This window comes from Nonomuraea roseoviolacea subsp. carminata (assembly GCF_024172185.1).
In the GTDB taxonomy this organism is placed as follows: domain Bacteria; phylum Actinomycetota; class Actinomycetes; order Streptosporangiales; family Streptosporangiaceae; genus Nonomuraea; species Nonomuraea roseoviolacea.
Genome location: NZ_JAMZEC010000001.1, coordinates 4,590,687 through 4,646,288 on the forward strand (window position 1 = coordinate 4,590,687; position 55,602 = coordinate 4,646,288).

At 71.9% G+C, this 55,602-nt stretch carries 54 protein-coding genes, 1 tRNA gene and 2 pseudogenes (2 of these 57 running past the window's edge); 33 read left to right on the forward strand and 24 right to left on the reverse strand.

The window, feature by feature from the left end:
* The 5 genes from HD595_RS21420 to HD595_RS21440 all read left to right on the forward strand — a co-directional run.
* Positions 1–46: the end of a GNAT family N-acetyltransferase gene (locus HD595_RS21420; RefSeq protein WP_253771675.1), read on the forward strand. The gene continues 599 nt to the left of window position 1, outside the view; only the last 46 of its 645 coding nucleotides appear in the window; its start codon lies off the left edge, out of view; its stop codon occupies positions 44–46.
* Positions 47–170: 124 nt separating this feature from the next.
* Positions 171–833 (forward strand): divisome protein SepX/GlpR, encoded by a 663-nt coding sequence (gene sepX / locus HD595_RS21425; protein WP_253771677.1) that lies wholly within the window; start codon positions 171–173, stop codon positions 831–833.
* Positions 834–900: 67 nt separating this feature from the next.
* Positions 901–974 (forward strand) — tRNA-Ala (locus HD595_RS21430).
* Between the two features lie 450 nt (positions 975–1,424).
* Positions 1,425–2,222, forward strand: coding sequence for an ATP-grasp domain-containing protein (locus HD595_RS21435; RefSeq protein WP_253771679.1), 798 nt, complete (start codon positions 1,425–1,427; stop codon positions 2,220–2,222).
* A 955-nt stretch (positions 2,223–3,177) separates the two neighbouring features.
* Positions 3,178–3,447, forward strand: a complete 270-nt coding sequence (locus HD595_RS21440) for a hypothetical protein (protein ID WP_253771681.1) — start codon at positions 3,178–3,180, stop codon at positions 3,445–3,447.
* 131 nt (positions 3,448–3,578) lie between these two features.
* Here the strand turns inward: HD595_RS21440 and HD595_RS21445 are convergent, their stop codons facing one another.
* Positions 3,579–4,157 (reverse strand): TetR/AcrR family transcriptional regulator, encoded by a 579-nt coding sequence (locus HD595_RS21445; protein WP_253771683.1) that lies wholly within the window; start codon positions 4,155–4,157, stop codon positions 3,579–3,581.
* Between the two features lie 112 nt (positions 4,158–4,269).
* On the opposite strand from HD595_RS21445, the gene HD595_RS21450 reads away from it, so the two are divergent.
* Positions 4,270–5,349 carry an amidohydrolase family protein gene (locus HD595_RS21450; RefSeq protein WP_253771685.1) on the forward strand — a complete coding sequence of 360 codons (1,080 nt, stop codon included), beginning with the start codon at positions 4,270–4,272 and terminating at the stop codon, positions 5,347–5,349.
* A 504-nt stretch (positions 5,350–5,853) separates the two neighbouring features.
* Here HD595_RS21450 and HD595_RS21455 read toward each other — a convergent pair.
* Complete coding sequence (locus tag HD595_RS21455) at positions 5,854–6,744, reverse strand: alpha/beta hydrolase (RefSeq protein ID WP_253771687.1); 891 nt, start codon at positions 6,742–6,744, stop codon at positions 5,854–5,856.
* A gap of 60 nt (positions 6,745–6,804) precedes the next feature.
* On the reverse strand, positions 6,805–7,665 hold the full coding sequence (locus HD595_RS21460; RefSeq protein WP_250564392.1) for an alpha/beta fold hydrolase: 861 nt from the start codon (positions 7,663–7,665) through the stop codon (positions 6,805–6,807).
* A 62-nt stretch (positions 7,666–7,727) separates the two neighbouring features.
* On the opposite strand from HD595_RS21460, the gene HD595_RS21465 reads away from it, so the two are divergent.
* On the forward strand, positions 7,728–8,165 hold the full coding sequence (locus tag HD595_RS21465) for a winged helix-turn-helix transcriptional regulator (protein ID WP_301309554.1): 438 nt from the start codon (positions 7,728–7,730) through the stop codon (positions 8,163–8,165).
* Between the two features lie 85 nt (positions 8,166–8,250).
* Here the strand turns inward: HD595_RS21465 and HD595_RS21470 are convergent.
* A pseudogene (locus tag HD595_RS21470) lies at positions 8,251–8,469 on the reverse strand (helix-turn-helix domain-containing protein); the annotation flags it as partial.
* Positions 8,470–8,764: 295 nt separating this feature from the next.
* Between HD595_RS21470 and HD595_RS21475 the strand changes: the two are divergent.
* From HD595_RS21475 to HD595_RS21500, 6 genes are all read left to right on the forward strand, one after another.
* Positions 8,765–9,736 (forward strand): LacI family DNA-binding transcriptional regulator, encoded by a 972-nt coding sequence (locus HD595_RS21475; protein ID WP_308211367.1) that lies wholly within the window; start codon positions 8,765–8,767, stop codon positions 9,734–9,736.
* 111 nt (positions 9,737–9,847) lie between these two features.
* Positions 9,848–11,971: a glycoside hydrolase family 36 protein gene (locus tag HD595_RS21480; protein WP_253771693.1), complete on the forward strand. Its 2,124-nt coding sequence runs from the start codon at positions 9,848–9,850 to the stop codon at positions 11,969–11,971.
* Between the two features lie 43 nt (positions 11,972–12,014).
* Positions 12,015–13,331 (forward strand): ABC transporter substrate-binding protein, encoded by a 1,317-nt coding sequence (locus HD595_RS21485; RefSeq protein ID WP_253771695.1) that lies wholly within the window; start codon positions 12,015–12,017, stop codon positions 13,329–13,331.
* A gap of 7 nt (positions 13,332–13,338) precedes the next feature.
* Positions 13,339–14,238: a carbohydrate ABC transporter permease gene (locus HD595_RS21490; protein WP_253771697.1), complete on the forward strand. Its 900-nt coding sequence runs from the start codon at positions 13,339–13,341 to the stop codon at positions 14,236–14,238.
* Positions 14,235–15,056, forward strand: a complete 822-nt coding sequence (locus HD595_RS21495) for a carbohydrate ABC transporter permease (RefSeq protein WP_253771699.1) — start codon at positions 14,235–14,237, stop codon at positions 15,054–15,056. Before HD595_RS21490 ends, HD595_RS21495 begins: the two co-directional genes overlap by 4 nt.
* A gap of 305 nt (positions 15,057–15,361) precedes the next feature.
* The gene (locus tag HD595_RS21500) at positions 15,362–18,661 is read left to right on the forward strand and encodes a WD40 repeat domain-containing serine/threonine protein kinase (RefSeq protein WP_253771701.1); all 3,300 of its coding nucleotides are present in this window, start codon (positions 15,362–15,364) and stop codon (positions 18,659–18,661) included.
* A gap of 446 nt (positions 18,662–19,107) precedes the next feature.
* Here the strand turns inward: HD595_RS21500 and HD595_RS21505 are convergent, their stop codons facing one another.
* Positions 19,108–21,411 (reverse strand): ATP-binding protein, encoded by a 2,304-nt coding sequence (locus HD595_RS21505; RefSeq protein ID WP_253771703.1) that lies wholly within the window; start codon positions 21,409–21,411, stop codon positions 19,108–19,110.
* 22 nt (positions 21,412–21,433) lie between these two features.
* On the opposite strand from HD595_RS21505, the gene HD595_RS21510 reads away from it, so the two are divergent.
* On the forward strand, positions 21,434–22,123 hold the full coding sequence (locus HD595_RS21510) for an NUDIX hydrolase (protein ID WP_253771705.1): 690 nt from the start codon (positions 21,434–21,436) through the stop codon (positions 22,121–22,123).
* A gap of 241 nt (positions 22,124–22,364) precedes the next feature.
* On the opposite strand, the pseudogene HD595_RS45960 reads toward HD595_RS21510, so the two are convergent.
* Positions 22,365–22,535: pseudogene (locus tag HD595_RS45960) on the reverse strand (hypothetical protein); the annotation flags it as partial.
* Complete coding sequence (locus tag HD595_RS21515; protein ID WP_253771707.1) at positions 22,507–22,914, reverse strand: MerR family transcriptional regulator; 408 nt, start codon at positions 22,912–22,914, stop codon at positions 22,507–22,509. The gene HD595_RS21515 and the pseudogene HD595_RS45960, both read right to left, overlap by 29 nt.
* A 49-nt stretch (positions 22,915–22,963) precedes the next feature.
* Between HD595_RS21515 and HD595_RS21520 the strand changes: the two genes are divergently transcribed.
* A complete protein-coding gene (locus tag HD595_RS21520) occupies positions 22,964–23,848 on the forward strand; it encodes an NAD(P)-dependent oxidoreductase (protein WP_253771709.1) in 885 nt (294 codons plus the stop codon).
* Positions 23,849–23,991: 143 nt separating this feature from the next.
* Here the strand turns inward: HD595_RS21520 and HD595_RS21525 are convergent, their stop codons facing one another.
* Positions 23,992–25,014, reverse strand: coding sequence for a hypothetical protein (locus HD595_RS21525; protein WP_253771711.1), 1,023 nt, complete (start codon positions 25,012–25,014; stop codon positions 23,992–23,994).
* A 28-nt stretch (positions 25,015–25,042) separates the two neighbouring features.
* Positions 25,043–25,669 carry a hypothetical protein gene (locus HD595_RS21530; RefSeq protein WP_253771713.1) on the reverse strand — a complete coding sequence of 209 codons (627 nt, stop codon included), beginning with the start codon at positions 25,667–25,669 and terminating at the stop codon, positions 25,043–25,045.
* Between the two features lie 50 nt (positions 25,670–25,719).
* Here HD595_RS21530 and HD595_RS21535 point away from each other — a divergent pair, with 50 nt between their 5' ends.
* On the forward strand, positions 25,720–26,223 hold the full coding sequence (locus tag HD595_RS21535; protein ID WP_253771715.1) for a hypothetical protein: 504 nt from the start codon (positions 25,720–25,722) through the stop codon (positions 26,221–26,223).
* Positions 26,224–26,289: 66 nt separating this feature from the next.
* Positions 26,290–28,401, forward strand: coding sequence for a TerD family protein (locus tag HD595_RS21540; protein WP_253771717.1), 2,112 nt, complete (start codon positions 26,290–26,292; stop codon positions 28,399–28,401).
* A gap of 197 nt (positions 28,402–28,598) precedes the next feature.
* Here HD595_RS21540 and HD595_RS21545 read toward each other — a convergent pair whose 3' ends face one another.
* From HD595_RS21545 to HD595_RS21560, 4 genes are all read right to left on the reverse strand, one after another.
* Positions 28,599–29,345 (reverse strand): hypothetical protein, encoded by a 747-nt coding sequence (locus HD595_RS21545; protein ID WP_253771719.1) that lies wholly within the window; start codon positions 29,343–29,345, stop codon positions 28,599–28,601.
* Between the two features lie 72 nt (positions 29,346–29,417).
* Complete coding sequence (gene folE, locus HD595_RS21550; RefSeq protein WP_253771720.1) at positions 29,418–29,996, reverse strand: GTP cyclohydrolase I FolE; 579 nt, start codon at positions 29,994–29,996, stop codon at positions 29,418–29,420.
* Between the two features lies 1 nt (position 29,997).
* Positions 29,998–30,291: a hypothetical protein gene (locus HD595_RS21555; protein ID WP_253771722.1), complete on the reverse strand. Its 294-nt coding sequence runs from the start codon at positions 30,289–30,291 to the stop codon at positions 29,998–30,000.
* Positions 30,292–30,342: 51 nt separating this feature from the next.
* Entirely contained in the window at positions 30,343–30,762 is a 420-nt protein-coding gene (locus HD595_RS21560) for a DUF2231 domain-containing protein (protein WP_253771724.1), read from the reverse strand.
* 98 nt (positions 30,763–30,860) lie between these two features.
* Between HD595_RS21560 and HD595_RS21565 the strand changes: the two genes are divergently transcribed.
* Entirely contained in the window at positions 30,861–31,553 is a 693-nt protein-coding gene (locus tag HD595_RS21565) for a helix-turn-helix transcriptional regulator (RefSeq protein ID WP_253771726.1), read from the forward strand.
* 28 nt (positions 31,554–31,581) lie between these two features.
* Here the strand turns inward: HD595_RS21565 and HD595_RS21570 are convergent, their stop codons facing one another.
* Positions 31,582–32,451, reverse strand: a complete 870-nt coding sequence (locus HD595_RS21570) for a CE1 family esterase (protein ID WP_253771728.1) — start codon at positions 32,449–32,451, stop codon at positions 31,582–31,584.
* 114 nt (positions 32,452–32,565) lie between these two features.
* On the opposite strand from HD595_RS21570, the gene HD595_RS21575 reads away from it, so the two are divergent.
* Together HD595_RS21575 and HD595_RS21580 are read left to right on the forward strand one after the other, a co-directional pair.
* Positions 32,566–33,261: a response regulator transcription factor gene (locus HD595_RS21575; protein WP_253771729.1), complete on the forward strand. Its 696-nt coding sequence runs from the start codon at positions 32,566–32,568 to the stop codon at positions 33,259–33,261.
* Complete coding sequence (locus tag HD595_RS21580) at positions 33,258–34,802, forward strand: sensor histidine kinase (RefSeq protein ID WP_253771731.1); 1,545 nt, start codon at positions 33,258–33,260, stop codon at positions 34,800–34,802. Before HD595_RS21575 ends, HD595_RS21580 begins: the two co-directional genes overlap by 4 nt.
* On the opposite strand, the gene HD595_RS21585 is transcribed toward HD595_RS21580, so the two are convergent.
* Positions 34,773–35,543, reverse strand: coding sequence for a crotonase/enoyl-CoA hydratase family protein (locus tag HD595_RS21585; protein WP_253771733.1), 771 nt, complete (start codon positions 35,541–35,543; stop codon positions 34,773–34,775). The two genes, HD595_RS21580 and HD595_RS21585, sit on opposite strands and share 30 nt — an antisense overlap.
* Positions 35,540–36,400, reverse strand: coding sequence for an SCO6745 family protein (locus HD595_RS21590; protein WP_253771735.1), 861 nt, complete (start codon positions 36,398–36,400; stop codon positions 35,540–35,542). Before HD595_RS21590 ends, HD595_RS21585 begins: the two co-directional genes overlap by 4 nt.
* Positions 36,401–36,478: 78 nt before the next feature.
* Between HD595_RS21590 and HD595_RS21595 the strand changes: the two genes are divergently transcribed.
* Both HD595_RS21595 and HD595_RS21600 read left to right on the forward strand, forming a co-directional pair.
* Positions 36,479–37,906 (forward strand): aminotransferase-like domain-containing protein, encoded by a 1,428-nt coding sequence (locus tag HD595_RS21595; RefSeq protein WP_253771737.1) that lies wholly within the window; start codon positions 36,479–36,481, stop codon positions 37,904–37,906.
* A 31-nt stretch (positions 37,907–37,937) separates the two neighbouring features.
* A complete protein-coding gene (locus HD595_RS21600; RefSeq protein ID WP_253771739.1) occupies positions 37,938–38,573 on the forward strand; it encodes a TMEM175 family protein in 636 nt (211 codons plus the stop codon).
* Here HD595_RS21600 and HD595_RS21605 read toward each other — a convergent pair.
* Both HD595_RS21605 and HD595_RS21610 read right to left on the reverse strand, forming a co-directional pair.
* Positions 38,563–38,760 (reverse strand): hypothetical protein, encoded by a 198-nt coding sequence (locus HD595_RS21605; protein WP_253771741.1) that lies wholly within the window; start codon positions 38,758–38,760, stop codon positions 38,563–38,565. The two genes, HD595_RS21600 and HD595_RS21605, sit on opposite strands and share 11 nt — an antisense overlap.
* Before the next feature lie 79 nt (positions 38,761–38,839).
* Complete coding sequence (locus HD595_RS21610; RefSeq protein WP_253771743.1) at positions 38,840–39,709, reverse strand: NAD-dependent epimerase/dehydratase family protein; 870 nt, start codon at positions 39,707–39,709, stop codon at positions 38,840–38,842.
* A gap of 124 nt (positions 39,710–39,833) precedes the next feature.
* Here HD595_RS21610 and HD595_RS21615 point away from each other — a divergent pair, with 124 nt between their 5' ends.
* Positions 39,834–40,361 (forward strand): MarR family winged helix-turn-helix transcriptional regulator, encoded by a 528-nt coding sequence (locus HD595_RS21615; RefSeq protein WP_253771745.1) that lies wholly within the window; start codon positions 39,834–39,836, stop codon positions 40,359–40,361.
* Between the two features lie 45 nt (positions 40,362–40,406).
* On the opposite strand, the gene HD595_RS21620 is transcribed toward HD595_RS21615, so the two are convergent.
* Positions 40,407–40,733 (reverse strand): ArsR/SmtB family transcription factor, encoded by a 327-nt coding sequence (locus HD595_RS21620; protein WP_253771747.1) that lies wholly within the window; start codon positions 40,731–40,733, stop codon positions 40,407–40,409.
* 84 nt (positions 40,734–40,817) lie between these two features.
* Between HD595_RS21620 and HD595_RS21625 the strand changes: the two genes are divergently transcribed.
* The gene (locus HD595_RS21625; protein WP_253771749.1) at positions 40,818–42,278 is read left to right on the forward strand and encodes an MFS transporter; all 1,461 of its coding nucleotides are present in this window, start codon (positions 40,818–40,820) and stop codon (positions 42,276–42,278) included.
* On the opposite strand, the gene HD595_RS21630 is transcribed toward HD595_RS21625, so the two are convergent.
* A complete protein-coding gene (locus HD595_RS21630; protein ID WP_253771751.1) occupies positions 42,210–43,163 on the reverse strand; it encodes a GlxA family transcriptional regulator in 954 nt (317 codons plus the stop codon). The two genes, HD595_RS21625 and HD595_RS21630, sit on opposite strands and share 69 nt — an antisense overlap.
* Positions 43,164–43,261: 98 nt before the next feature.
* On the opposite strand from HD595_RS21630, the gene HD595_RS21635 reads away from it, so the two are divergent.
* Together HD595_RS21635 and HD595_RS21640 are read left to right on the forward strand one after the other, a co-directional pair.
* Positions 43,262–44,206 carry an NAD-dependent epimerase/dehydratase family protein gene (locus HD595_RS21635; RefSeq protein WP_253771753.1) on the forward strand — a complete coding sequence of 315 codons (945 nt, stop codon included), beginning with the start codon at positions 43,262–43,264 and terminating at the stop codon, positions 44,204–44,206.
* A gap of 29 nt (positions 44,207–44,235) precedes the next feature.
* Positions 44,236–44,721 carry a hypothetical protein gene (locus HD595_RS21640; protein WP_253771755.1) on the forward strand — a complete coding sequence of 162 codons (486 nt, stop codon included), beginning with the start codon at positions 44,236–44,238 and terminating at the stop codon, positions 44,719–44,721.
* 25 nt (positions 44,722–44,746) lie between these two features.
* Here HD595_RS21640 and HD595_RS21645 read toward each other — a convergent pair whose 3' ends face one another.
* A complete protein-coding gene (locus tag HD595_RS21645; protein ID WP_253771757.1) occupies positions 44,747–45,844 on the reverse strand; it encodes a CU044_5270 family protein in 1,098 nt (365 codons plus the stop codon).
* Entirely contained in the window at positions 45,841–46,338 is a 498-nt protein-coding gene (locus HD595_RS21650; protein ID WP_253771759.1) for a SigE family RNA polymerase sigma factor, read from the reverse strand. The genes HD595_RS21645 and HD595_RS21650 overlap by 4 nt, the downstream gene beginning before the upstream one ends.
* 139 nt (positions 46,339–46,477) lie before the next feature.
* On the opposite strand from HD595_RS21650, the gene HD595_RS21655 reads away from it, so the two are divergent.
* Positions 46,478–48,349 (forward strand): alpha/beta fold hydrolase, encoded by a 1,872-nt coding sequence (locus HD595_RS21655; RefSeq protein WP_253771761.1) that lies wholly within the window; start codon positions 46,478–46,480, stop codon positions 48,347–48,349.
* A 24-nt stretch (positions 48,350–48,373) separates the two neighbouring features.
* Here HD595_RS21655 and HD595_RS21660 read toward each other — a convergent pair whose 3' ends face one another.
* Complete coding sequence (locus HD595_RS21660) at positions 48,374–48,892, reverse strand: ArsR/SmtB family transcription factor (RefSeq protein ID WP_253771763.1); 519 nt, start codon at positions 48,890–48,892, stop codon at positions 48,374–48,376.
* A 127-nt stretch (positions 48,893–49,019) separates the two neighbouring features.
* On the opposite strand from HD595_RS21660, the gene HD595_RS21670 reads away from it, so the two are divergent.
* The 4 genes from HD595_RS21670 (at position 49,020) to HD595_RS21685 (ending at position 52,609) form a co-directional block, all read left to right on the forward strand.
* On the forward strand, positions 49,020–49,967 hold the full coding sequence (locus HD595_RS21670; RefSeq protein WP_308211202.1) for a DUF2218 domain-containing protein: 948 nt from the start codon (positions 49,020–49,022) through the stop codon (positions 49,965–49,967).
* A gap of 43 nt (positions 49,968–50,010) precedes the next feature.
* On the forward strand, positions 50,011–50,454 hold the full coding sequence (locus HD595_RS21675; protein ID WP_253771765.1) for a GNAT family N-acetyltransferase: 444 nt from the start codon (positions 50,011–50,013) through the stop codon (positions 50,452–50,454).
* Positions 50,455–50,564: 110 nt separating this feature from the next.
* Complete coding sequence (locus HD595_RS21680; RefSeq protein ID WP_253771767.1) at positions 50,565–51,290, forward strand: ABC transporter ATP-binding protein; 726 nt, start codon at positions 50,565–50,567, stop codon at positions 51,288–51,290.
* The gene (locus tag HD595_RS21685) at positions 51,287–52,609 is read left to right on the forward strand and encodes an FtsX-like permease family protein (RefSeq protein ID WP_253771769.1); all 1,323 of its coding nucleotides are present in this window, start codon (positions 51,287–51,289) and stop codon (positions 52,607–52,609) included. Before HD595_RS21680 ends, HD595_RS21685 begins: the two co-directional genes overlap by 4 nt.
* 50 nt (positions 52,610–52,659) lie before the next feature.
* Here HD595_RS21685 and HD595_RS21690 read toward each other — a convergent pair whose 3' ends face one another.
* Entirely contained in the window at positions 52,660–53,076 is a 417-nt protein-coding gene (locus tag HD595_RS21690) for a hypothetical protein (RefSeq protein WP_253771771.1), read from the reverse strand.
* Positions 53,077–53,207: 131 nt separating this feature from the next.
* Between HD595_RS21690 and HD595_RS21695 the strand changes: the two genes are divergently transcribed.
* Positions 53,208–55,166, forward strand: coding sequence for a sensor histidine kinase (locus tag HD595_RS21695; protein WP_253771773.1), 1,959 nt, complete (start codon positions 53,208–53,210; stop codon positions 55,164–55,166).
* On the forward strand, positions 55,166–55,602 hold the 5' portion of the coding sequence (locus tag HD595_RS21700; protein ID WP_253771775.1) for a response regulator transcription factor. It continues 211 nt past the right edge of the window; only the first 437 of its 648 coding nucleotides appear in the window; the start codon lies at positions 55,166–55,168; its stop codon lies beyond the right edge, outside the window. Before HD595_RS21695 ends, HD595_RS21700 begins: the two co-directional genes overlap by 1 nt.

A 55,602-nucleotide genomic window follows, 5' to 3' on the forward strand; every position in this document is an offset into this window, starting at 1 on the left:
TCGCGAGTCGGCCTCTCACGGCGGGTCTCCGGTAGAAGAGGTTTGACGATCTCGCGACACACCGCACCGAATGCTCGTCAATCAGTGACACGCGGTCTTACGGTGCGTGACGTGAGCACATCGAAGACGCCGACGACACACGGGTGTCTTCGTCGTGCCCGGAGGTGGCCGTGAGCAGCGTCCTCCTCTACCTCGCCATCGTCGTCATGTGGCTGTGCGTGCTCGTGCCCATGTGGCTGCGCCGCGACAAGACCAATCTGGCCGAACTGGCGGAGCTCGAAGAGTACTACACCGGCGAGCACCAGTTGCCCGATCTGGAGCGTTTGGAGGCGCAGGAGGGTGGCGCCTCGGGTGCCGGCCTGGGCGCCGGTTCGGGGGCCGGTTTGGTGGCCGGCTTGGGGGCCGGTTTCGCCCCGCCGCCCGGTGCGGTGGAGGGCGAGCGGGTGGACCCGCGCCAGTTCCGCGCCAAGCGCCGTGCCATCATCGTCGCCCGTCGCCGCCGGCTGCTCTTCTTCACCGGGCTGCTGGTGATCGCCTCGGTGGTGACGGCCGCGGTCAAGATGATGCCGTGGTGGGGCGTCGCGCCGTCGGTGGTCATCTCGCTGTCGTACATGGGGTTCCTGCGCATCGCCGTACAGGTGGACCGGGAACGGCGCGAGCGCGCCGACCGGGCCCGCGCGGAACGCGCCCGCCGCCTCCGCGAGCAGCGCGAACGCGCTGCCCGTATGGCGGCCGAACAGGACCGGGCGGAGATCATCGACCTGTCGGCGCGGCAGGAGGATGTCCTGTTCGACCAGTACGCGGAGCCGCCGCGGCGCGCGGTGGGGGACTGAGTCGGGGTGTGGGGACGGAGGATGGCGCGAGGACCTCTGAAGGTTTGCTAATCTGGTCGAGGTTCCTGGGGATGTAGCGCAGTCCGGTAGCGCACTTCGTTCGCATCGAAGGGGTCAGGGGTTCGAATCCCCTCATCTCCACCGCGGGCCGTTCTTGAAACGGCTGGACTGAAGTTGACGGGATCCCGTCTGATCATCGCGATCAGACGGGATCTTGTCGTTTCAGGGGTTTCCGAATCGGGTTCGTCCTGATTTGGGAGCTGCGGAGCGGGTGTCCAGGAAGGCCCGGGTGGTGTCCGGCCGCTGGTCGAGGTCAATGTTTGCGTCGCTGGGCATGCCGACGCCGACTCCGGGCTGGGTGCTGCGACAAGGTGATCTGAACTGCGGGTTATGGGGCCGGTGGCGGCCGGCTCCGGCCCGGGAGCGGTGTGTGGCCGATGTGCTCTGCGGGGAGCTCGAGGACGTCGGCGGGTGTGTTGGGCTCATTTCTCGCTGCGCTCGCCCCGTCGACGCGCGGCGGGTGGTCATGACGGGACCACCGAACACCCGGCGAGTTGTTCTCGGTGCTCTTCGCGCTGGGAGAATCCCGGGGTGACCACACGTCGAGCGTTCATGCTGCCGCCGCGCGCGACCACGACGGGACAGCTTCTGGCAGAGGCGGCTGTGTGGCGGGGCCTGGACGTGCGCACCCTGCCCGGACCTCCGATCCCTGCCGACCTGAAGGGGCGCGCCCACCTCTATGGCGGCGAACGCTTCGCCGAGGCGGTGGCGTCCGCGCTGGACATGGCGTTGTTGGATCCGCCTCTCGATCTGCTTGCGGCCCTGCCTGAGTACTTCACCGGCAGGCATATCGAGCTGATCACTCTGGGGCAGGCTCGGCAGCACCGCGTCCCTCGCTTCGTCAAGCCGGCCGCCGGGAAGCTTTTTCCGGCTGGAGTGCGTCCGGACGGCGCCGCTCTGCCATCGGACCTTCCCGCCGAACTTCCCGTGTTGTCCGCCGAACCGGTCGCATTCGCTGAGGAGTACCGGCTCCACATCCTGGATGGCGAGGTGCGCGCCGCGAGCCGCTACGCCGTTTTCGGGGTTCTCGACAGCGCACCGCTGCCGCTCCGGCATCCCGCGCTCGGCTTCGGCGCTGAGCTGGTCAACCACCTGGCGACCGGGCTGCCGAGCGCTGTCGTGGTCGATGTCGGAATCCTCTCTGACAGCGGCCGGTTCGCGGTCGTTGAGGCCAATGAGGCATGGTTCAGCAACGCCTACGCTGCGGACGCCGAGCGTGTCCTGGACGTCGTCCTGCGGGCGGCGGGACCTGCGCACGAAATGCGGAACACCGATCGGCTGTTCGTGCGAAGCACGTCGGCCCGGTCGGCCGGCATGCCCGAATTGTGACAACCCTGGACCAGGGTGCCGACGCGACGCGTTCCTGTATCGAAGCCGAGACACTGGGTAGGAGTTCCGTATACGACGTCGGTTACGGCCGGCAGGGCGGCCCCGCGAGGGGCCGCATTTTTATGACCGAGCCGCGGGTGCCGCCGCGACGCGACGAGGGGACGTTGCTGCGATTGCGCTAACGTTCTGAGTAGGCAGTACTGCACGGGGACCGTGCCGTCCAGCAGATAACTGCCATTCTTTCCGGTTCCCGAGACGGCCTCTGACCAGGTCAGCGCAGCGAGACCACTGGGGAACCAATCCGGCGCCACACCGGACACCGCTATCCACAGCCGAAACCCCTGCCCCGCCTCCAGCGCCTGACCAGCCCTATCGGCCCCTTCCGGCGTACTTGATCTGCGCCCCTGGGAGGGCGAGCGTCCCGCAAACGATCGAGAAGCCGGGGAGATGCATGCCATCCTGTACGACCAATACCTCGAAGCAGAGGTGAAGGTTCCGCCGACGCCTCTGATCGTGGAATTCGTGGAGCGGCTCCTGCGGCGCTGGCCATAGGAGGGCGAGGTGGATGAGGATGGTGTCCCGTGTGCGGCATCTCCGCTGATTACGGGGGCCGCAGGCCCCTACGTCTACGTCGCGATGGCGTGGAGCCGCGCGGAGGAGACCTCAGCGTACGCAGTCCAAGTTGCAGCCCAACTCGGCCTGTACTATTTCGACCCTCAAGAAGATCGACTTCGAACCCCGTAGCCGCCGTCGAGCCTCTGCGCCAAGGCGAGCGCCCCGTCCAACCTGGGAAGCGATCATGCCGATCTCGCGAAGCGATCTTCCAACCCCCTACTGCATCCCAGGTCAGCCCTACTCGTGAACATCCCACCCAGGTCAAAGGCCGCTTCCAGGGCATTGGAAGCGGCCTTTTGCGTTGTTGGCGGGAGACCGTTCCGGTGACGCTGGTGTTGCGGTGCCCGACCAGGCGAGAGACGCCTCGATGGGCCGCTGGGAGGCGGCGGCCGTGGTCACCCTCGGCACGATCCTCGGTCTGGTGATCGCGATGGGCACGCTGGTGCTGCTGCATCTGACGAGCGGCGGCTCGTACCTGCGCCCTGCCCCACAGTGGTGGCTCTTCTCGCTGGTCGCGGCGGGTGCGGCCGTGGCGAGGCTGGCGACCTCGGCGCCGCCCATGCGCCGGGCCGCGCCCGTACCCGGCCTGGAGGCAGCCAGGGCGGAGTGAGCCCCCACGTCCAGTGAGCGGCCGTCGCCTCGTTGAGGCGAGATGCCGACGGCTTCCAACGGTACGGGCGGCGACTCACAACGTGCACCTTTCGTCTCGCACTGCTGCCCTGCGGGATGCCGGCTAGGGGGTCATGGCCTGGTCAGCGGAATGAGCACCTCATCGACGATGGAGGTGATCTCGCAGGAGTCCACGAGACCGCCCTCCCATGCCTGGAGGAGGATCAGGCGTGGTCCGACTGAGACGATGCGCGGGGTGAGGCTGCCGGGTGCGGCTTCGCCGCGGTCGACCGCCTGGCGCAGGACGGACAGCAGTACTTCCTGGTGCGGGCGGATCACCAGCCGGTGGACCTGCTCGAACAGCTCGGGATGGCGGTGGCGGTGGGCGATGAGCGGGAGCAGTGCGCGGCCGCGCGGCTCGTCGAGCGCCCGTACGAATTGCTCGAGCAGGGCGATCAGGTCATCGCGCAGTGTGCCCGTGCCGGGCGGCGCCGGCGGTTCGCCGAAGCCGGTCGCGGGGTCGCTCAGCGCGGCGAGGACGAGTTCGGCCGGGGTGGACCAGCGCCGGTACAAGGCCGCTTTCCCGGTCCCGGCCGCGGAGGCGATCTTGTCGAACGTCAGCTCCTCGAAGCTGCTCTCGGCCAGTTCGCTCAGGACGGCCTGGAAGATCGCGGTGGTGAGGGCGTCTCCGCGGCGCCGGGTGGGACTCATGAGGACGGATTATCACGCACTTCGCCGTGCTAGCCTCCATTAGTGAACAAAGTTGTTCCCTATTTGAGGCGGGTGGCCCATGTCCACTGACGGCAGGACAGCCTTGCGCAATGTGCGGGTCTTCGATGGCAAACGGCTCGGCGAGCCCCGTACCGTCGTCATCGACGGTGCGCTGATCGGCGACGATCCCGCAGGGGCGGAGGAGATCGACGCGGCTGGGGCGGCGCTGCTGCCCGGACTGATCGACGCGCATGTCCACCTGCACGGCCCTGGGAACCTGGCCGCCCTGGCCGCCTGGGGAGTGACGACCGGGCTCGACATGGCCTGCTGGCCGGCGGAGCGGGTGGCCTCGTTGCGCGAGGCCGGGGGAGTGGCCGACTTCCGTACTGCTGGACTGCCCGCGATCGGGCCGGGCGGCCACCACGCTCGCATGCCGGGAATGCCGCCGGAAGCCGTCGTCCTGACGGCAGCCGATGCCCGGCGGCACGTCGAGGCGCGGGCGGCGGAGGGCGTCGACTACATCAAGGGCGTCGCCGAGGCTCCCGGCGAGGGCGGGCCGCCCGCGGACGCGCTGCGCGCGCTGGTGGAGGCGGCCCGCGAGTACGGGCTCAAGACGATCGTGCACGCCGCCACCCAGGGCGCCTACACGATGGCCGTGGAGTCGGGAGCGGAGTTCGTCACGCACACGCCGATCGCCGGCGGGGTCCGGGCGCAGGACGTGGCCGCGATGAGGAGCGCCGGCCAGAGGTCCATCCCGACGATCACCATGATGGAGGCGTTGCTCACCGCCTTCATGACGTCCGGCCCGCCGCCTGGGCGGGCCGACCACCTGGGGGAGGTGCTGGGCGACGTCGGCCGTCTGCACCGGGCCGGTATTGAGATCCTCGCCGGGACGGACGCGAACGCCGAGCCGTCCGCGCCGCTGCCCGTGCCCCACGGCGAGAGCCTGCATCACGAATTCGAGCTGATGGCGCGGGCCGGAATGACGCCGGTGGAGATCCTGCGCTCGGCGACCGTGCTGCCCGCCCGCGCCTTCGGCCTGGCCGACCGGGGCGCCGTCCGGCCGGGTATGCGGGCCGACCTGTTGCTGGTCAACGGCGACCCGACCCGGGACATCACGGCCACCCGCGACATCCGCGCCGTATGGTGCGCCGGTCACCCCGTCACTCCGGCCGCCGCTCGCGAACCCTGAACCTGAGCGGCTGCACGAGCGGAGGTTCCCGCAACCGCGGCGGCGTCGAGCAGGTCGAGGCAGTACCGCCACAGGCCGGCGACGGCCCCGCAGTCAACAACGGCGCTCGACGTACCGGTCGACCGCCGGCTCAAGGGCCGCGTCCACTACCGCCGCCACCGCTGGGCACTGGCCGACTTGCTGCCCACCCGCCTCGACGGGACAGATCGACCGGCTTCCTGGAGGCCACGTCACCGCTACTCATCTGAGCGATGCTCATGGTGGACATGCCCGCGGCTGGGAATGTCTGAATCAACGCCACCCGCTGGACGTGATCGTCGTTGTAGCACCGCCGGCCATTATCACCGAAACCGCCACGCCCCATTGTTCGCGGAGGCGTGACGGTACGTGAAGAAGTACACCGTCTCTCACCCGGTTCCCGCCGAAACCCGGTCGGAATGAGCACCGTCAACCACTGACCGCTCACCCGGCGCGGATGCCGACGCCGGGCGGGTGGCTTGCTGCTCACGGCTTCACCATCGTGCGGACGAATGTGGCCGCGCGGGTCATCGCCGCGTCGGCCTCGTCCCACGAGGCGGCGAATGACTGGAAGACGTGTGTCGCCTGCGCGGTGACGTCTAGCGTCACCGACACGTCGGCCGCCACGAGCCTTGCCGCGAGCCGGGTGGAGTCGTCCAGCAGCACCTCGTCAGAGCCGACCTGGATCAATGTGGGCGGCAGACCCTGCAGGTCCGCGAACAGCGGGCTGTGCTGTTCTGCCGCGGATGCGTCGCCGAGGTAGTCACGCACGCGGCGTTCGAGGGCGGTGCGGTTCACGATGAAGTCCGCCTCGGCCCTGGCCGTCATCGAATCGCCACTGAGTGTGAGGTCAACCCACGGCGAGAACAGCAACGCCGCGGCGGGCATCGGCTCGTCGGCGGCGGAAAGGGCCGCCAGCAGGCCGAGCGCCACCCCGCCGCCGGCCGACTCGCCGGCGACCGCCACCCGTTGCGGATCGACGCCGGAGGCGATCAGGGCGCGATAGGCGCGTACCGCGTCGTCGGTGGCGGCAGGGGCGGGATGCTCGGGTGCCAAGCGGTAGTCGATGGTGATCACCCGTGTCTGTGACCTGCGGGCCAGGTCTGCGACGATCCCCAGCGAGCTGCGCGCCGACCCGAAGACATACGCCCCGCCATGGAAGTACAGGACGGTGCCGACGCGGGGCTCTTCCGCGGGTTCGACCAAGAGGCCAGGGATCGTGTCGTAGTGGGCTTCGGTGACGATGACGTCCTCAGGGACAGGATGGTGGGACAACAGCTGCTCGAACAGGGCACGCTGTTCGTGGACCGCACCGCCGAGGTCGAGGGGGGACGACGCGCGAAACTGCCGGATGGCCTCTCGCTGCTCAAGGCTCATATCTGCTCCTTGCTGTGGGTTCGGTCGGCTCTGTTCCGGACGGGTCTTGAAGGTGTGAGCTCAGACGGCCCGGGCGTGCTCAATGAGAAGGTCGGCGAAGGCGTCCGGCTGGTCGATCGGGGTGATGTGACCGCAGTCCTCAAGCAGGTGCTGGGTGAGGCAGCCGGTGATCGGTTCGAGTTGGCGGGCGGTGGCCGCGCCGATCGCGCCACCGCCGATGGCGAGGGTCGGCGTTGTCAGTCGCTGGTCCTGCGCCCAGTTCCCGATCCATTCCGCGGTGGCCGGCACCGCGCGGTAGTGGTCGAAGGCATTGCCGAGACTCGTTTTGCCCCGATATGCCTCGACGATCACCCGTGTAAGGTCCGCCGGCAGACCTCGGCGACTGCCGGCGGAGAGGAAGAAACGGACGTAGCGCTCCGCCGAGTTCTCCAGGACGTCCTCGGCCAGACCACCGGGCGCCTGGTGGAAGCCGAACCACCACGGCAGCCCCTGCCGTAGGAAGGCCTCGGCGCCGGGCAGAAGTCCGATCAACCCTTCGGACAGGGTCAGGCTGGTCACGCGCTCGGGCGACGATGCTGCCAGGGCGAATGCCGGAGTGACACCTAGATCGGTGCCGACGACGTGTGCCTCGCGGTCACCTAGGACGTCCAACATTCGGAGCAGGTCCGTGGCGATCGCGGATGCCTGGTAGCCGCGGACGGCGGGTGTGCTGTCGCCCAGCCCGTGCAGGTCCGGCGCGAGGGCCCGGAAACCTGCCGCGGCCAGCCGGGGTGCGACATCGCGCCAGATCGCGCGGGTGTGCGGGAAGCCGTGCAGCAGCAGTACGGCCGGCCCCTGCCCGAGAGTCTCCACGGCGAGTTCGACCCCGTCGATCGGTATCCGGTGCACGGTCGCGCCGGGAAGGTGGGGGGAAAGAGTCATCTGGCGCACAGGTGCCCTCCTTGATTACGCTTGGGAACGTGGTAACCGTAGGAGACCGTTCAATGAACGGGGAAGAAGGCACTTTTCCGACACCAGGTGACCTCGTGGTAACTGCCTCGCGGCAGGGGAACTTGTTCGATCCTCTGTGCCCGACACGGCTCCTGCTCGACCGGGTGGGGTCGCGATGGACGACCATGGCGGTGCTGTCGCTTGCCGCCGCCGAGGGCGAGCTGCGGTTCACCGAGTTGAAGCGCGAGATGACCGGTGTGTCGCAGAAGATGCTGGCGCAGACCCTCAGGGCGCTGGAACGAGACGGACTTGTCGATCGTCGTGTCGAGGCGAGCAAGCCTCCACGGGTGTACTACCGTCTGACCGGCCTGGGCGCCACGCTCGTCGCGCCGCTGCGAAGTCTGCGAGCCTGGGCTGAGCAGTACATGCCCCTGATCCAGCACAACTGCGACATGTTCGACGCCGCCGACCGCCCGGACGGCCACGGCTGAACAGCCGTGAGCCGACGAAGGACTCCGCCAAGCTGCGTGAGGGGCGACCTCGTAGTTCTGCAGAAGAGCGATGGCCTTGCAGAGGTGGTGACGCGATCACCTGGATGTTCATCCCATGCGCGCGGTGCTTGCCGGAGAAGTACGGCCGGTCGGCGGTGACCCGGTCGGTGGCCCCCAGCTCGGTGAACGTCTCGCCCTTGCGCAGGTGAACCAGCACCAGCAGGGCCTGCTGTCCCGGGTTGAGCAGCCGCCAGGCCGACTTGATCGCCTTATGATGCCGGCGGATCACTCCGGCGACGTGGATGAAAAAGCCTCAGTGATGCTGGAGTGCTAAGTAGTGGCGAGGGGGAGTTGGCAGCAGAACTGTAGGTCGTTCTGGAGTTCAGCGAGGGCTTGAGCGGCGCCCTCCTTGTCGCCTCGATCTCTGCTGGGTGACAAACTGAGTGACGATCTAGACGTACGAGCTGGCGGGGGCGGTTGAGCGCGTCGGCCTGCCGTATCCGGCCGCAGGAGCCGCCCGTCTGAGCCTTCACCTCCTGGTATGTACGCTTACCGGTGTGACCCGCCGCTCGCACACTCGTCCTCCCGTCCTCGCGGACGTGGCGAGGGCCGCCGGCGTCTCCGTCCCCACGGTGTCTCGGGTGCTGAGCGGGTCCGCGCCGGTGAGCGCCGACAAGCGCAGGCAGGTCCTGCGCGCGATCCAGGAGCTGGGATACCGCCCCAACGCCGCGGCGCGTGCCCTGGCGACCGGCAAACGCTCGATCATCAGCGTGCTGACCAGCGACACCACCAGGTACGGCTACGCCAGCGCGATTCGCGGGATCGAGGAGGCCGCCCGCGCGGTCGGCCTGGTGGTTGCCCTCACGCTGCTGGACGGTGACGACGAGGAGTCGGCGCGGGTCGCCGTGGACCTCGCGCTCGGCCAGCCGCTTGCCGGGGTGATCGTGCTCGAGTTCGACATCCAGGGCGGCCGGGCGCTGGCCGCCCTGCCCGAGACGATCCCCGCGGCGGCGGTCTCCTCCGCAGGGCAGGGGAGGAGCATTCCGCGGGCTCTGTTCGACGACCACGCGGGCGCCCGTGACGCGACCAACTACCTGCTCGGCCTGGGCCATCGCACCGTGCACCACGTGGGGATACCGGCGTCCGGCAGGCCGAGCGGGCGGCTGCTGGGCTGGCGGGAGGCCCTGGAGGCGGCGGGAGCTCCGGTTCCGGAGATCGTGGAGAGCGACGAGACCCCTGGCTCGGGTCTCCAGGCCGGTGCGTATCTCGCCAGGCGCGGTGACGTGACCGCGGTTCTGTGCGGGAATGATGAGGTCGCCTTCGGCGTGATCAGGGCGTTCCAGGACGAGGGTCTGCGGGTCCCCGAGGACGTCAGCGTCGTCGGCTTCGACGACCACCCGCTGGCGGAGATCTGGACGCCGTCGCTGACCACGATGCGCCAGGACTTCGCCGAACTGGGACGCATGGCGGTCGACTTCCTGCTCGGCCGGCTGGCAGGCGTGCCCGTCGAGGCGACGCACTCCACCCCGCGCCTCGTCATCCGCGAGAGCGCGGCTCCCCCCGCCCGCTGAGGCGCACGTTTCGAAAGCGTTATCAGAGCATTTCCCCTGGTCCTCTTGCGACCTCTCTTGATAAACGCTTTCATGACTGAACCGCACTATATGTCCGGCTTAAGGAACGTGATGACGAGCAGAACCATCCAGTGGCGTCCCGGCTCCCTGGAGCTGGTCCTCGATCGACCCGAGGACGCTCCGATCCGCATCGCGAGGCTCGGAACCGCGTCACCCGCACCGGGCGAGGTGCTCCTCTCCCGGGTGCAGCCGCTGGTCGAGCTGATGGTTCTGGGGGAGGGCCGGGCGCTGTCCAACACCCGGTTCAGCGACACCGCCGCGGGATCGCGGCTCCGCTTCGCGGACGCCGTCGAGCGTGCGGACGGCGACTGGCGCGAGCTGCGCGTGAGGCAGCGTGACGAGATGACCGGGCTGGAGGCCACCAGCGTCTTCCGCGCCAGGACGGACGTCCCGGCCGTCCAGACCTGGACCGAGGTCACCAACACCGGGCCGGTTCCCCGCGTGCTGCAGATGGTCTCGTCCTTCGCCTCCGGCGCGCTGGCCGAGACGCCGGACGACGGCGACCTGGTCCTGTGGCGGGCGCGTACCGACTGGTGCGCCGAGGGCAGGTGGGCGGGCATCCCGTTGTCCGGTCCGGACGGGCTGGCGGACATCAACGACGAACTGCACGGGCACGACGGTCGGGGCGCGCTCGTCACAGTGAGCAAGAGCACCTGGTCCTCGGGCGAGTACCTGCCGACCGGCGTCCTGGCCGACGCCCGCACCGGCCGGGCCTGGGGCTGGCAGATCGAGCACAACGGCGCCTGGCGCTGGGAAGTGGACCGCCGCCGCGGCGGGGCGAACGCCGTCGCCCTCGTGCTGAGCGGTCCCACCGACCTCGACCACCAGTGGAGCACCCGGCTGGCCCCGGGGGAGCGGTTCGTCGCCGTTCCCGTGTCCGTCGCCGTGTCCGATGAGGGCCACCAGGGAGCGCTGGCCGCCCTCACCTGGCAGCGCAGGGCGATCCGCCGCGCGCATGCCGCGGGGGACGCGCTGCCAGTCGTCTTCAACGACTACATGAACACCCTGATGGGCGACCCGACCACCGAGCGCCTGCTGCCGCTCGTCGACGCCGCCGCCGAGGTGGGCGCGGAGTACTTCTGCGTCGACGCGGGCTGGTACGACGACGGCGGGAACTGGTGGGACAGCGTGGGTGAGTGGCGCTCCTCGACCGGCCGCTTCCCCGACGGCGGGCTCGCCCGGGTCTTCGACCACGTCAGAGCCAAGGGCATGCGCCCCGGCCTGTGGCTGGAACCGGAGGTCGTCGGCGTGCGCAGCCCGGTCGCCGCGCTGCTGCCCGACGAGGCGTTTCTGAGCCGGAACGGCGAGCGCGTCGTCGAGCACGGCAGGTACTTCCTCGACTTGCGCCACCCCTCGGCCAGGAAGCACCTCGACGAGGTGATCGACCGGCTGGTACACGGCTACGGAACCGGATACTTCAAGCTCGACTACAACGTCACCCCGGGACCGGGCACCGACAGGGACGCGCTCCAACCGGGCGAGGGACTGCTCGCGCACAACCGCGCCCACCTGGAATGGCTCGACGACCTGCTCGACCGGCACCCGGAGGTGGTCTTCGAGAACTGCGCCTCGGGCGCGATGCGGGCCGACTACGCCCTGCTGTCCCGCCTCCAGCTGCAGTCGACCTCGGATCAGCAGGATTCTCGCCTCTACGCCGCCATCGCGGCCTCCGCGCCCGCCTCGGTGCTCCCCGAGCAGGCGGGCAACTGGGCCTACCCGCAGCCCGGGATGCCCGCGGAGGAGCTGGCCTTCACCATGGTCAACGGCCTGGCGGGGCGGCTCTACCTTTCCGGTCACCTCGACGGGATGAGCGCCGCCGAGCGCGAGCTCGTCGCGGACGGGGTGGCAGTGCACAAGCGGATCAGGGCCGAGATCGCCGCGGCCGAGCCGTTCTGGCCGCTGGGGCTGCCCGCCTGGTCCGACGACGTGGTCGCGCTGGGCCTGCGCACCGGCGAGACGACGCTCCTGGCCGTGTGGCAGCGAGACGGCGGGCCGCACGACATCCAGCTCGACCTGCCCGGCCTGCGCGGGCGCGGCCTCCGCGTGGAGACCGAATACCCGGCCGCACTGCCCGGCTGGCAGCAGCGCTGGGAGGCCCCCGCCGCGCGGCTCACGCTCCGCCCCGCCGTACCCGGACCGACCGCACGCCTGCTCCGCCTTCAGCCGACAGATTGAACCCTTCAGTGTTAACGCTCACACCCCCCAACCGAGGAGAATCATGAAGACGCGAGGCCTTTCCCGTACGGCTGCCGTCATGTGCGGCGCGCTGCTGCTGGCCGGCTGTTCCGCGGGCAACCCCGAGACGTCCTCCGCTCCAGCCGCAGCGACCGCGTGGCCCGACCCGGGCGCGTCTCTGCAGGGGGTGACGCTCACCCTGTGGATGTCGACGCAGACCGCCTCGATGGCCGACAACGTCATCAAGGCGTTCGAGGCCAAGACCGGAGCGAAGGTCAACAAGGTCGTCATCCCCGACGTCTACGAGACCAACGCGCCGACCAAGCTGGCCACGGGCGCCAAGCCGGATCTGGCCACCTGGCAGCCGACCGGCAGCATGCTCGCGCTCCTCAAGCCCGCCACCGACCTGCAGAGCCTGGACGGCGCGCCGTGGCTGGCCAAGCAGACGCCGGCCATCCAGAAACTGGGCCTGGTCGACGGCCGCCACTACGCGGCCTTCGTCAACGTCCCCTCGGTCCTCGGGATCTTCTACAACAAGGCCGTGTTCAAGAAGGCGGGCATCACGGACACGCCGAGGAACTTCCAGGAGTTGCTTGCCGACGCTCAGAAGATCAAGGCGACGGGGGTGGCGCCGTTCTTCGGCGCCGCCGGCGATCAGTGGCCGACCCAGTGGTGGCCGCAGGTCCTGCTGGCCGAGGCGTCGAAGAGCGGCCTGTGGGAGCGGGTCAGCCAGAACAAGGAGAAGTTCACCGATCCGACGATCCTCGGCGCCGTCGAGCAGTTCCAGGACATGGTGAAGCAGGGTCTGTTCAACAAGGACGACAAGACCTCCAAGTACACCGAGTCGGGCCCGGCCCTGCTCAAGGGCAAGGCGGCGATGGTGCTGCAGCTCACCTCGTTCGCGTCGCTGATGCAGTCGACGGCGGACACGGCGACCATCGACCGGGAGATCGGCTGGTTCCCCATCTCCAAGGACGGCAACCTCGCCACGTCGGTGCCCGGCGGCGACAACGCGCTGGTCGCCTTCAAGAGCGGAGATGCCAAGCGGGAGGCGGGCGCCCGGCAGTTCCTGCGGTTCTGGCTGGAGACCTACTACCCCGAGTACGTGAAGTCAGCGGGCACCGTGTCGATCGAGCCCGCCGTACCGGCTCCTGACGGGGTGCCGGAGGTCGTGAAGCAGGCCACGGCCGCGCTGGACGACGCGGCCGGTTCGATGCAGCAGAACGCGGCGGTGAACCCGGACTTCTACGTGAATCTGGCGAACATGGTCAACGGGACCATGACTCCCGAACAGGTGACCTCCACGACGCAGTCCCAGTTCGCCCAGCTCGCGCAGGCACTTGGGATCAAGGGCTTCTGACGGCCGCATGATCTCCTCTCTCCCGACCGGTCGCCCGCCGCGGCGAGCGGTGCTGTACCCGAGCTGGTTCCTGGCCCCGGCGTTCGCCGTGCTGGCCGTCTTCTTCTTCCTGCCGACCGTCTTCAACTTCGTCTACGCGTTCACCGACTGGTCGGCCTTCCACAACGACATCCGCCCTGTGGGGCTGGCGAACGTCGAGGCCGTACTGTCCAACGGCGCCCTGCTGTCGTCGCTGCGGATCACCATCGTCTACGCCGGCCTGGTCGCGATCATGCAGACCGGGTTCGGGCTCGGGCTCGCCCTGCTGCTGGAGCGCGACACCCGGATCAACCGGTTCGCCAGGGTCGTCTTCTTCATCCCGGTGCTGATGTCGGCTCTGGCGGTGGGGTACACCTTCCAGGCGCTCCTCAAGCCCGACGGTCCGGTCAACGGCTTCCTCGGCGCGCTCGCCGGCCAGGACGTGACGATCCCGTGGCTCGGCAGTACCACCTGGACGGTGGTGACGGTGGCCTTCGTGAACTCCTGGAAGTGGATGGGGCTGGCGATGGTGATCTTCCTCGCCGGTCTCAAGACGATCTCCGCCGACGTTCTGGAGGCGGCCAGGATCGACGGGGCCGGCAGGTGGAGGACCTTCCGGTCGGTCAGGTTCCCGCTGATCGCCCCCGCTGTGACCTTCAACGTCGCGACCGCGCTGCTGGGCTCCTTCAACGGGTTCGACACGATCCTGGCCACCACCGGGGGAGGGCCCGCCCAGCAGACCGAGGTGCTCGACATCTATATCTTCCGCGTCTACGGCAACGGCCTGTTCGCCCAGGCGACCACGATGAGCCTCGCGCTCCTCCTCCTGGTCACCCTGCTGGCCTTTCCCGTCATCGGATACCTGCGCAAGAGGGAGCGCGTCCTGTGAGGATCTCTCGCTTCGTCCACCCGGCCGTCGTCCTCCTCCTGTCCGCCGTGGTCATCGGGATCCCGCTGTGGCTGGCCCTGGTGACCTCGGCCAAGTCGCAGGGTGAGGCGAACCTGCCCGACCTGTCGCTCCCGCGGGTGTGGCACCTGTGGGAGAACTACTCCCAGGCGTTCACGCAGGGCCGCGTGCTGTGGGGGCTGTTCGGCAGCCTGCTGGTGATGGTGCCGTCCGTGGCCGGGGTACTGATCTTCGGCTCGCTGGCCTCCTGGGTGCTCGCCCGGCGGGCGGGGCGCGCCATGGCCGTGCTCTACGCGGCCGCGATCAGCGGGATCGTCCTGCCGCCCGCCGTCGTCACGATCGTGCTGCTGCTACGGCAACTCCACCTGGCCAGCACGCCGATCGGGATGATGCTGGTCTACATGGGGATGTACATGTCCCTGGTGATCTTCTTCGTCACCGGTTTCGTGCGGACCATACCGGTCGAGGTGGAGGAAGCGGCCCGCATGGACGGCGCACGGCCGCTCGGGATCTTCATCAAGGTCGTGCTGCCGCTGCTGCGCCCGGTCATCGCGACCGCCACGATCTTCATCTGCCTCTACATCTGGAATGACGTCTTCTACGCCTTCTTCGTGCTCGGCGGCGGGACGTACTCGACGCTCCCGCTGAACCTGTACTCGGTGGCGAGCAGCAACCTGTATCAGAACAACTGGAACCTCGTTTTCGCCTACGTCGTGCTCATGAGCCTGCCGCTGGTCGTCGTCTTCGTCGTCGCCCAAAGACGGATCATCTCCGGCATCACTGGAGGAGCCGTCAAGTGACGGTGGTCCGCTGCTGGTCGGGCTGCCCGTTGCCGGCCCAGATCTACGCCCACCGCCCGCCACAACAAGATCGCCGCCTGGTTGCGTAAGGCCGGCCTGGGCGCCACCCGCCGGGCTGGTGCACCGCCCGCGGCGGCCGCATGCGTCTCCGTCACTGATGCGGACGGAGGTGAAGAACTTGACCGATCCCTCTGCTGGCGAAGCACCTGGCGATCGCCGATCTTCGTGGTGGTCGTGTCACCGGAGAAGGTCCCGATGGGTATTCTGGGCGAAACTTCGTCAGTGATGAGTGCATCAAACCGAGCGTGTTGATCGAAGGAGACCCTCAGCGGCTCGGTCGTTACTGGCTGGCCGGGCGGCTCGGCGCCGGCGGCCAGGGAGTGGTGTATGAGGCATATGCCGAGGACGGCCGCCGGGTGGCGATCAAGGTGCTGTACGGCGATCAGGTGGCCCAGCTCGGCCGGGAGGCGGCGGCCGCCCAGCGGGTGGCCTCGTTCTGCACCGCGCCGATCATCGATGCCAAGCTGGAGGGTCCGCGTCCCTACATCGTCAGCGAGTACGTGGAAGGCCCGAGCCTGCGCACGGCGGGCAGGATCTTCGCGGGTGACGATCTGCACCGCCTGGCCACCGCCATCGCGACGGCGCTGACCGCCATCCACGACGCCGGGGTGATCCACCGCGACCTCAAGCCCGACAACGTGCTGCTGGGCCCGGACGGCCCCCGCGTGATCGACTTCGGCATCGCCAGGACCGCCGAGATGTCGCTCACCACGACCGGCGTGGTGAGCGGCACGCCCACCTACATGGCCCCTGAGGTGTTCATCGGCCAGCGAGCGGACGCCTCGGCGGACGTGTTCGCCTGGGGAGCCGTCATCGTCTTCGCCGCCACCGGCCGTGATCCGTTCCACGCCGAGAACCTGGGAAGCGTCATGCACCAGGTGTTGTCGGCCACGCCCGACCTGTCCGCACTGCCCAGCACGCTGCGCCGGTTGGTCTCCTCGGCATTGGCCAAGGAGCCGGCCCAGCGGCCGACCGCCCGCGAGCTGCTGCTGGCGCTGGTCAGCGGCGACGGTGACCTCGACACCGCCCGCCTGCTCGCCCAGGGCGGCCACCAGGCCGCCGGGATCGGCGCGCAGGGGCACGATCCCGCGCTCGGAACGCTGGCCGAGCAGGCGTACACGATGCTCGATCCGGCCGAGCGCGAGCTGGTCCCCGAGGTGTTCCTGCGGCTGGTGACGGTGGACGAGGCGGGCGCGCTGTCGGCCCGGCATGCCGAGCTGGCCGAGCTCGTCGAGGGGCGGGCGCCGCACGAGGTGGCCGCCGTGCGCAGGATCCTCGCCGTGTTCGGCTACCTCCTGGCCAGGCAGGACGGTGGCGTACGGCTGGCCAGGCCGGCCCTGCCCCAGGCCTGGCCGCGGTACCGCCGGTGGATCGAGGCCAACCGCGACGGCCTGGCCGTACACCGGGAGATCCTCGCCGCGGCGCGACGCTGGGAGACGGCGGGACGCCGGGACGGCGACCTGTTCCAGGGCAGCACCCTGGACAACGCGTTGGAGTGGGCGGCCACCGCCCGCCGCGACATCACCCTGTCGCCCACCGAACGCGACTTCCTGTCCGCGGCGGCCACCCTGACCAGGCACAGGGCCAGGCGGGCCCGGCTGACCTCGCTGAGCCTGGGCGGGCTGCTGGTGATCGCGCTGGTGGCCGGCGGGCTGGCCGTACAGCAGAGCGCGGTGGCCGACGACCGGGCCGAGCAGATCGCCGGGCAGCTGAGCAGGTCGGAGGCGGCCAGGCTCGCGGGGGTGGCGACCACGACCCGCGGGATCGACCCTCGCCAGGCGATGCTGGCGAGCCTGGCGGCCTGGCGGCTGGACCGCACGCCGGCCACCAGGGCGGCCCTGGTGGCCTCGCTTGCGCAGCGCGAGACGGCGATGTTCCGCGACCCGTCGACCGCGGGCGACACGGTACGCACACTCGGCGCCGACGGCCGGACGCTGATCAGCGCCGATTCCACCGCGACGCGCGCGTGGGACGTGCGCAACGGCCGGCTCCTGCGGACACGCGGCTCCCGGCCGTCCGAACCGATGGACAGCGTGACGCTGAGCCCGTCGGGCAAGGTGCTGGTGACCGTGACGGCCAGGCGCGCATCCGCGGTGGACCTCGTCAGCGGCAGGCCGATCAGCGACTACGTCTTCCCCACTGCCAAGGATTTCACGAACGAGTGGGTCGACGTGACGTTCGAGCGGGACGATTCCGTCCTGCTCCAGGAGGCTGACCGGCGTACCCGCTGGGACCTGCGAACCGGCGCCGCCAAGGCGCTCGGGCCCGCCCCCGCGGGCACATTCAGCCGGGACGGGGTCTGGCGGGCCGCACGGCGCGGTCGCCAGCTGGAGCTGACCAACCTGAGGACCGGGGCGAAGGACTTCATCGGCGACAAGGACGGCGCCGGCACTCAGGGCACCTGGAACGGTGGCGCGGCCGTGTTCGGCGCCGGCCTCGTCGCGACGGTGGCATCGCGGTCCATCCAGTTCTGGCGCAGGTCGGACACGCAACTGCTCACCACGGTCCAGGTACGGGGGGAGTTTGATGAGGCGGCGCAGGGGGCCTTCGACGGAAGCACGTTCCGTTATCTGCTGGGCGACCAGGTCTTCTCGGTGGACGTGGCCGACCTGACCACCGAGGACGACGATCACCTTGTGGGCACGGCGGCGCTGAGCGGCGACGGGCGGCTCGTGGTCCGCGACGGCGAGCTGTCGGCCGTCGACGGCAGGAAGATCGGCGCGGTGCCGGAGGCGGAGTACACGGTATTCAGCCCGGACTCCCGTTTCGTCGCCACGGTCGGGCCCGTGGTGCGGATCGTGGACACCGCCTCGGCCGCCGTCCAGGGCACGCTGCGCACGTCCGCCGTGCAGGTGGCCTTCTCTCCCGACGGCGCCAGGCTGGTCGTCGTCACCGAGAAGGGCGGGGTCGAGCTGTGGGACCGGCAGACCAGGCGGCGCATGTGGTCGGCCGAGGCGGGCGCGGCGAAGTACGCGGCCTTCTCCTCCGACGGGCGGACGCTGGTGGTGGCGGGCGATCGCATTCACCTGCTGGAGACGGCCGCAGGCAAGGCGGTGGGGCCGGCGTTCGGCGGCGGCGGCAGGGACGCCGAGGGGGTGCGCGCGTATTTCACCCGCTCCGGCAAGGCGGTCGTGGTGCTCGACGCGCGGCGACGGATGACGGTCTGGGACGTGGCCACGCGCCGCAGGCTCGCCACCGCCCGTGGGTTCGGCGACCCCGCGGCCTACTCGCCGCGCGAGGACCTGCTCGCCAGCCTTCAAGTGGGGGGAAGGGTGCGGCTGGTCGACGTGATGTCGGGCACGGACCTGGGCGCGCTGCTCGACCAGGGCGGCGGGCAGGACCCGGAGATCGGGCAGCCGCTCGACGTGGCGTTCACCGGCGACGGGTCGGCGGTGCTGACCGTGGACGGCAACGGCGCGGTCAGGCGGCACGCCGTGGGCGGGGAGGCGTTGGCGGCGGCGGTGTGCGCGAAGGCGGGCGGGCTGAGCGCGACCCAGTGGCGGGTGATCGCACCCATGCTGCCGTACAGAAAGGCGTGTCCCTAGACGGCGACCGCGACGAAGCCCGTGCCGCGGTGGGTCGCGTCGGAGTAGGCGCGTTTGCGGCCCGATCGCAGGCTGAGCGGGAAATGATCTCCAAGAGTTCGGCAAGCGATCTTCGAACAGTCCGTCCGAGTTTGGGAATCGTGGAGCAGGTGCGCGGGGAGGCCCGGGGGGTGCGACACGGTGATCTGAATCGCGCGTTACGGGATGAGTGGTGGCCGATGCGTGGGGCTCGTCTGGGGGTTGGTGGACGTGACGCCACTGGCCGAGGTGGCCGAGGTCGCGTCGGGAATCTGTGCCCTCTGCTTGCCGGGAGGCCGGGGTCGGGTGATTCGGGCTCGGGTGGTGCGCGGCGGCCAGGCGCGTGGCGTCGCCGTATTCACATGGCGCGGCCGCGCGGAGCCTGGCCGATACGCCCGAATCAGCGGTGATCCGGTTCCGCTTCGCCGTCATCGGTGCAGGCCGTGTTCGACGACCCAGGCCGCGATCTGCACCCGTGACGTGAAGCCGAGCTTGGCCAGGATGTGCTCCACATGGCCCTCAGCCGTGCGCGTCGCGATCACCAGCGCGGTGGCGATCTCCTTGTTGCTCAGCCCCTGCGCGACCAGCTCGGCGATCTCCCTCTCCCTGCGCGTCAGCGGCCCGGACTCCGCCTCGGGCTTGGCCGCCACCGCCGCCACGTCGGGCTTCTCGTCCAGCGCGAAAGCGATCGCCCCTTCTACCGTGAAGCGGTTCCCGCGCCTGAAGGCCGACTCGTAGCCCTTGTTCCCCAGGATCTCCCGCGTGCTCTCCTGGCACTGGTCGTGATAGGCGGTCACGAAGTTGAACAGGGACATGCCGGTGGGCAGCCAGATCGTCTCGAGCGCCCCGAGCAGGGTGACCGCTCGCTCGCTGCGCCCTTCCGTCGCCGCGATCCACGCCAGGACCTCGATCCCGATCGCGACCCCCACCTGGTCGTGGAAGGCGGCCTTGACCCGGATGCTCTCCTGTTCCAGCGCGGCGGCCCTGCGGTGGTCTCCCGCCCTCCAGACCGCGATGCCCATCATCCACAGCGCGTGCGCCCTGAACCACACCTCGCCGTGGGAGGCACTCAGCGCGACGCACTCCTCGCAGTAGGCGACGGCCCTGTCGGCGTCGTCGAGCAGGATGCTGGTGGTCGCCAGACGGATGAGCGCGTACGCGACACCCATCAGGTCACCGTCGGCGCGGTGCTGGGCGAGCGCCTCCTCGAACAGCGCGACCGTAGCAGGCAGGTCTCCTCTGAACTCGGCCAGCCCGGTGATCTGCGCGACGTACGCCAGGGCGCTCGCGTCGTCCAGTTGCTCGGCGAGCTCTCGGCTCGCCTTGAGCATCGGCAGCGCGGCGGCCTCGTCGTTCTGCAGGAGGCTGAGCCAGGTGTCGAGCCACAGGGCCTTGGCCCGCGCCGGGGTCGACTCGGTGTGCAGCGGGAGCAGGCGGTCGAGCCAGCCACGCCCCTCCCGGATCAGGCCGGAGCCGAGCCAGTACATGCGCAGCGCGGCGGCCATGCGCAGCCCCGTTTCTGCCTCTCCCGGCTCTGTCCGGCAGAAGTCGAGCGCCGCCCGGAGATTGGCGTGCTCACGCCACAGGCGTTCGGTGCAGTCGAGCTGTTGTGCCCCGAACCACTCCGCCTCAGCCCATACGGCCAGCCGCTCGTAGTAGTCGCGGTGCCTGCGGCGCATCGCCGTCGCCTCGCCACTGCAGGACAGCATCTCGGCGCCGTACTGCCGCATGGTCTCCAGCAGCCGGTACCGATCCGGCGAGCCCTCGTCCCTGATCAGGATCGACTTGTCCACCAACTGGATGAGCAGGTCGAGGATGCACTCCCGGGGCAGGCCGTCGAGGCTGCAGACCTCCTCCACCGCTTCCATCTCGAAGCTGCCGTAGAACACCGACAGCCTGGCCCACAGCGTCCGCTCCTGGGGCGAGCACAGGTCGCGGCTCCAGTCCAGCAGCGCGCGCAGCGTCTGCTGGCGGTGCGGCATCGTCCTGGGGCCACCGGACAGCAGCTGAAAGCGGTCGTCCAGCCGGTCGAGGAGATGCTGCGGCGACATCACCCGCATCCGGACCGCCGCCAGCTCGATGGCCAGCGGGATGCCCTCCAGCCGCTGGCAGAGGCGTCCCAGGACGGCCGCGTTGTCGGGGGTGACCGCGAACCCGGGCACGACCGACGCCGCCCGGTCCGCGAACAGGGCGACCGCCGCCGACACCGTGACGCTTTCCGGTGACTCCGTCGGGACTGACAGCGGGGGCACGGCCAGCACGTGCTCGCCGTACACACCCAGCTGCTCCCGGCTGGTGCTCAGGATGCGCAGGCCGGGAGAGGCCCGCAGCAGTTCGTGCGCCAACCTCGCGCACGCGTCGAGGAGATGCTCGCAGTTGTCGAGCAGAATGAGCAGCTGCTTGTCGGCGATGCGCTCGCACAGCGCCACCAGCGGCGGTCTGGCCGACTGGTCGCTGAGCCCCAGGTGCTCGGCCACCGTCTGGACCAGCAGCTCCGGGTCGGCGAGAGCGGCCAGGTCCACCATCCAGACCCCGTCGGCGAACGCCCGGCGCAGATCCGCCGCGGCACGCAGCGCCAGGCGGGTCTTCCCGACCCCGCCCACGCCGGTCAGCGTCACCAGCCGGGCCAGTGAGAGCAGCCGTTTGATCTCCGCCAGCTCGAGGCGCCGATCGACGAAACTCGTGAGGTCGGCCGGCAAATTGTCCAGCAGGCGTCTCCCCTTCGAGACCATAACCACTTCACGCTAAGCGGGCGTGGTTCCGCCGGTCAAACCACCGCCCGAGAGCCCGGCCGCGCGCTTCGGCACTGTACGCACTCCGGAGCCGCACGGCTTCGGTCAGGATGGCTTTGCCGCTGTGGTGGATCGCGGCCATCAGGCAGACGAGCACCGCCGGGATCGGCACCGGGAGAGCCACATGACACCTATCGTCCCTGCCCGTGACGGGGAGCGGATGCTGACGCATTCGAACGGCCAGGATTGGCTTGTGTCCTGGCACCCTGTCGACGACCTGCAGGAAGGCAAGCCTCATGGAGCCGCCGGCATCTGCGTGACGGCTGCCCATGAGATGGTCCTGATCAGCCATGACGGCGAGCACTGGGGTTTTCCGGCCGGACGTCCTGAAGGAACAGAGACCATCGAGGAGACCCTTCGCCGGGAAATGCTCGAAGAAGCGTGCGTCACCGTCATCGGTAGCCGCCTGCTCGGACATTCCCGCAGCGAATGCGTGCGCGGGCGCGAGCTTGGCCTGGTCGTCATCCGCTCTTACTGGCGCGCGGAGGTCCGGCTTCAGGAATGGCAGCCGGAGTTCGAGATACGGCATCGGCGGGTGGTTCCCGAGTCCGAGGCGAAGAAATACGTCCGCGATCCCGACCTGGCCGCGACCCGGGTTTCCTTCCGTGCTCTGGACGAGGCAGCGGCAGGTGACGGCCCCCGGCCTCCGTGAGCGCCATACCCGTCGGGCCTTTGGCGAGGCTCTCATCGTCATGGTCTCGGCCTTGCCGCCACCGCGCTTCGGGGTGAACCTCATGACGGCGTGGAAACGTCTCGGCGGGTGGTCCGGGCCCACCCAGAGTTTCCAGGTGATCGGCCCGCTCCATGAGCCGTCCTCCTCGTCGGTCCCGAAGTATGGGAGCCGAGCGGACGACCGACGGGGCGGCGAGAGCGCGCTCCAACGAGGCGACGGCATGCGAGACCGCTGACTGACTCAGCCCCAGGTCTGCCGCCGCCGTACCGAAGCCGCCCGGCGGTCGCCGGCGCCGTCGGATGACCTGAGCCGGGGCCACCCGGCGGACCAACGCAGCGTCACCACCGGACCCCGCAGATCGCTCAGGCGGGCACGCGCTCCTGGTCGGCATTCTCAAAGGGGGGATAGCTCTCGCCGGCCATGCGGTCGGCCGCGTCGATGTAGTGGGCGAGAGCTTCGCGGGATTGAGCGAGCCTCTCCATCTGGTCGTCCAGCCGCTGCAGCCGTGACCGCATCGCGGCCAGCAACTCGGGACATCCAAGGAGCTCCGGGGCCTCTCCCACCGCACAAGGCAGCAGGTACGCGATGTCCTCGGAGGACAAACCCGCGCCGAGCAGGTGCCTGATCTGCTTCACCCGCAGCACGGCAATCTCGTCGTACTCGCGGTATCCGTTCGCGCCGCGCCCTGCCTCCAGCAGGCCCTGGGCTTCGTAGTAGCGCAACTGATGGGCGTTCACGCCCGTCCGACGACTGAGTTCCCCGATCAGCATCGAGACCTCACTTGACCTTCATACCGGTATCAACGTTGACGATGCTGCCATGAACCGCACAACCGATACATCCGTGACAGTCATCGGACTCGGACTGATGGGCCGGGCGCTCGCCGGCGCCTTCCTGAAGGCCGGGCATCCCACCACCGTGTGGAACCGCACATCCGCCAAGGCCGGCCAGCTGGTGGCCGAGGGTGCACGGCTGGCGCCGACGGTCGGCGACGCGCTCAAGGCGAGCTCCCTGACGATCATCTGCGTCACCGATTACCAGGCCGTACGCGAGCTGCTCGGCGCGAGCGACAGCGAGCTGGGCGGCAGGACGTTGATCAATCTGACCTCGGGCGACTCGGCTCAGGCCCGGGAAGCCGCCCAATGGGCCGAGCAGCGCGGAGCCCGTTATCTGGACGGCGCCATCATGGCCATCCCCTCGGCGATCGGGACCGCCGAGGCGGTGATTCTGCACAGCGGGCCGCAGCCGGACTTCGAGGCGCACAGGTCGACGATCGACGCGCTCGGGACCGTCACCTACCTTGGCGCGGACCATGGGTTGGCGTCCCTGTATGACGTGGCCGGTCTCGCCATGATGTGGAGCGTGCTGAACGCCTGGCTCCAGGGCACTGCGATGCTCAGGACGGCCGGTGTCGACGCCGCGACGTTCGCGCCGTTCGCGCGGCAGATCGCTGCCGGTGTGGCCGAATGGCTGCCCGGGTATGCCGAGCAGATCGACAGAGGTTCCTTCCCGGCCGAGGTGTCGGCCCTGGAGACCGACGCGCGGGCGATGAACCACCTGGTCGAGGAGAGTGAGGCGGTGGGTGTCAACGCCGAACTGCCGAAGTTGATCAAGGCGATGGCCGACCGCGCGATCGCCGCCGGACACGGCGGGGAACAGTATCCCGTGCTGATCGAAGAATTCAGCAGACCCCATAACGACTGACCGATCCCGATGGCGGGACCTCAGCGGTCTCGCCGGCACCCGGGTCGTCTCGATGGCGCCCGCTGGTCTCCACGGCGCGGCGGAGCGCGCGTCAGAGCGGTCACCGCCTGGATGCCGCAGAGGCCGTCTCCCCGCTCGCGCGGCTACGAGAACGGGTCCGTGTAGGGGCGGTCTCTCACGCGGTCATAGACGCCGCGCACCCACGGTCGCCGGACCGCCGCCAGCCGCTCCAGCGCGCGGAGGAACACTCGTCCATCGGGGCGGAAAAGACTGGGTGGGAGCGGCGGTGGCGGGTCGTCGCGGCGGACGACGGCAGGCATCCCGTACGCCGCCGGCATGAGCCGCCGGTCGTCGTTGAAGGCCAGGTACGTCCACACGTCCGCGGCCAGCGGCACCACTGCTCCCGTCTCGCACGGCCATGCCGCACCGGTCTGCGGATGCCGCGGCACCAGGGCGATGTCCGCGAGCGCGGCGGGCAGGCCGGGTCCGGCCAGTACGAGGTGGCGTTCCGGGGGTCCAGGAGGGAGCAGGCTGTCGATCGACCGGCGGAGCACCTCCGCGACAGGTCCCTCGGGGACGGTCACCCGCTCACCACCCGATGCTGCCAGCAGGTGCGCCAAGGCGACCGCGACCGCGGCCTCCCACCGCGGGTTCCAGAAACCACGCGAATCGACGGGAGGCGTGCTCGGCAGCTCCGTCCAGTCCATCACCCGCTGGGCGGGGCCGTCGACGGCGGCAGGACGCACGGCTTCCGGCTCCAGCCACACCACCTGCCAGAACCCGCAGTCGTCGACGCGAGTCGCCACCGGGCAGCCGCACCCCGCGCACGCCAGGTTGGGGCCGTACTGTCCGTCCCAGCCGCAGCAGCAGCCGCCCAACCGCTCCGGGATGAAGACGGTTCCCCGGACGTCGCCCGGCGCGATCCCGATCCTGTTCGGGGGGCCCGTGATGGAGTACGTCAGCAGCCGGACGCCACGCTCCTCCGGCCGGGGCCGCAACGGTTCCCACGGCCGGCCGTCCCCGGGGTCCACCACATACGTTCCCGGCTCCAGAAGGGCAGGGAGCAGGCCATGCCCGTACTTCTGGCTGGAGTGGTCGGGAAGCGCCACCCGCGACAGCCTCGCGGTCAGCACGGCACCGCACTCCGCGCAGGCGAAGACGACCAAGCAGCCTCCTTTGTCGGAACGACGGCGATCAGGGTGGCGCGGGCTCGCCGCCTTGTCGAGAAGTATTGATCATGAAGGACTCGTCGAGGGCTGAGATGAGCCGGTCGGCCAGTCTCGGGGTAGTGATCGCCGCCCATCGCCGGGCTAGGTCGAGGAACCCGGAGAAGTGCTGCTGGGCTGTGGCGAGCAGGGTGGAGAGCTCCGCGCGAGTGATCTCGATGGGGGGAGAGTCCTCACTGTGCTGCCGTAGCTGGACGAGCTGGCCGACATGGGTGATGCGGGGCGTGGGGTCGTGGCCGAGCCAGGTTTCCTGACCGCGAGCCACGTGCCACCAGCTCCGCCAGCTCTCCAGGCCGCAGCAGCAACCGGGTGAGACGCTGACGTCGGCGGTGGTGTCGCGGAAGCGCAGCCCGCCCGGTGCGATCAGGCCCTCCGCCTCGGCGAGATGGTGGCGCAGCCGCGCCTCGGTCAGGTCGGCGGCGCGGGTGACGGGGATGCCGTTGTACGTGAAGATGACGGCCATGGCCGTCCCGACGTCCGCGGCGGACATCCGGCCGGAGACGGCGAGAAGCCGGTCGTCCGACGGCTCGGCGATCGGCCAGGCCGTGAAGTCCGCCGCGTCGTGGGTCTCCAGGACGACTTCGACGATGACCATGGCCGCCAGTATCCCCTCCTCTGTCAGGTCCGGCCGGTGGGCTTGAGGTCGTGGGCCGGGTGTTCGTGCCGGGGCTGCGATCGGGCCTGGCGGTCGGTCCTGGCCGGGTCAGCCGGGACGGCGTGCAGGATCGGGCCCGCTACGCCGAGCTCATGCACGAACTGGTGGACCGGGTCTCCGCCTTCAACTCCGGCTACCTGGCCCTGCCGGAACTGCGGCTGGAGGCCACCCGCCGCCCCGAGCTGCGGGCCGTGCTGACCAAGCGCATCCGCGAGGACATCGACGCCAACATCGGCTACCACGCCGCCTCCGGCCTGCCCGGCGACTCGACCTCGGTGGTCCTCCTCTACCTCGCGCTGAACTGGCTCATCGTGGAGCGGCTGACCCTGCCCGGCATCTTCACCGAGCAGCAGATCCACGAGCTGGTGGACGCCGCCGTGCGAAGATCCCTGAATGCCTGCCCGGCAAAGGTCGTGAGTTATGTCGGCCGCGAGCGTTGCCGGCGCCGCTCGCCGTCCGGGCGCGGACCGCCACCGGTGTTCTCATGCCTGTAGAGCCGGTCGGCGGGGCGCCGGAAAAGGGGCGGCGTTTCGGGAAGGTCCGACTATAGGGTGCGGTCCGTGGACGATCTGGAGAGCCTGGTCATCGCCCGGCGGCTGCGTGTCCCCATCGGCGACGCCCCCACCGGTGAGTCCGGCTGGGGAGAGGTCGCCGCCCGCCAGCTCGACGCCGCGCTGCTGAGCGTCGGCTTCACGTGCTCGGCGGCCCTGCTCGACCGCCTGGGCAAGCTGCCCGGAGCGGCTGTGGTCGATCTCGGCGCGCGCGTCCTGGCCGCGGTCCGGCATCTCGTCGGCGATCACGTGCGGCACAACGCGTACTTCATCGACTTCCCCCGCAACGTGCCCGACACGATGGAGTTCTGGGCCGGCCTGCTGCGGGAGGCGCTGCTCGACCCGGTCGCCGCCGCGCGCGTCCAGCCGGCGACGCTCGACCTGCTCGCCCTCCCGGGCTACGGCCGTTACCAGCACAGCTACGCCGACCTGCTGGCCGCGCACGCCGAGCTGATCCCGCTGGCCGGCGACCGGGTGACCGTGCTGGAGCTGGGCGCGAGCCTGGAGTCGGAGGCGCGCGAGCTCTACTTCTCCCTGGCGGGCTCGGAGGCGCCGCCGGCGGCCGAGGACCTGGCGGTGCTGCGCACGCTGGCCGCCTTCTGCGCCGACGAGCCGGAACGCGTCCCGGTGCGGGAGAGCCGCGCGGTCATCAACGAGATGCGCCTGGCCGCGGGCCGGCCGCTGCTCGTGGACACGGTGACCGACGTGCTCCGGCTCGCCTGCGGCGTCTCCGGCGGCGATGTCACGCTGACCGCGCCCACCAGGTTCCGCTCGTTCCGGCGTCCTGAGCGCCGCGCCCTTCTGCGGGCCCTGGACCAGGTCGCGGCGCCGGCCAAGCTCGCCGACGTGCCGCGTCACCGGGAGCAGTGGAAGCGGCTCGGTGAGCGGCTGCACCCGCACGAGTACCCGCAGTTCTCGCGCGCCGCGCAGGTCTTCGAGGTCGCGCGAGGGGAACGCCGGGCGCCCGGCCTCGACAGCCGGGTCGAGGCGGCCCTGTCGGCCGGACTCACCGGTGACGCGGTGGAGCTGCTGGAGAGGGCGCCCGGCGCGCTGCTGCGCCGTCTCGACCACCTGCTGCGGACCGGCGCCGACCCCGGCGGGGTGCTCGACGCCGCCGAGCGGGCCGCGGCGACCGCCTCCGGCCGGGTTCTGCTGTCCTTGCGGGAGCACCTGCAGAACCGGCTCGCCCCCGCCCCCGGGCGCGTCTTCGTCAACCGCCGCGGCCGGGGCTGGACGACGGCCGACACCCGCGCGCGGCTGGAGGAGGACGTCGTGGCGCGGGCCGTGGCCGTCCTGGACGAGGAGATCACCCGGCGCCTGCCCGACCCGGGCGCGCTGGTCGTCGATCCCGAGATGCTCGACGTCGCCCTGCCGCTGTCCGGCAAGCCCGTCGCGCCCGGCCTCGGCATGCTGCCGCGCGGCTCGCTGTCGAGGGTGGACGGGGAACTGCTGCGCTTCTTCGTCCACTGGCGCCAGGCGGAGCGGCGCACCGACTACGACCTGTCGGCGCTGATGCTGGACGCCTCGTACGGCGACGCCGAGCACGTCTCGTGGACGAACTACGGCAACGACTTCGCCGTGTACTCCGGCGACCTCACCGACGCCGCCGACGGCGCGAGCGAGTTCATCGACATCCGGCTCGCCCGGGCCACCCGGCCGATCGTTATCCCGCAGGTTCACATCTACGCGGGCGAGGCGTTCGACGAGGCGGCGGAGGCGTTCTTCGGGTACATGACCAGGGAGGCGGAGCAGGAGGGCAGGCCCTTCGAGCCGCGTACCGTGCGGATGAAGTCGGACCTGCGCGGCGCGGGCCGGGTCGCGCTGCCGCTCGCCTTCCTGCGCGGCGACGACGGCGCCTGGCGGGTGAAGTGGCTGCACCTCTACCTGAAGGGGCACCCCTCCTTCAACCAGGTGGAGGGCAGCCGCGTCACGTCTTCGCTGCTGGTGCGCTCGATCGTCGAGCGCGATCACCTGCGGGTCCGGTACCTGGCCGGCCTGCTGCGGCGCAAGGGCTCGGCGAGCGATCACACCACGTACATCGGCCTGCGGGCGCCGGCCGGTCTGCCGGAGGGGACACGGGTGTTCACGCCGGCGACGCTGCACGAGCTGATCCCCGCTTGATACAGTGAAGATCGCGAGGCTATGGGAGGGCTTCCTTCTCTTCTTCTCCAAAAAGAATCTCCAGTCCTTCCGCTCTCCTCGCGCTCCGGCCGTGAGGCCATTCGGTGGCTTCCTTCCACTGGTTCGATTCCAGACAGGCCCCATGGGCCTGCCAGGTCATCCAGCCACCGAGCCTTCCTCACGGCCGGCCGCCCGCCTCATTCGGGCAGCGTGTGCGTCACGGTCCTGGGGGCCGGGGCCTTGACCGACACCTTGCCGCCCCACCCGGAGTAGCGGGTGTCGACGGAGATGATGCCGCCCTCGAACTCGGAGAAGCTCTCCGTGACGTCCTTGGCGCGGTACGAGCTCGACAGCTTGGTCACCAGGCCGGCCGAGCTCAGCGTCAGGGTGTAGGAGATCTCCGTCTCGTCGGCCCATTCGGTGAGGATCGAGCGGGCGAACCACGGCGAGACCTTGGCCAGGTCGGCGAAAGTGATCTTTCCGGTGACCTTGTTGCCGGCCTTCGTGCCCTTCTTGAGCAGCGCCGACAGCGTCGTGAGCTCGGCCGGGTTGAGGATCTGCCCGTAGATGGTGGGCAGCGAGCCGCCGCCGGTCGCGTACCAGGTCTTGCCCTTGGGCAGCTCGTAGATGGCGCCCGAGTAGTAGGCGGTGTCGCCGACGGAGACGACGCGGAACTTCTGGTCGTCCCAGGTGGCGCCCTTGAGGTCGTAGCCGGCCACGCCCTTCTTGCTGAACTGCAGCACGCCCTCGCCGGTGTCCGTCTGCAGCGTGTCGACGCCGTCGGACCAGTTGGCCACCTCGGTGAAGTGCACGCCGTGGCCGGGGACCAGCTTGGCCTTCAGCGCGCGTACGGGATCAGCTACCGGCGCGGCCGCCTGGGCGGGTGCGGCCGACACGAGGAGGACGGCGGCGAGCACGGACAACGCGGTGATCGTCTTCTTCATGGCAGTGATCATGCCGCGGCGGGATCACGGCACGGCCACCGGCAGGCAACAGCAGCGCGAGCGCCGTCGCGGTCAGGGCTTGACCAGGGAGAGGAACTCGGCACGGGAGCGGGCGTCGTCGCGCAGCACGCCGAGCAGGGTGGAGGTGATGGTCTGGGCCCCCGGGGACTGCGCGCCGCGCAGCGTCATGCACGTGTGGTCGGCCCGGACGACCACGCCGACCCCTCGGGGCCGTAGGTTGGTCTGCAGCCACTCGGCGACCTGCTTGGTGAGGCGCTCCTGGACCTGCGGCCGGCAGGAGAAGTGCTCGACGATGCGGGCGAGCTTGGACAGGCCGACGATGCGCGGCCCCGGCAGGTATCCGACGTGGGCGACACCGGTGAACGGCAGCAGGTGGTGCTCGCACACCGACCGGAGCGGGATGTCGCGGACCAGGACGAGCTCGTCGTACTCCTCGTCGTTGGGGAAGGTGGTCAGCTCGAAGGGGCGCGGCGAGAACAGTTCGGCGTAGGCGCGCGCCATCCGCCCGGGGGTGCCGCGCAGGCTTTCGTTGTCCAGGTGGATGCCCAGGGCGTCGAGGAACTGGCCGGCCGCCAGCTCGGCCGCGGCCAGGTCGACGCCTCTGGTCGGGACGGTCGATCCGTTCAGCATGTCAGCCTCCCGACACGGTGGTGAGCAGGACGAGGACGAGCGTGGCGACGGCCGGCACGCCGTGTCCCGCGACGGCGACGACGGGGATGGCGCGCTCCGGGGCCGTGCTCGTGGCGCGGGCGCGATGGATCCTCAGGACCAGTCCCGTCGCCGCGAGCAGCAGGTGGCCGAAGACGACCGGGGCGGGCAGGCGGGACTCCCGCGTGCGGGGCCCGCCGCGGGAGATCCACATGCCGAGCATGGAGAAGCCGCCGAGCGCGGTGAGTATCCAGGTGACGAGTGCGGCGACCGCCATGATGACCAACCTTTCCGAGGGGGGTCCGGGAGTGCCCGGGGTTTTCGCGGGTCAGGAACGGAAGCCCGCTGCCTGGGTGGTCTCGTCCGCGACGCGCAGGCCGTAGCGGTAGGCGAGCTTTCCGCCGAGATGGCCGGAGACGGTCAGTGCCGCGAGGGCGACCACCGACAGCGCGATGTGGACCGGCGCCATCGGTCCCGCTCCCGTTCCCGCCGCCGCGCCGGCCCGCCATGCGCAGGCGATGCCGTACAGGGCGGCGGCCAGCGCGCCGATCACGCCGATCGCGATCAGCCACAGCGAGCCGCGGGCCAGGAAGCCCGGATCGGGCACCACGTGTGAGGCGAGGTCGAAGAGCAGGCTCGTCACCCAGGCGCCGATCGGCACAGTGACCAGGATCGGATGCAGCGGATGCCCGTACGGCCCGGCCAGTGCCGTGACGGGGCGTTTGGCCTGATACTGCGGCGTGGGCATGGCCCCCTCCAATTTCACTAACAATTATTAGCTTTATCACGCTGAAGGCCACGAGGTGAAGAGGTTTCCCCACGGAAGACGAGTGTTATTGTGAACGGGTGACGGACGACGCGGTACGCGCCGTGGCGGCGCTGGACGACGAGTTGCGGCGTCGCATGTTCGCCTTCATCCGGCAGTCGCCCGCTCCGGTGACCCGCGACGAGGCGGCGCGCAGCGTCGGCATCTCCCGCAAGCTGGCGGCCTTCCACCTCGACAAGCTGGTCGAGGTCGGCCTGCTCAGGGCCACGTACGCCCAACCGGACGGCATCCGCCGGGTCGGCCGCGCCCCGAAGCTGTACCAGCCGACCGACCTGCACGTTCAGGTCAGCATCCCGCCGCGCGAACACGGCCTGCTCGCCGAGATCCTGCTGGAGGCCGTACGGCACCAGCGGCCCGAGGAGAGCGGCCCGCAAGCCGCCGTACGCGTCGCGGCCGACCGCGGGCACGCGCTCGGGAAAGCGGAGCACGACCGGCTCAAGCCCGGCCGGCTCGGCACCGAACGGGCCCTCACCTACATCGCCCACGTGCTGGAGGAGCACGGCTTCGAGCCGGCCCGCGTCGAGCCGACCCGCCTCCGGCTCGACAACTGCCCCTTCCACCCCCTCGCGGCCAAGGACCCCGATCTGGTGTGCGGGATCAACCACGCCTTCCTCGCCGCGTACTGCGAAGGACTCAGGGCGACCACCGTGCAGGCGACGCTGGCTCCCCGGCCGGGCGCCTGCTGCGTCGAGCTCAGCTCACGATCGTCGTAAGGGGCGGGCCCGCTCTTGAGCCAGGGCGTCAGCGCTTGGCGTGGGCGGCGAAGAAGTCCCAGATGACCGCGGTGGCGTCGAGGGCCTTGGACGGGGGGTCGGCCCGGTCGCGGACGACCTGTCCGCCCGGCCACTGGTGTCCGGCTCCCTCGATGGTGATCAGAGTGACGGCGCGGCCCCGCGCGCAGCGGGCCGATTCGGTGGTGACCGGTCCTGACGTGGTGACGGTGGGGCGGCCGCAGCGGTCGACGGCCCGCCAGCCGGCCACGACCTCCGGCACCGGCGGCCCGTCGATCCTGGCGATCCCGGTGCCCGGGGCGCCGTCGAAGCGGACGTTCTCGTCGGCCAGGCCATGGATGTGGATGACCGACAGCGGCGCGGGCGCGGGGCAGTCACCGAGCCGGGTCGTGGCCACCGGACCGACGGCGGCGAAGATCCTGGTGTCACAGGCCAGCCGGTAGGCCATCATGCCGCCGTTGGAGATGCCGGTGGCGTACACCCGCCTGGGATCGATCGGCAGCCTGCGGCCGATGTCGGCGATCATCCGGGTGATGAAGGCGACGTCGTCCACCTGCTCCCTGCCCGGCCTGCCGCAGCAGCCGTCGCCGACGTTCCACGCCGCCGGGCCGTCGGGGTAGGCGACGGCGAAGTGCCGCCGGTCCGCCTCGGCGTCCCAGCCGTACGACGTCTCCGCCTGCCGCGCCGAGCCGAAGCCGCCGTGCACCATCACCACCAGCGGCGCCTTCGCCGGAAGCGACGCGGGCCGGTGCAGCCGGTAGCTCCGCTGCCGCCCGTCCACGGTGATCGTGTGGACGGTGGTGGTGCTGCCGCCGGAGGCAGCCGCGACGCCGCTCCCGGCTGCGTACGCTGTGGCCAGGACGGCGAGCAACACCGCCACACTTGTACGGATCCTCCGCATGCGCGAATCTCTCTTCCCTCGGTGAACGATCGCCGGCAGTGAACAGGACCTCTTTGGCAAATCCATGAGACCGCTGATCCCCAAGGAGCACCGATGACCGCGCCCAGGATCCTCGCCGTGGACGACGACGCGGCGATCCTCCGCTCGCTCCGCCGTGGCCTGCGGCTGGAGGGTTTCGACGTGACGACCGCCGAGTCCGGGCGGCGGGCCCTCGACCTGGTCGACGGCGCGCCTCCGGACGCGGTCGTGCTCGACGTGTCGATGCCCGGCGTGTCGGGGATCGAGGTGTGCTCGCGGCTGCGCGGCCGCGGCTCGGAGGTGCCCGTGCTGATGCTCTCGGCCATGGACGAGGTCGCCGACCGGGTGGCCGGGCTGGCCGCGGGCGCGGACGACTACGTGGTGAAGCCGTTCGCGCTGGAGGAGCTGGTGCTGCGGCTGCGCGCGCTGCTGCGCAGGGCCGGTCGCGCTCCCGGCACGACGATCCGGGTGGGCCCGCTGACGGTCGTCCCGGCCACTCGCTCCGTCGTCCTCGACGGCCGCGCGGTCGATCTGACGCGGCGGGAGTTCGACCTGCTGGAGACCCTCGCGCGCAACGCCGGCATCGTGCTGTCCCGGCAGGTGCTGCTGGAACGGGTCTGGGGCTACGACTTCGAGGTGACCGGCAACGCCGTCGACACCTTCGTCGGCTACCTGCGCCGCAAGCTCGAAGCCGGCGGCGAGGCCCGGCTGGTGCACACGGTGCGCGGGGTCGGGTTCGTGTTACGGACACCGCCGGCGGTCGCGGGATGAGGCTGTCCACCCGGTTCGCCGTCTGCTTCGCCGTGCTCGTCCCGCTGCTGGTCCTGCTGTCCGGGCTGGCCGTGCTGCGGCTGGTGTCCGACGACCTGTACGCGGAGCGCGACCGGCAGCTCGTCGCGCGGTTGCACGCGCTGACACCGGTCGCCTCCCTGTACGCGTCACAGGCCGATCTCGGCATGACCCCCGGCGCGCTCAGGCAATGGCTGGCCGCGGCGGCCCCGGGCGGGGCGTATTTGGAGGTCCCCGGGGCCGGGCCGTTCGCCGTCGGAGACCTGCCCCGCGGGCCGTACCCGGCAGATGTGGCCGGGCCGGCCGACCTCGTCCGGGACAGGCGGCGGTGGCGGTTCGTGCAGGCCGACCTCGGACAGGCGGGCCCCGGGCAGGCGGGCCCTGGGCAGGCGGACCTCGGCCGGGGCGGGCGGGCCCGGCTGTGGCTGTTCGAGCCGGCGGCGCACGTGAACGGGCAGCGCTGGCAGCTCGCCCGGCGCGTGCTGCTGTCCACGCTCGTCGCGTGCGCGGTGGGCGTGGTCGCGGGCCTGGCTCTCGGGCGGCTCGCCGTACGGCCGGTGACGGCGCTGCACCGGCAGGCCCGGGCGATCGACCTGCCGCCACGCGCGGCGGCCCGGATCGGCCTCCCGTCGCCCGCGGCCGACGGGAGCGGCGTGCTGCCGTCGCGCGCGGCGATCCGGCTGGCCACCACCTCGCGAGCCGTCGAGGTGGACGAGCTGGCCGGGCTGGTCAACGAGCTGCTGGACCGGCGCGACGCGGCGGTGGCGCGCACGGGCGAGGCCCTGGAGACGGCGCGCGCCTTCGCCGCCACGGCCGCGCACGAGCTGCGTACCCCGCTGACCAGCATGGGTGCCAACCTGGGCCTGCTCGACCACCCGGGCCTGGACCCGGCGGAACGGACGGAAGTCGTCGCGGACCTGAACGCCGAGCACGCCCGGATCCTGCGGCTGATCACCATGCTGAGCCGGCTGGCCCGCGGGGAGCTGCTCGACCGGGCGACCTTCACCGAGGTCGACCTGGCCGAGATCGTCGGCACGGCGGTCGAGGACGCCCGCCGCCGCCATCCGCGCGCCACGATCTCCGCCTCCGTCCCGGACGCCCTGCCCGTGCGCGGATGGGCCGAAGGACTCCAGCTGATCGTGGACAACCTGCTGGACAACGCCGCGATCCACGGCGCCGACGACCAGGGCCGGGCCCTGGTCATCGTGGAGCTGTCAGTGCGCGGCGACGCGGCCGTCCTGTCCGTGCGGGACTCCGGCCCCGGCATCGCGCCCGCCGACCGCGAGACGGTCTTCGCCCGCTTCCACCGCCGCGCAGGAAGTCCCGGCTCCGGGCTCGGCCTCACCCTCGTCCGCCAGCAGGCGACGCTGCACGGCGGCGGCGTCGTCGTGGCCGACCGGGACGCCGGCACGCGGATCGACGTGCGGCTTCCGCTCTCCGGCGGCCTGTCGCGGCCCGCCGATCCGGGCTCCTGGCTCGGACAGCGGTACGGCTCACCTGTCGCGGGTGAGGAAGCGCCGTAGGCCGGCGGCGACACCCTCCGTGGGCACGGTGACCGCGAACCAGGACGCCTCGACGGCCAGGCCCTCGTCGATCGGCACGTTGATCCCGCGGGTCACCGCGGCCAGGCATGCCGTCACGGCCGTGGCGGGGTGGCGGACGACGCGCGCCGCCAGGTCGTGCGCCGCGTCGAGCAGGTCTTCCGCCGGGACGACCCTGTTCACCAGGCCGAGGTCCATGGCGCGCCGCGCGTCGACGGGATCACCGGTGAGGATCATCTCCAGCGCGCGCTTGCGGCCGACGAGCCGGGGCAGCCGCTGCGAACCCCCGAACGGCGGCGGGAAGCCGAGCGTGATCTCCGGCTTGGCGAAGGTGGCGTGGTCGGCCGCGACGGCGAGCGGCGCCGCCTCGGTGATCTCGCAGCCGCCGCCGTAGGCGAGGCCGTTGACGGCGACGACGACGGGTTTGGGGAAGGTCTCGATCCGGCGGGTCAGTCCCTGCCCCCGCCGTACGACGTCCCGCAGGGCCCGGTCGACGCCTCCCGCGATGCTCTCGGCGAGGTCGCCGATGTCGGCCCCCGCGCTGAAGGCGCGCCGCCCGGCGCCCGTGAGGATGACGGCCCGCACCTCCTCGTCGGCCTCCACCCTGGCGAGCACGGCCATCAGCTCGTCGATGGTGGCGTAGTCCAGGGCGTTGAGCTTGGCCGGACGGTCGATGGTGATCGTGGTGACGGAGTCCTGGTGCGAGCACCTGACGGAGGTCATGGGCGGGGCGCTCCTATCGGGTTGGGGACCGGGATGACGTTCGTGTCGACGAGGTGCCGGCTGATCGGCGCGGCCAGCCGGATCGCCTCCTCGACGCCGGTCTCGCCGAGCGTGGCGACCGGGTCGGCGGCGAGCCGGTCGGTGGCGTTCTCGATCTCGCGCCGCAGCGCCCCGCCCGTTCTGGTGAGCCGGGAGTCCCGGTCGAGCAGGCCGCGGGCCACCAGCCTGCGTCGGGCCTCGTCCCACTCGGCGTCGGTCCAGCCGCGACTGCGCTGGATGAGCTCCCTGGAGACGTTGCCGGTGGCCACATGGGTGAGGGAGGCTTCGAGCCCGGTGAGCCCGCCATGGACGACGGCGATGACATGGCCGTCGCCGCGATGTTCGCGCAGGATCGTGGTGGCGAGCCAGAGCCGGCCGGCCAGGTCGGCCGGGCGGGGCACCCGCGACCAGGCGGCGGCCAGCGCGCGTCCCTCGTGGGCGCACCCCTCGGTCGCCCGTTCGAGCAGGTGGACGAGGCGGCGCAGGGAGTCGGGCCCGGTGGGCGGGAGGACGCGGTCGAGCGCCGCCCGCACCGCGGCGAGCCGGCTGTCGAGCACCTTGCCCGGGTCGGCGCGCTCCCACGCCTCGGGCAGCGCGCGGGCCGGCTTCACCGGCGAGAACGCGAAGAACAGGGCGGCCGCGGCGGCCCCGCCGACCGGTCCGAGCGGGGCGACCCGGCCCGCGAAGTAGCCCATCCACCAGCCGGTGAGTCCGATCGCCCGGGCCGCTTCCGCCGGTTCGCGGGTGAAGTAGGCGACGGCGTGGACGGGCTCGATCGCCTCCCAGAACCGCCGGGCCAGCGTGGGGCTCGGATCCATCGATGTCTCCTTGGGTCGAGGACGCCGACGGCCAGCATGTCCGTTGCCGAACGCGCGAGACAGTGCCAATTTTGGGAAATGGACCATGATCTGGGGTGGTGGGTGCGGATCGCCCTCGACGGGTGGCGGTGCCGTACCGGGCCTCACTACCGGCGGATCGCGGAGGGGATCGCCGACGCGGTGGAGCGGCGGCTGGTGGACGCGGAGGACCGGCTGCCGGCCGAGCGGCCGCTGGCGGACGCGCTCGGGGTCAGCCGCGGCACGCTCGTCCGCGCCTACGGTGAGCTGGCGGACGCCGGCCTGGTGGAACGCCGTCAGGGCGCCGGCACCTTCGTCCGCCCGCGCCCCGCCTCGACGCGCGCTCCGGTGGAGGACGCGGCCTCCGCGCTGCTGCGCCGCCGGCTGGCCCGGGACGGCTCCGCGGGCCGAGAAGAGATCATCGATCTGTCCCTGTCGGTGCCCGCAGGCGTGGATCACCTGCCGCCCTTCGACGGCGGCATCCTGCCGCGCGACCTGCGCGGCCATGGACTGCACCCGGCCGGTCTCCCCGCGCTGCGCGCCGCGCTCGCCACCCACCTCACGACGCGGCTGCACCTGCCGACCACGGCGGATCAGCTCATCGTGACCTCCGGTGCCCGGCACGCGCTGTCGCTGGTGCTCGCCGCGCTGGCCCCCAGCGGGGTGATCACGGGCTGCCCCACCGGTCCGGGGCTCGTGTCGGCCGTACGGGGAAACCGCCCCGTCGCGGTGCCGGTGGATCCGTTCGGCATCGACGCGCAGGCCGTGCGGCGGCTGGCCGTCGGCACGCCGGTGGTCTACGTGGACTCCGCGGCCCACGACCCCACCGGCGCGGTCCTCAGCGCCTCACGCCGCGACTCGCTGCTCGCCACGGTACGGCGGGGCGGCGCGCTCCTCGTGGAGGACCTGGCCCGGGCGGGGCTGGAGCTGGGGGAGGAGGGGGAGCCGGTGATCCCGCTGGCGGCACGGGACGACTCCGTGATCGCCGTGGGCTCGCTGTCGGCGATGTTCTGGGCGGGGCTGCGGGTCGGCTGGATCCGGGCGCCGGAGCGGTTGCGTGACGTCCTGCTGCTGCTGCGTTCGGGCGGCGATCCCGGCCCGGGCGTGCCGGCCGAGCTCATCGCCGCCCGCCTGCTCGGGGCGGCCGGCCCGGCGTGGCAGGACGGGCTCCGCGCCTCGCTGCGTGACCGCCGGGATCTGCTGCTGGCGCTGCTGGAGCGGCAACTGCCCGCCTGGCGGGCGGAGATCCCGCGGGCCGGGCTGTCGGCCTGGGTCTCCCTGCCGGTCGTCGACAGCGAGAGCTTCGCGCACCTGGCCGCCCGCTACGGCGTCATCGTCGCCCCGGGAGCCACCGCCTGCGTGGACGGCCGGCACCACCACGGCATCCGCCTCTCCTTCGCCGAGTCCCCGCAGACCCTGGAGTCCGCGGTCGACCGGCTCACCGCGGCGTGGGAGGAGCACTCGCGCCGGCTCGCCGTCGGACGATGACCCCGTCCCCTTTGCGGATACGATCTGCGCCGTGACGGACAATCCCCCCGTAATCAGTACATCTCGCCTGGAAGCGTTCAGTGACGGCGTCTTCGCCATCGCCATCACGCTGCTGGTGATCGAGATCCACCTGCCCGAGGGCTGGGAGCACGACCTGCGGGGCGCGCTGATCAGCCTGTGGCCGTCGTACGTGGCCTACGCCATCACGTTCCTGCTGGTCGGCATGGTCTGGATGAACCACCACCGGATGTTCCACTTCATCCGCAGAACCGACGGCGTGCTGCTCGGGCTCAACGTGCTGCTGCTGATGGACGTGGCCTTCCTGCCGTTCCCCACGCACGTGCTGGCCGAGGCCCTGCACAGCGGCGACGGCGCGGCCCAGCGGGTGGCGGCCGTCTTCTACGGGCTGGTGCTGGTGGTCGGCGGGATCTTCTACAACGCGGTGTGGTGGTACGCCTCGCTCGGCCACCGCCACCTGGGCCCGCACATCACCCCGCCGGAGGCGCGCGCCCTTCGCCTGCGCTGGGGCCTGGGCCCGGTCTCCTACCTGGTGCCGACCGTGATCGGCGCCTTCAGCGCGGTGGCCGCGCTCTGCTGCTACGTGTTCCTGCTGGTCGTCTTCTGCTTCGACATGCGGCCGAGAAGACGCGACGCCCTCAGCAGTTGAGCAACCCGTCGTCCTTGCGGACGCTGAGCCAGGTCACCATGTCCGGCCCCAGGCCGGCGACGGACTCCCGGCGCCGGACCCTGTACGGGCGCGGGCTGGGCGCGTGCGCCACGCAGCCACGTCCACCGCAGCCGAGGCCGCCCGCGTAGAGCGAGGCGGCCGGCAGCACGAGCGAGCGAGCGGACATCGCGGATCCCGTCGGTGAGGCGTCACCAAGATCATGACAGCACGTCGACGGGATCGCGGCGGGATCGGGGTGGTCGGGTTCAGCGGTAGGAGCCCTCGCGGAGGTCCGCGGCGGCCTCCGGGTGGCGCGGCTCCCAGCCCAGCCGGTCGCGTGCCGCCTCGCCGCCGACCGACTGGTCGAGCGCCAGGGCGTCGGCGAACAGCTCGCCGAGCTCCTTGCGCGCCTCCTCCAGCGGCCAGACCTTCGGCTCGCCGGCGACCCCGGCGGCCTGAGCGGCGGCGACGGCCAGCTCTCGTACCGGAACCGCCGGCTCGCTCACGCCGTGCCACAGCGTCCCCGCCGGCGCCTGCTCCACCACCTTGGCGAACAGGTCGGCCAGGTCGTCCACGTGCACCATCGGCCAGCGCACCGCCGGGTCCTCGACGACCGTGGGCGCGGAGTTCCTGCGCGCCAGGCCGACCAGCAGGGCGGGGATGCCGCCGCCGCGGCCGTACACGATGCCCGGACGCAGCACGGTGGCGCGGACGCCGTCCTCGGCGGTGTCGAGCACCTGGCGTTCGATGCCGGGCCGGTAGCCCACGATCGCGATCGGGTCGGTGGGCGTCTCCTCGTCGGCGGTCGCCGATCCGGTGGCGCCCAGCACCCAGACGCCGCTGGTGTAGACGAAGGCGCGCCCGGTGCCGCGCAGCGGAGCGGTCAGCGCCGTCACGGCCGCGGCGTCGGTGTCGGCGTCGCCGGTGGGCGTGGCCAGGTTGATCACGGCGTCGATGTCGGGCGTGACCGCCGCGGTGAGCGAGGCGGGGTCGGTCAGGTCGCCGATCCGCTGCTCGTACCGTCCTTCGGGATCGGCGGAACGAACGAGTGCCACCACCTGGTGTCCCGCGGCCGACAGCCTTTCGGAGACGGCCGAGCCCAGGTAGCCGCGAGCTCCTACGATCAAGATACGCATGTCAACTCTCCCTCAAAAATTTCGATGTCGAAACGTTAGACCGAGATCCGTCTCTGTGTCAAACATTTCGATGTCGAGAGATTAGACTGCGGGGCGAAGCCGCCTCACCAGGAAGGGGCCACGCGTGAGCGACGCGACCCGGCAGGACGGAGTTGATGTGATCATCGAGGAGTGGCGGGCGGTTCGGCCCGACCTCGACAGCTCTCCCATGGCGGTCATCGGGCGCCTCTCCCGGGCGTCGCGGCTGCTGGAGCGCGCGGTCAAGGAGGAGTTCGCCCGGCACGGGCTGGAGTCGTGGGAGTTCGACGTGCTGGCCACGCTGCTGCGCTCCGGGCCGCCGCACGTCCTCAGCGCCGGAGATCTGAGCGCGGCGGCCATGGTGAGTTCGGCGGCGCTCACCAACCGGGTCGACCGGCTGGTGGCCAAGGGGCTGGTCGACCGCGCGGTGGACCCGGACCATCGGCGGCGGGTGCTGATCTCCCTGACCGAGCCGGGGCTGCGCCTCGTCAACGAGGTGGTCGAGCATCACCTCGCGAACGAGAGCCGGCTCCTCGACGACCTGCCCGCCGCCGACCGCGACCAACTGGCTGCGCTGCTGCGCCGGCTGCTCATCTCCCTCGGCGACGACGGCCGGCGACCGGCCGGCGCCTGACCTTCAGCGGGGGGCTCGCAAGCGTCGGGCCGCGCTCAGGCGCGGTCAGACCGGCGCCTGGTCCGTCTCGGCGAGGCGCAGGACCAGGTCGAGCAGGCCGGGAAGGCGGTCGCGCAGGTCGTCGGCGCGGACCCGGATCCGCCGGTGCCGGCCGTCCACGGCCATGCTGACCACTCCGGCCTCGCGCATGATCCGGAAGTGATTGGTCAGCGTCGACATCGGCACGTCCATGCCCTCGGCCAGAACGGCGCAGGTCGAGTCGGGGGTGACCCGGGCCCGCCGCACCAGTTCCAGGCGCACGGGATCGCTGAGCGCGTGCAGCACCGTCGCGAGCGTCAGCGACTCGCGCGCGGGCTCGGGGAGCCATCGCATGCCCCCGACGATATCATTGTTCGACATTTCGGGATAATCGAACTATCGTCGTGCGGCAGCATCCGCCTCAGGAGAGGAACAGCGGTGACCGCACACCGAACGAACCGGGGAATGCTGCTCGCGGTGGCCTGCGTCGGCCAGTTCATGGTGCTGCTCGACAGCACCATCGTCGGCGCGGCGTTGCCCGACATGCAGTGGCGACTGCACACCGAGCTGACCGGTCTGCAATGGATCGTCGACGCCTACGTGCTGCTGGTCGCCATGCTGTTGCTGTCCGGCGGCGTCTTCGCCGACCGGTTCGGCCGCAGGCGGGTGTTCCTGGCGGGCGTCGTGGTGTTCACCGCCGCGTCCGTGCTGTGCGCCGTGGCCCCCTCGCTCGGCTGGCTGATCGCCGGACGCGTGGCGCAGGGCGTCGGGGCCGCGGCGCTGAGCCCCGCCTCGCTGGCCCTGCTCGCCGCCGCGTATCCCGTTCCGCAGGAGCGCGTCAAGGCGATCGGGTTGTGGGCCGGGTTCAGCGGGATCGGGCTGGCCGCCGGGCCGCTGGCCGGCGGCGTGCTGGTGGACGCCTTCGGCTGGCCGGCCATCTTCCTCGTCAACGCGCCCATCGGCGTGGTGCTGCTGCTGGCCGGTCTGCGCCTCCTGGAGGAGTCCCGCAACCCGGGCGCGCCGGCGATCGACGTCCCGGGGACGGTCCTGTCCGTCCTGGGCGTGGGGGCGCTGACGTACGGGCTGATCGAGGGCGGCTCCCGCGGCTGGACCTCGCCCGTGATCGTGGGCGCCTTCGCCGCCGCGGTGGTGATCCTGGCCGTCTTCGTGGTGGTCGAGGGGCGTCGTGCGGCGCCGATGCTGCCGCTGCGGCTGTTCCGGCAGCGGCTGTTCACGGTGTCCAACACGGCGATGGTCGTGGTGGGGTTCGCGCTCATGGGCTCGTCGTTCTTCTTCTCCCAGTTCTTCGTGTACGTCCAGGGCACGTCGATCCTGGTGGCCGGCCTGCGGACCCTGCCCGCCACCCTCGCCATGGTGGTCGTCAGCCCGTTCGCGGGCCGCTTCGCCGCCAGGTACGGCTTCCGGATCGTGGTCACCGCCGGCCTGGCGCTGGCCGGGACGGGGCTGCTGACGCTGGGCTTCACGCACGCCGACACCGGCTACGGGAACGTGTGGTGGCGGCTGGCGGTCGTCGGCATCGGGTTCGCCCTGACCATGTCCCCGCTGACCGGCGCCGCCATCCAGGCGGTCAGTCCGCAGGAGGGCGGCCTGGCCTCGGGCGTCAGCAGCACCACCCGGCAGATCGGCGCGGTGCTCGGCGTGGCGGTGCTCGGGGCCGTCGTCCGCACCCGGGAGGCGGGCGGCGCGTCGTTCGAGAGCGGCCTCGACAGCGCCTTCGTGGTGGCCGGCGTCGTGACCTTGGCGGGCGCCGTGTTCACCGGGCTGTGGCTGGTGCGGTCCAGGCTCGCGGAGGTCTCCGCGCCGCGGACCTCACCCGCCGGCGCGCCGACGGGTGAAGGCCGCCCGGTAGGCGCTGGGGGTGAGACCGGTCCGGCGTGAGACGTGCCGGCGCAGGGAGTCCGTGGTCACCAGCCCGCTGAGGTGCGCCACCTGGTCCATCGGCAGGTCGGTGCTCTCCAGCAGTTCCCGGGCCAGCTCGACCCGCTGGTGGAGCAGCCATTGCAGCGGGCTGAGGCCGGTCTCGGCCAGGAAGCGGCGGGTCAGGGTGCGCACGCTGGTGCGGGCGTGGGCGGCCAGGGCGGCCCGGGTGAGGGGTTCACGCAGTCGTTCCAGCGCCCATGCCCTGGTGCCGGCCAGCGAGGTGCCGGTCTCGGGCGGCAGCGGGGACGCGATGAACTGGGCCTGCCCGCCGGGACGCACCGGCGCGGCCACGACGAGCCGGGCCACGGTGTTGGCCGTGGCGGCGCCGTAGTCGCTGCGTACGAGATGGAGGCACAGGTCGATGCCGGCGGACAGGCCGGCGGAGGTCAGGATGCCGCCGTCCTCGACGTAGAGCACGTCCGGCCGTAGGTCCACCGACGGGAAGCGGCGGCGGAACTCCTCCGACCGGGCCCAGAAGGTGGTGGCGCCGCGGCCGTCCAGCAGCCCCGCCTCGGCGAGGACGAAGGCCCCGGTGCAGATCGAGGCGACGCGCCTGCCCGCGTCCGCGGCCGAGCGCAGGACCTCCAGCACGCGCGGATCGACGTCGTCGCGGGCGCCGGTCCCGGTGACGATGACGGTGTCACTGTCGGCGACGATCTCCAGCCCGTACGGGACCGTGACCTGGAAGCTTCCACTGCTGGCGACGGGGCCGGGCTCGGCCGTGCAGACGCGCACCGCGTAGCCGGCCCGGCCGTCCACGGTCGTCGCGCCGAGGACCAGTTCCGGGATGGACAGGTCGAACGTGGTGACCGGTGGGACGGCGATGACGGCGACCCGGCGCATGGCCCGAACCTCCGGATGTTTGGCATTCGGGCCACTACCGTAGCGATCGGCCTCGGTGGAGGGTGGAGCCGCACCCCCCTCGTACCTCGGAGGTAGGCATGTCCCTGCACGTCATCGTCGGCGCCGGAGCCACCGGATCGGCTGCCGCGCGTCTCCTGGCCGAGTCCGGGGAGCAGGTCCGGCTCGTCACCCGGCGCGGCGGCGGCCCGGTTCATCCGCGGATCGAGCGGGTCCCGGCCGACGCCGGCGACGCCGACCGGCTGGCGGAGCTGGTCGCCGGGGCGGAGGTCCTGTTCAACTGCGCCATGCCGCCCTACGACCGCTGGCCGGCCGAGTGGCCGCCGCTGGCCGCGGCGCTGCTGGCCGCGGCCGAACGCGGCGGCGCGGACTACGTCATGCTCGGCAACACCTACGGCTACGGCCCGGTCGAGGGGCCGGTCACCGACGGGGCGCCCCTGGCGCCGACGAGCCGCAAGGGCGAGGTCAGGGCGCGGATGTGGCTCGACGCCCGGGCCGCCCACGAGGCCGGCCGCGTCCGGGTGACCGAAGTGCGGGCCAGTGATTTCCTCGGGGCGGGGGCGTACTCGCCGTTCACCCTGATGGTGGGGGCCCAGGTGCTGGCCGGCGCGCCGGCCTCGTACCCGGGCGACCTGGACGCGCCCCACAGCTGGACCTACACCGGCGACGCGGCCCGCACGCTCGTCGCCGCCGCCCGCGACGAGCGGTCCTGGGGCCGCGCCTGGCACGTGCCGTCCACCTCGGACCTGCCGGTACGCTCGCTGGCCGCCCGCCTCGCCGCGGCGGCCGGCGTCTCCGAGCCCCGGCTGCGGCACATGCCGGCGCACGAGCTGGAGGAGATCGCGCGCACCGACTCGATCATGGCCGAGTTCCCCGAGATGCTGTACCTGTACGACCGGCCGAACGTCCTCGACGCCTCCTCCACCCGCGAGGCGCTCGGCGTCACCCCCACCCCGATCGGCGACGTCCTGGCGGAGATGGCCGCCGCCGCTCGTCCTATGGAGGAGGCCGGTTCGCGACCTTGAGGTGATCTTGAGGGGTCATCCTCGTTCCCATGATCCGTCCATCGATGGCGGCGTTATGGGTGCTGCTCTCGCTCGCCGGCTGCTCCGGCCGATCCGCCGAGCCGGCGTCGTCGGCGCACGCCGAGCCGACGCCGGCGGCCGCCCCCCAGACGCCGTCCCAGCAGAGCGCCATCCCCGGCGCGCAACAGTTCCATGCCGCCGAGCTGCGGCCCGGCGACTGCATCGAACCCCTGCCCGAGACGTTCGCGGTGACCGTCGTCCCCTGCGACGTGCCGCACTCGGCGGAGTTCGCCACCACGTACATCCTGGCGGAGGGGCCGTGGCCGGGAGCGGACATGAACCGGCTCATGGAGAACGGGTGCCTCCCCAGGATGCGCATCAAGGAGTCGAAACGGGACGTGATCGGTCTGTGGGGACTCGGGCCGGGAGAGCAGGACTGGCCGCGGTACAGGACCGTGTACTGCCTGGCCGCGCCCGTGGACGGCCGGAAGATGACGGGACGGGTGGTCAAATGACCACCCGTCCCGTGGGCTGGTACAGCTAGTCGCGCGGGCGCTCGCCCAGCTTGCCGACCCAGCCCATGGCCTCGTAGGAGGTCCGCAGACTCGGCTCCGGCTCCCCGGGCGCACGGAACTCGTAGGCGAGCAGCTCGGCCGTGCCGTCGTCCACGATCAACCGGAACTCGCCCGCGCTCTCCCCGGTCCCGCCCCTCTTCACCGCCAGGCCGACCCCCGTGCGGCCCAGCGAGTCGGTGACCTTTCCCAGCGACCTGATGTGGGGCTGTTCGGCGAGCAGCCGGTAGAGGGCGGAGCGGGTCCCGGGAGTGATCGGACCGGCCAGCAGGTCCTGCGCCGCGGACCACACGTACTCCCCGAACGCCGGCTTGCCGGGGGACCAGTCGCTCGGGGACTCCGCGTCGTACAGCCGCCGGAAGCGGCTCTCCAACGTGTCCTTCGTGGTCGGCAGCGTCAGCAGCTTCCGGATTGGGAAGCGGTGGTTGCCGATGAGGAAGGACAGGTCCATGTCGTGGTCGTTGACCGACGGCTTCCCCGGGGCCAGGGTGGGGGAGCCGAGCCGCCGCCACTTCGCCTCGTCGTCGGCCGAGGCGAAGGTGACCTTCGGGTCCTGACCGGTCACGGTCCTGGACGGCGCTCCTTCGTCCCTGGCGTCCCAGGTGTCCTGGGTGGTCGTCAAGGTCGCCCGGAACGGCATCTCCCGCATCGGCCTGCCGCGCTTCGGCTGGTAGCGCGCCGGCGCGGAGGTGCGCTCACGGACGTACCAGTAGTGGCCCGACGCGGCCGGCTCGCGGGCGGCGGTCTCGGCCGCGGCCAGCAGGACGGAGCGGGCGTCGAGGGAACGCGAACCGGGACGGTGCGACGCTCCGGAGGACGGCGCGCCGGCGACCGCCGTCGTTCCCGGCGGCGTGCCGGGCGGCGTCGGGCCGATTCCGGCCAGGCCCAGGGCCACCACCAGCGCCGCGGAGACGAGGCCCGTTCCGGCGACGGCGCCCGCGACGGTACGCCTGCGCCTGGCCCGGCGTCCCCGGCGCACCAGCTCCGACACCGGCGCCGGTGAGGCCGGCTCGCGGTGGGCGAGGGTCCGCAGCGCCCGTGCGAGGTGTTCCTGGTCGTCGTTCATCGTGCTGCCTCCTGGTTCTGCCGCAGAGCGGCGCGCAGCCGCGTCATCGCTCTGGAGTGCTGACTCTTGACTGTGCCGACCGAGCAGCCGAGGGCGGCGGCGACCGCCTTCTCCGTCAGGTCCTCGTAGTGCCGGAGCACGACGACGGCGCGCTGCCTGCGCGGCAGGGACATCAGCGCGCGCCGCAGCTCCTCGTCCTGCTCGTACGGCCCGGATCGGGGGTCCGCGTGGTCGGGCGGCTCGGCGGTGGGCAGCTCCCGTTGCCGCCGCCGCCACCAGCTGACGTTCCCGTTGACGAGCATGCGCCGCAGGTAGGCGTGCGGGTCGGTGAGGGCCGCGCGCCGCCAGCGCACGTACAGCCGCACCAGGCAGTCCTGGAGCAGTTCCTCGCCCCGATGGCGGTCGCCGGTGAGCAGGATGGCGACGGCCATGTGCCTGTCCCACGCCGCCTCGACGAAGGCGGCGTACGCGGCGTCTTCCGTTGGATCACTCACATGGCCACAACGCGGAGGCGGTGGGAAAAGGTTGTCAGCAGGACTCGGCGAAGCGCGGGCCCCGGTGGGAGCCTGCTCCCAGGGCGGATTCGTCCGTCCGGGGGAGAGGCCGGCGTATTCCGCGGGTGAGGGTGGAGACATGAGTGCAACCACCTTCGCGGGTGTGGTCGCGAGTCTCGCCCTGTCGGCGACGTTCCTGCCCGCCGCTCCGCCCGCCGAGAGCCCATCCTTGTCCGGGGGCGTCCAGGCCCGGACCTCATGGGCGGAGCCGCACGAGTGCGCCCGCGCCGTGGCCCGGTGCGACGGCACGCTGGCGGTGCCGCTGGACTGGAGCGACCCCTCCTCCGAACGCGTCGAGGTCGCCTTCACCTGGGTGCCGGCCGCCGGACGCGCGACCGGCACGGTCCTCGCCAACCCCGGCGGACCGCTGCCCGCGCTGCCCGACCTGCCGCGCATCCAGCAGGTGCTCGGCCCCGCGCTCGACCACCAGAACCTCCTCGTCGTCGATCCGCGCGGGCTGGGCAAGTCCTCCCCGCTGCTCTGCCCGGGCCTGAAGCTCACCGAGCCGGACACGATCGCGGCCTGCGCGGCCCGCCTCGGCCCACGCGCGCGGTTCTTCACCGCCGACCAGGCCGCGCACGACATGGACGCGGTGCGCAGGGCGCTCGGCGCGGGCCCGGTCACCTTCTACGGCAACTCCTACGGCACCGCCTACGCCCAGGCCTACGCCGCCCGCCACCCGGAGGGGCTGGCCGGGGCGTTCCTGGACAGCACGATGGTCACCTCGGCTGACGGGTACGCGCTGTGGCCGACCCGCTCCCGCCCCGACCTGCTCGGCCTCGTCTGCGACCGGTCGCGGGCGTGCCGCGCGCTGCCGGGCGACGCGCGCCGCACGTACGCGCGGCTGGTGGCGCGGCTGCGCGAGCGTCCCGATCCCGAGGCGCCCCTCGTCGCGCTCAAGGGCGTCGAGTCGGTGAGCGAGCCGGTGTTCGGGCGGGAGGTGAACGCCGCCGCGACGGCGTACCTGGCCGGCGACCCCGCGCCGTTGCGGCGGCTGACCCGCGTCCTGGCGGGCGCTCCGAGGCAGCCGGTCGAGGGCGCGGAGTGGGCCGGGTACCTGGCCTACCGGTGCGGCGACGGCGGCTTCCCCTTCGACCGGGACGCGGGCCCGGCCGAGCGGCTGGACCAGCTCGAACGGTACTTACGGCGCGAGCGGCCGCTGGCCCCGTACACGCCCGCCGACCTGGGGCCGGACATGCGTGCGGGTGTGGAGTTCTGCGTGAACTGGCCGACGCCGCGGCGCAGCCCGGTGCTGCCGCCCGGGACGGACCTGCCGGACGTGCCGGTCATGGTGGTCGGCGGCGACTTCGACACGCACACGCCGGCGGAGGTGGCCGCGGCGATGCGGGTGTTCCCCGGCGCCACGTTCGTACGGGTGCCCTTCGGCGGGCACAGCCTCGCCTGGGGCGCCGGCGAGGCGGGCGCGTGCGTGCGCGCGGCGCTGCGGTCGTTCGTGAGAGACCTCCGGGTGCCGCGGACGCGGTGCACGGCGGAGAACTACCGCGCCGTCGGGGCGTTCCCCCGGTCGCTGGGTGAGGTCGCGCCGGTGCCCGCCACCAAGCGGGATGGCGGGCTCGGCGTCGGGCGGCGGCGCGTGCTCGCGGCCGCCTTCGCCACCGCCGCCGACGCGGTCGCGCGCCGCAATCCCTACACCTTCGTCCATGGCCGGCTGAAGGACCAGCCGGGGCTGCGGGGCGGTCGCGTCGCCTACCAGGACGGGGCGGTCGCGCTGGACGAGGCCGTCTTCGTCCCGGGGGTGGCGGTGACCGGCACGATCACGCTCACGCCGGAGGGCAGGGCCACGGCCTCGCTCGGCGTCCTGGCGCCCGGCGCGCGGGACGGGCGGGCGCACCGGGTGGAGCTGACGTGGGAGGCGTTCACGGCGGACGAGCGCCCCGCGCTGACCGGCGCCTTCGACGGCACGCCGTTCGAGATCCCCGCGCTGCGCTGACCGCGCGCGCGGTCACTCCTGCGGTCACTCCTCGGGGGGCAGGAGGGGGATGTCGGCGCGGTAGAGGCTGAGGAGCAGCCCGTACGCCTCGGTTCCGGGGTTCGCGGCGTCGCGCCGGCCGGGGTCCAGCTTCTCCAGCCGTTCGGCCAGGTCGCGGGCCTCGTCGGCGGTGAGCCACAGGTGGCGCAGCGAGGTGTGGTCGACGGTCCCGGAGTCGGCGGGCAGCATCTCCGCCAGGGCGGCGCCGACCAGGAACTCGGGCCCCATGCCGGCGTCCTCGTCCAGCCGGAATCCTTTGCTGACCAGCTCGAAGCGTTGCTCGGTGCCGCCGCGCACCTGTCGCGTGCCCGCGAGGCGGACGAGCCCCGCCTCGCGCAGGACGCGGACGTGGTAGCCGACCGTTCCCTTGGTCGAACCGAGTGCCGCGGTCAGCTCGCCGAGCGTGGCGGGGCGCTGGCGCAGCAGGTTGACCATGCGGTGGCGCAGCGGGTGCCCGAGCGCCTTGAACTGCGCGGGCGAGCTCAACGTCAGGGGTTCTTCCATGACGTAAGTGTCGAGGAATCTCGACGCTTTTGACAAACCGGAGCGGCCGAGGGCAGACTGCCTGTCGCCACCAAAGCGTCTAGCTTTCTCGACGCTTTAGTGCCTGACGCCTGAGGAAGGACCCCGCATGCCCCTGTCCACCGCCCATGTCGCGACCGATCGCCCGGCGCGCTACGTCAAACAACTGATCTCGCACCTGGGCCACAAGGCCACCGCGGAGGTGACCGGCGCCGGCAGGGGCACCGTCACGTTCCGCGACGGCGCCTGCTCGCTGGTCTCCAGGCGGGGCGAGCTGGTCCTGATCGCCGCCGCCGCGGAGCTCGACGCCCTGGCCGGCGTGCAGGACGTCGTCGCCCGGCACCTGGTGCGCTTCGCCACCGAGGAGGAGCTCCACGTCGAGTGGAGCGCCCCGGCCGGCGGGGACACCCTGGAGATCGTCACCCCGGCCGTCGACGACTACCTGCTCACGCACTGCACCCCGGCCGACCAGGTGCTGACCGAGCTGGCCGTCGCGACGCGGGAGGCGACCGGCCGCTCCGCCGGGATGCAGGTCTCGGCCGACGAGGGCGCCCTGCTGGAGATGCTGGTCCGGCTCGCGGGCGCCCGCCGGGCCATCGAGGTCGGCGTGTTCACCGGCTACTCGGCTCTGTGCATCGCCCGCGCGCTGCCCGCCGACGGCTACCTGCTCGCCTGCGACGTGAGCACCGAGTGGACCGACCTCGCCCGGCCCTTCTGGGAACGCGCGGGCGTCCAGGAGCGCATCGACCTCAGGATCGGCCCGGCCATCGACACGCTGCGGGCGCTGCCCGAGGAGCCGGCCTTCGACTTCGCCTTCGTGGACGCGGACAAGGTCGGCTACCCCGCCTACTACGAGGAGATCGTCCCGCGGCTCGTCCCCGGCGGTCTGCTCGTCCTCGACAACGTGTTCCTCGGCGGCACGGTGCTCGACCCGGCCTTCCAGGAGCAGGACCAGCAGGCGATGCGCCTCGTGAACGACGCCCTCGCCCGTGACGACCGGCTGGACTGCGTGATGCTGCCGGTCCGGGACGGCGTCACGCTGGCCCGCAAGCGCTGAGCGAGGCATGGCTCCGGATGGGCGTGGCGATATCATCGCGATCATGGCGGATTGGGAGCTTCGTCCGGCTTTGGCGTCGGACGTCGAGGCGGTGGCGGAGCTGCGCGCCGTGGTGATGCGGCCGGATCTCGAACGGCTCGGCCGGTACGACGAGCACCGCGTACGGCAGCGGCTGCGGGACGCCTTCGAGCCCGAGCACACGTCGATGATCGAGGTGGACGGCGCGTTCGCCGGCTGCGTGGCGCTGCGGCCGGCTGAGGACGCCTACTGGCTGGAACACTTCTACCTGGACCCGGAGCTGCACGGCAGGGGCATCGGCTCCGCCGTGATGAGCCGGCTGCTGGAGTGGTGCGACCGCGAGAACGCCGTGGTGCGGCTGAACGTGCTCCAGGGCAGCCCGGCCCGCCGCCTGTACGAGCGGCACGGGTTCGCGGTCGAGGCCGAGGACCCGGTGGACGTCTTCATGGTGCGCGGCCCGGCGAACTAGAGCCGGCCCGGCCGTGCCATGTTCCCCGCCGGCCGTCAGGTGCGTCTCAGGGGCCGATCGGGGAGATGCCCGATGGGCGGTGCGGCGGTGGCCCGGCACGCTGGATCATCATGGATGATCATGCGGTGCTCCTTGAGGGAGTGACCAGGACATATGGGCGGGGCGCCACCGAGGTGGCCGCGCTCCGGCAGGTCAGCGTCGGGTTCCGGCGCGGCAGCTTCACCGCCGTGATGGGCCCGTCCGGCTCGGGGAAGAGCACGCTGTTGCAGTGCGCGTCGGGGCTGGACCGGCCGGACGCCGGGGCCGTCCGGGTGGCGGGGCGCGACATCACCCGCTTCGGGGAGAAGGAGCTGGCGACGCTCCGCCGGGACCAGGTCGGCGTCATCTTCCAGGCGTTCAACCTGGTGCCGTCGCTGACCGCCTGGCAGAACGTGATCCTGCCCAGCAGGCTGGCCGGGCGGCGGCCCGACCCGTCCCGGGTGCGGGAGCTGCTGCGCCGGGTCGGTCTGGCCGGGCGGGAGGGGCATCGGCCGGCGCAGTTGTCCGGCGGCCAGCAGCAGCGGGTGGCGATCGCGCGCGCCCTGTTCGGCAGGCCGGAGGTGCTGTTCGCCGACGAGCCGACGGGGGCGCTGGACCGCGGCACCGGACACGAGGTGCTGGCGCTGCTGCGCGAGGCGGTCGACGCGTTCGGCCAGACGGTCGTCATGGTCACGCACGACCCGGAGGCGGCCACAAGGGCGGACCGCGTGCTGTTCCTGACCGACGGGCGGATCGTCGACGTCCTGGAACGGCCCTCGGCCGAGCAGATCGGCATGCGGCTGGGTGGCCGCCGGTGACCCTCGTCCTCGCCTGGAGCAACGTCCGCGCCAACCGGACGAGCCTGGCCGCCACGTTCGTGGCGGTGCTGCTGGCCGTGACGCTGGTGGGCGGGAGCGGTCTGGTGGTCGCCGGGGCCGGCACGCGTGACGAGCTGAACGGCGTCATGGGGTTGCTGGTGCTGTCCGCCGTTGTGTCGGGGTTCGTGTCGGTCTTCGTGGTCGCGGGCATGCTGAGCCTGCACGTGCTGCGGCAGCGCAGGACGTGGGCGCTGCTGCGGTCGGTCGGCATGACGCCGCGCCAGGTGCGGCGGCTCATCACGGCCGAGGCGCTGGTGGTCGGCGTGCTGGCGAGCGCGGCGGGCTGCGCGCTGGCCGTGCCGTACGCCGCTCTCATGTCGGCGCTCATGCGGATGACCGGGCTGGCGCCGGGAGGCATCCCGGTGGGGATCACGGCCGTGCCGTTCGTGCTGGCGTCGGTGGTCGGGGTGGCCGTGACGCTGCCGGCGGCGCGGGTCGCGGCCCGCAAGGCGGTGCGCGTCGGCCCGCTGGAGGTGCTGCGGGAGAGCGCGGCGCAGCGGCGGCTGCTGCCCTGGCCGAGGGCGGTCATCGGGGTGGTGGCGCTGGCCGGGGGCGGGGTGCTGCTGTGGCTCATACCGGGGTTGCAGCCGAAGAACGCGGCGCCCACCGCTCTGGGGGCGACGATGGCGCTCTGCGTGGGCGCGTCCGCGCTGGGCCCCGTCGCGCTGCGGATGCTGGGCCTGCTGCTCGGGGCCGTGGCGGCGCGGCTCGACCCGGGCGCCGGGATGCTGGCCGGGTCGTCGGTGGTGACGCAGCCGCGCCGGGCGATGTCGGCGGCGTCCCCGGTCATGCTGACCGTGGCGCTCGCCTGCACCTTCCTGTTCGCCGTGGCGACCAGCGACGCGGCGGCGGGCGTGACCCGTACCGGGGAGGCGGCGTGGGCGGCGCCGGTGCTGGTCGGGTCCGCGGTGGTCTACACCGTGATCTCGGTGCTCAACGCGACGGCCATGACCATGGACGAACGGGCAGACGAGATCCGGCTGCTGCGGACCGTGGGGATCGGGCCGTCGCAGCTCGTCAGGATGGTGTGCTGGGAGACGCTGATCGTGACGACCGCCGGGACGCTGCTCGGGACGGGCATCGCCGCCGCGTCCCTCACTGCGCTGGGCACGGCGCTGACCGGCGAGCCGTGGTTCGCGTACTCCTTGCCGCAGTACGCCGGGCTGGTGGCGGTCTGCGCCGTGAGCGGCCTGGCGGGAGGGCTCGTCTCCACGCGCGGGGCGCGGCGGGGAGCCCTCCTGGCCGGCTCACCGGGTTAGGGCCTCCTGACCGGCTCACCGGCTCAGGGGCTCCTGGCCGGCTCACCGGGTCAGGGGCGGAGCAGGCGCGCCAGCCGGACCGCCGCCAGCGCGCTCACCCCCAGGTGCGCCGACACCAGCGCGATCTGGTAGAGCCGCTGGCCCGCCGTGAGGTCGGCCGCGTAGCCGCCGTCGTAGAAGCCGGACACGAAGGCCAGCACGCCCGCGACCACCATCAGCGTCGCGGCCGGCACGGCCAGGGCGCGGCGGCGGCCGGTCGCCGCGACGACCAGCACGACCTGCGCGACCATCATGGGGATCGGCGCGGACAGGCGCGCCTGGGGGCCGAGCGCGTCCAGGAAGGTGGCGTTCAGACCGGCCGACGTCGAGATGAACGCGCCGATCAGGTCCATGGTGAGCAGCAGCCCGACCCCGGCGGGCAGCGCGATCCCAAGTGTCCGGCCGGCGTGGTGAGTGGTGGTGGACATCTCTTCTCCTCTCATCGCTTCGGGACGAGGGTGCGTGGGGCGGGCGCCGGGCGTCATGAGCCGCCGGTCCCGATCCGGACGGGACTTCTCGTCCCGTGACGGCGGGACAGCCGGATGGGACGATGCACCTCATGAGGGACAGGTCGGTTCGGCGGGCCGCCGCGGCGGCGGGGCTGCTCGTCGTCCTGGTCGCCGCCGCGCTGGCGGTCGAGCCGCGGCTGCGCGCGCTGGGCGTCACGGGGATGGTGGAACGCTTCGACGCCTTCCGCGCCGTGGCCGCGCTGTCGTTCGGCGTGCCGGGCCTGTTCGTGGTGGCGCAGCGGCCGGGATGCCGGGTGGGCTGGGTGATGGTGTTCGCCGGAGCGGCCCAGGGCCTGGGGGTGGCGCTGGGGGCGTACGGGCTGCTGGGCATCAACGAGAGCGGGGGCCTGCCGGGGGACGACTGGGCGATGTGGGTGTCCAACTGGCTGTGGATGCCCGCCGGCCTCGTCGTGCCGACGATCTTCCTGCTGCTCTTCCCGGACGGGCGGCCGCCCTCGCGTCGCTGGTGGCCCGCGATGGCCGTGGCGGCCGTCGCGATCGCGGCCAACACGCTGGACTGGATGCTGCGCCCGGTGCCCTACGAGAACGTCCCGGGCATGTTCCCGGCCGGCTACGCGGGCGTGCTGGCCGGTCTGCGCGGCCTTCCCGACGTCCTGGACGTGCCCGTCGCCGTGTGCACGGCCGGCGCCGTCGTCGCCGCGGTCGCCTCGCTCGCCGTCCGGTACCGCTCCTCCGGCGAGGAGGTGCGGCGGCGGCTCCAGTGGGTGCTGGCCGCCGCGCTGCTGACGGTCGCCCTGGCGGGGGTGGCCCTCGCGGCGCCCTGGGGCGCGGTCGTGATCGCGTCGGCGGCCGTGCCGCTGCCGGTCGCGGTGTCGGTCGCGATCGTGGCCCACCGGCTGTGGGACCTGGACCTCCTGCTGTCGCGGGCGCTGGCGTTCGGGGCGCTCAGCGTGGCGTTGCTGGGGACGTACGCGCTGGTCGCGTTCACGCTCGGCGGGGTGCTGGGCTCGGGCGCGTCGGCCGTGCTGGTGGCGCTCGTGGTGCACCCCCTGTACGTCCGGGTCCTGGGGGCGGCCAACCGCCTGGTGTACGGCGAGCGGGAGGACCCGGCGCGGGCGCTGCGGCGGCTCGGCACGCGGCTGTCCGACGCGGGCTCGCCGGGCGAACTGCTGGACCGGATGGCCGCGGAGGTCCGCCGGGTGTTGCGCGTCCACTACGTGGCGGTCGAGGAGTCGGGGGTGGTCGTGGCGTCCTCGGGCCGTCCCGGCGAGGTGGCCGAGAGCGTCCCGTTGCTGCACCGGGGCGAACGCGTCGGCACGCTGCTGCTGGGCGAGCGGCTGCGCGCCAGGGACCGCGGGCTGGTGGGGGAGCTGGCGCCGCACGTGGCGGTGGCCGTGCACGCCCACCGCCTCGGCGCGGACCTGGAGCGGTCCCACGGGCGGATGCTGGCCGCCCGCCAGGAGGAGCGCGACCGCCTCCTGTACGAGCTGCACGACGGGCTCGGGCCCGGCCTGGCCGCCCTCGCGCTCCAGACCGACCGCGGACGCCGGCTCGTGGACACCGATCCCGACAAGGCCAAGAAGGTGATGAGCGAGCTGTCCCAGCGCATCCGCGCCACGGTCGAGGACGTCCGCACGATCGTCAACGACCTGCGCCCGCCGCCCCTGGACGACCTGGGCCTGGCCGGGGCGCTGGCCGAGCTGGGCAGGGGCTTCGCCGGTGACCTCACGGTCGAGGTGGAGGTCCCGCCCGACCTGCCCGCGCTGCCGCCCCCGGTCGAGCTGGCCGCCTACCGGATCACCGCCGAGGCGCTGACGAACGCCGTACGGCACGCCATGGCCTCGCGGTGCACGGTCACGCTGAGCGCCACGGACACCCTGGAACTGCGGGTGCGCGACGACGGCGTGGGCGTCGGCGCGCCCGTCCGGCGCGGCTTCGGCCTGGCCTCGATGCGGCGCCGCTCGGAGGAGCTGAACGGCACGTTCGAGCTGCTCACCGGCGACGGGCCGGGCACGCACGTGCTCGTGCGGCTCCCGCTGGCGGCCTGATGATCAGGGTGCTGGTGGTGGAGGACCATCCGGTGTTCGCCGAGGGGCTGGTCGCGCTCCTGGACGAGCTGCCGGAGGTGGACGTCGTGGGTGTGGCGGGCACCGGCGAGGCCGCCGTCGAGCTGGCCGCCGAGACGGCGCCCGAGGTGGTGCTCATGGACCTGCACCTGCCGGGCATCAGCGGCGTCGAGGCCACGTCCCGGATCGTCGCGCGGCATCCCGGGGTGGCGGTGCTGGCGCTGACCATGCTGAGCGACGACGAGACGGTCATGGCCGCGATCCGCGCCGGCGCCCGCGGCTACCTGCTGAAGGAGTCGACGGGGGAGGACATCGTCCGATCGGTGCGGGCGGTCGCGGCCGGCCAGGTGGTGTTCGGCGCCTCGGCGGGCAGCCGCGTGCTGGCCGCCCTCGCGGCGCCCTCCGCCCGCGCCCGCCC

What these genes read in the sequence shown, in the direction of transcription:
- HD595_RS21605 (WP_253771741.1), bottom strand. Translation starts at nt 38,760, where the DNA reads ATGTCCGCTCGCTCGCTCGTGCTGCCGGCCGCCTCGCTCTACGCGGGC.
- HD595_RS21445 (WP_253771683.1), bottom strand. Translation starts at nt 4,157, where the DNA reads ATGAGTCCCACCCGGCGCCGCGGAGACGCCCTCACCACCGCGATCTTC.
- HD595_RS21515 (WP_253771707.1), bottom strand. Translation starts at nt 22,914, where the DNA reads ATGCTGATCGGGGAACTCAGTCGTCGGACGGGCGTGAACGCCCATCAG.
- HD595_RS21675 (WP_253771765.1), top strand. Translation starts at nt 50,011, where the DNA reads ATGGCGGATTGGGAGCTTCGTCCGGCTTTGGCGTCGGACGTCGAGGCG.
- HD595_RS21520 (WP_253771709.1), top strand. Translation starts at nt 22,964, where the DNA reads ATGAACCGCACAACCGATACATCCGTGACAGTCATCGGACTCGGACTG.
- HD595_RS21620 (WP_253771747.1), bottom strand. Translation starts at nt 40,733, where the DNA reads ATGCGATGGCTCCCCGAGCCCGCGCGCGAGTCGCTGACGCTCGCGACG.
- HD595_RS21635 (WP_253771753.1), top strand. Translation starts at nt 43,262, where the DNA reads ATGTCCCTGCACGTCATCGTCGGCGCCGGAGCCACCGGATCGGCTGCC.
- HD595_RS21505 (WP_253771703.1), bottom strand. Translation starts at nt 21,411, where the DNA reads ATGGTCTCGAAGGGGAGACGCCTGCTGGACAATTTGCCGGCCGACCTC.
- HD595_RS21485 (WP_253771695.1), top strand. Translation starts at nt 12,015, where the DNA reads ATGAAGACGCGAGGCCTTTCCCGTACGGCTGCCGTCATGTGCGGCGCG.
- HD595_RS21590 (WP_253771735.1), bottom strand. Translation starts at nt 36,400, where the DNA reads ATGGATCCGAGCCCCACGCTGGCCCGGCGGTTCTGGGAGGCGATCGAG.
- HD595_RS21630 (WP_253771751.1), bottom strand. Translation starts at nt 43,163, where the DNA reads ATGCGCCGGGTCGCCGTCATCGCCGTCCCACCGGTCACCACGTTCGAC.
- HD595_RS21465 (WP_301309554.1), top strand. Translation starts at nt 7,728, where the DNA reads ATGAACGGGGAAGAAGGCACTTTTCCGACACCAGGTGACCTCGTGGTA.
- folE (WP_253771720.1), bottom strand. Translation starts at nt 29,996, where the DNA reads ATGCTGAACGGATCGACCGTCCCGACCAGAGGCGTCGACCTGGCCGCG.
- HD595_RS21680 (WP_253771767.1), top strand. Translation starts at nt 50,565, where the DNA reads ATGGATGATCATGCGGTGCTCCTTGAGGGAGTGACCAGGACATATGGG.
- HD595_RS21655 (WP_253771761.1), top strand. Translation starts at nt 46,478, where the DNA reads ATGAGTGCAACCACCTTCGCGGGTGTGGTCGCGAGTCTCGCCCTGTCG.
- HD595_RS21670 (WP_308211202.1), top strand. Translation starts at nt 49,020, where the DNA reads ATGCCCCTGTCCACCGCCCATGTCGCGACCGATCGCCCGGCGCGCTAC.
- HD595_RS21555 (WP_253771722.1), bottom strand. Translation starts at nt 30,291, where the DNA reads ATGGCGGTCGCCGCACTCGTCACCTGGATACTCACCGCGCTCGGCGGC.
- HD595_RS21645 (WP_253771757.1), bottom strand. Translation starts at nt 45,844, where the DNA reads ATGAACGACGACCAGGAACACCTCGCACGGGCGCTGCGGACCCTCGCC.
- HD595_RS21560 (WP_253771724.1), bottom strand. Translation starts at nt 30,762, where the DNA reads ATGCCCACGCCGCAGTATCAGGCCAAACGCCCCGTCACGGCACTGGCC.
- HD595_RS21545 (WP_253771719.1), bottom strand. Translation starts at nt 29,345, where the DNA reads ATGAAGAAGACGATCACCGCGTTGTCCGTGCTCGCCGCCGTCCTCCTC.
- HD595_RS21610 (WP_253771743.1), bottom strand. Translation starts at nt 39,709, where the DNA reads ATGCGTATCTTGATCGTAGGAGCTCGCGGCTACCTGGGCTCGGCCGTC.
- HD595_RS21640 (WP_253771755.1), top strand. Translation starts at nt 44,236, where the DNA reads ATGATCCGTCCATCGATGGCGGCGTTATGGGTGCTGCTCTCGCTCGCC.
- HD595_RS21660 (WP_253771763.1), bottom strand. Translation starts at nt 48,892, where the DNA reads ATGGAAGAACCCCTGACGTTGAGCTCGCCCGCGCAGTTCAAGGCGCTC.
- HD595_RS21595 (WP_253771737.1), top strand. Translation starts at nt 36,479, where the DNA reads ATGGACCATGATCTGGGGTGGTGGGTGCGGATCGCCCTCGACGGGTGG.
- HD595_RS21460 (WP_250564392.1), bottom strand. Translation starts at nt 7,665, where the DNA reads ATGACTCTTTCCCCCCACCTTCCCGGCGCGACCGTGCACCGGATACCG.
- HD595_RS21690 (WP_253771771.1), bottom strand. Translation starts at nt 53,076, where the DNA reads ATGTCCACCACCACTCACCACGCCGGCCGGACACTTGGGATCGCGCTG.
- HD595_RS21585 (WP_253771733.1), bottom strand. Translation starts at nt 35,543, where the DNA reads ATGACCTCCGTCAGGTGCTCGCACCAGGACTCCGTCACCACGATCACC.
- HD595_RS21580 (WP_253771731.1), top strand. Translation starts at nt 33,258, where the DNA reads ATGAGGCTGTCCACCCGGTTCGCCGTCTGCTTCGCCGTGCTCGTCCCG.
- HD595_RS21530 (WP_253771713.1), bottom strand. Translation starts at nt 25,669, where the DNA reads ATGGTCATCGTCGAAGTCGTCCTGGAGACCCACGACGCGGCGGACTTC.
- HD595_RS21695 (WP_253771773.1), top strand. Translation starts at nt 53,208, where the DNA reads ATGAGGGACAGGTCGGTTCGGCGGGCCGCCGCGGCGGCGGGGCTGCTC.
- HD595_RS21455 (WP_253771687.1), bottom strand. Translation starts at nt 6,744, where the DNA reads ATGAGCCTTGAGCAGCGAGAGGCCATCCGGCAGTTTCGCGCGTCGTCC.
- HD595_RS21575 (WP_253771729.1), top strand. Translation starts at nt 32,566, where the DNA reads ATGACCGCGCCCAGGATCCTCGCCGTGGACGACGACGCGGCGATCCTC.
- HD595_RS21490 (WP_253771697.1), top strand. Translation starts at nt 13,339, where the DNA reads ATGATCTCCTCTCTCCCGACCGGTCGCCCGCCGCGGCGAGCGGTGCTG.
- HD595_RS21480 (WP_253771693.1), top strand. Translation starts at nt 9,848, where the DNA reads ATGACGAGCAGAACCATCCAGTGGCGTCCCGGCTCCCTGGAGCTGGTC.